General features: G+C 46.5%; 51 protein-coding genes and 2 pseudogenes. 42 read left to right on the forward strand and 11 right to left on the reverse strand.

Annotated elements, in window-relative coordinates; all coding sequences use genetic code 11:
- The 7 genes from JMF85_RS16875 to JMF85_RS28130 form a co-directional block, all read left to right on the forward strand.
- Positions 1–1,112, forward strand: a 1,112-nt coding sequence (locus JMF85_RS16875; RefSeq protein ID WP_306439374.1) for an NAD(P)-dependent alcohol dehydrogenase, incomplete at its 5' end; no start/stop codon positions are given.
- Between the two features lie 79 nt (positions 1,113–1,191).
- Positions 1,192–2,631, forward strand: coding sequence for an aldehyde dehydrogenase family protein (locus JMF85_RS16880; protein ID WP_201318592.1), 1,440 nt, complete (start codon positions 1,192–1,194; stop codon positions 2,629–2,631).
- 106 nt (positions 2,632–2,737) lie between these two features.
- Positions 2,738–3,823 carry a 2Fe-2S iron-sulfur cluster-binding protein gene (locus JMF85_RS16885; protein ID WP_127609842.1) on the forward strand — a complete coding sequence of 362 codons (1,086 nt, stop codon included), beginning with the start codon at positions 2,738–2,740 and terminating at the stop codon, positions 3,821–3,823.
- Between the two features lie 78 nt (positions 3,824–3,901).
- Positions 3,902–5,023 (forward strand): alkane 1-monooxygenase, encoded by a 1,122-nt coding sequence (locus JMF85_RS16890; RefSeq protein ID WP_127609840.1) that lies wholly within the window; start codon positions 3,902–3,904, stop codon positions 5,021–5,023.
- A 148-nt stretch (positions 5,024–5,171) separates the two neighbouring features.
- On the forward strand, positions 5,172–7,007 hold the full coding sequence (locus JMF85_RS16895) for a methyl-accepting chemotaxis protein (protein WP_236595882.1): 1,836 nt from the start codon (positions 5,172–5,174) through the stop codon (positions 7,005–7,007).
- A 62-nt stretch (positions 7,008–7,069) separates the two neighbouring features.
- On the forward strand, positions 7,070–7,960 hold the full coding sequence (locus JMF85_RS16900) for a DMT family transporter (RefSeq protein ID WP_201318569.1): 891 nt from the start codon (positions 7,070–7,072) through the stop codon (positions 7,958–7,960).
- A gap of 94 nt (positions 7,961–8,054) precedes the next feature.
- On the forward strand, positions 8,055–8,330 hold the full coding sequence (locus tag JMF85_RS28130) for an ATP-binding cassette domain-containing protein (protein WP_201318570.1): 276 nt from the start codon (positions 8,055–8,057) through the stop codon (positions 8,328–8,330).
- 66 nt (positions 8,331–8,396) lie between these two features.
- Here JMF85_RS28130 and JMF85_RS16910 read toward each other — a convergent pair whose 3' ends face one another.
- The gene (locus tag JMF85_RS16910; RefSeq protein ID WP_155614086.1) at positions 8,397–9,299 is read right to left on the reverse strand and encodes a LysR family transcriptional regulator; all 903 of its coding nucleotides are present in this window, start codon (positions 9,297–9,299) and stop codon (positions 8,397–8,399) included.
- A gap of 163 nt (positions 9,300–9,462) precedes the next feature.
- Here JMF85_RS16910 and JMF85_RS16915 point away from each other — a divergent pair, with 163 nt between their 5' ends.
- From JMF85_RS16915 to JMF85_RS16990, 16 genes and pseudogenes are all read left to right on the forward strand, one after another.
- Positions 9,463–11,523 carry a hydantoinase/oxoprolinase family protein gene (locus JMF85_RS16915; protein ID WP_201318571.1) on the forward strand — a complete coding sequence of 687 codons (2,061 nt, stop codon included), beginning with the start codon at positions 9,463–9,465 and terminating at the stop codon, positions 11,521–11,523.
- Positions 11,516–13,267, forward strand: coding sequence for a hydantoinase B/oxoprolinase family protein (locus JMF85_RS16920; RefSeq protein ID WP_201318572.1), 1,752 nt, complete (start codon positions 11,516–11,518; stop codon positions 13,265–13,267). The genes JMF85_RS16915 and JMF85_RS16920 overlap by 8 nt, the downstream gene beginning before the upstream one ends.
- Positions 13,268–14,389, forward strand: coding sequence for a M24 family metallopeptidase (locus tag JMF85_RS16925; protein WP_127609826.1), 1,122 nt, complete (start codon positions 13,268–13,270; stop codon positions 14,387–14,389).
- A gap of 48 nt (positions 14,390–14,437) precedes the next feature.
- Positions 14,438–15,214 (forward strand): nitroreductase family protein, encoded by a 777-nt coding sequence (locus JMF85_RS16930; protein WP_141336230.1) that lies wholly within the window; start codon positions 14,438–14,440, stop codon positions 15,212–15,214.
- Between the two features lie 24 nt (positions 15,215–15,238).
- Entirely contained in the window at positions 15,239–16,276 is a 1,038-nt protein-coding gene (locus JMF85_RS16935; RefSeq protein WP_201318573.1) for an ABC transporter substrate-binding protein, read from the forward strand.
- Between the two features lie 22 nt (positions 16,277–16,298).
- Complete coding sequence (locus JMF85_RS16940) at positions 16,299–17,084, forward strand: ABC transporter ATP-binding protein (protein WP_054796223.1); 786 nt, start codon at positions 16,299–16,301, stop codon at positions 17,082–17,084.
- A gap of 12 nt (positions 17,085–17,096) precedes the next feature.
- A complete protein-coding gene (locus JMF85_RS16945) occupies positions 17,097–17,927 on the forward strand; it encodes an ABC transporter permease (RefSeq protein WP_201318574.1) in 831 nt (276 codons plus the stop codon).
- Positions 17,924–18,715 (forward strand): ABC transporter permease, encoded by a 792-nt coding sequence (locus tag JMF85_RS16950; protein WP_201318575.1) that lies wholly within the window; start codon positions 17,924–17,926, stop codon positions 18,713–18,715. The genes JMF85_RS16945 and JMF85_RS16950 overlap by 4 nt, the downstream gene beginning before the upstream one ends.
- Before the next feature lie 27 nt (positions 18,716–18,742).
- Positions 18,743–19,876, forward strand: coding sequence for a M24 family metallopeptidase (locus JMF85_RS16955; protein WP_236595891.1), 1,134 nt, complete (start codon positions 18,743–18,745; stop codon positions 19,874–19,876).
- A gap of 9 nt (positions 19,877–19,885) precedes the next feature.
- Positions 19,886–21,214, forward strand: a complete 1,329-nt coding sequence (locus JMF85_RS16960) for an MmgE/PrpD family protein (RefSeq protein ID WP_201318577.1) — start codon at positions 19,886–19,888, stop codon at positions 21,212–21,214.
- Positions 21,215–21,523: 309 nt separating this feature from the next.
- Positions 21,524–22,435 (forward strand): SDR family oxidoreductase, encoded by a 912-nt coding sequence (locus tag JMF85_RS16965; protein WP_201318578.1) that lies wholly within the window; start codon positions 21,524–21,526, stop codon positions 22,433–22,435.
- A gap of 104 nt (positions 22,436–22,539) precedes the next feature.
- Positions 22,540–22,956 carry an Rrf2 family transcriptional regulator gene (locus JMF85_RS16970; RefSeq protein WP_127609810.1) on the forward strand — a complete coding sequence of 139 codons (417 nt, stop codon included), beginning with the start codon at positions 22,540–22,542 and terminating at the stop codon, positions 22,954–22,956.
- Between the two features lie 89 nt (positions 22,957–23,045).
- Positions 23,046–23,909, forward strand: coding sequence for an SDR family oxidoreductase (locus JMF85_RS16975; RefSeq protein WP_127609808.1), 864 nt, complete (start codon positions 23,046–23,048; stop codon positions 23,907–23,909).
- 343 nt (positions 23,910–24,252) lie between these two features.
- Positions 24,253–25,443 (forward strand): annotated as a pseudogene (locus JMF85_RS16980) (DHA2 family efflux MFS transporter permease subunit); the annotation flags it as partial.
- 133 nt (positions 25,444–25,576) lie between these two features.
- On the forward strand, positions 25,577–25,645 hold the full coding sequence (locus JMF85_RS28655; RefSeq protein WP_372814159.1) for a malate:quinone oxidoreductase: 69 nt from the start codon (positions 25,577–25,579) through the stop codon (positions 25,643–25,645).
- Positions 25,646–26,033: 388 nt separating this feature from the next.
- On the forward strand, positions 26,034–27,551 hold the full coding sequence (locus JMF85_RS16990) for a malate:quinone oxidoreductase (RefSeq protein ID WP_269103484.1): 1,518 nt from the start codon (positions 26,034–26,036) through the stop codon (positions 27,549–27,551).
- A 663-nt stretch (positions 27,552–28,214) separates the two neighbouring features.
- Here the strand turns inward: JMF85_RS16990 and JMF85_RS16995 are convergent.
- A complete protein-coding gene (locus JMF85_RS16995; protein ID WP_201318581.1) occupies positions 28,215–28,640 on the reverse strand; it encodes a transposase in 426 nt (141 codons plus the stop codon).
- Between the two features lie 77 nt (positions 28,641–28,717).
- Positions 28,718–29,122 (reverse strand): IS630 family transposase, encoded by a 405-nt coding sequence (locus JMF85_RS17000; protein ID WP_308645026.1) that lies wholly within the window; start codon positions 29,120–29,122, stop codon positions 28,718–28,720.
- Positions 29,123–29,280: 158 nt separating this feature from the next.
- Here JMF85_RS17000 and JMF85_RS17005 point away from each other — a divergent pair, with 158 nt between their 5' ends.
- From JMF85_RS17005 to JMF85_RS17015, 3 genes are all read left to right on the forward strand, one after another.
- The gene (locus JMF85_RS17005) at positions 29,281–29,628 is read left to right on the forward strand and encodes a hypothetical protein (RefSeq protein WP_236595883.1); all 348 of its coding nucleotides are present in this window, start codon (positions 29,281–29,283) and stop codon (positions 29,626–29,628) included.
- 138 nt (positions 29,629–29,766) lie between these two features.
- On the forward strand, positions 29,767–30,345 hold the full coding sequence (locus JMF85_RS17010; RefSeq protein ID WP_201318582.1) for a CBO0543 family protein: 579 nt from the start codon (positions 29,767–29,769) through the stop codon (positions 30,343–30,345).
- A gap of 221 nt (positions 30,346–30,566) precedes the next feature.
- Entirely contained in the window at positions 30,567–31,610 is a 1,044-nt protein-coding gene (locus JMF85_RS17015) for a YkvI family membrane protein (protein WP_201318583.1), read from the forward strand.
- A 213-nt stretch (positions 31,611–31,823) separates the two neighbouring features.
- On the opposite strand, the gene JMF85_RS28660 is transcribed toward JMF85_RS17015, so the two are convergent.
- Positions 31,824–31,886, reverse strand: coding sequence for a hypothetical protein (locus tag JMF85_RS28660; protein ID WP_397375994.1), 63 nt, complete (start codon positions 31,884–31,886; stop codon positions 31,824–31,826).
- 169 nt (positions 31,887–32,055) lie between these two features.
- Complete coding sequence (locus JMF85_RS17020) at positions 32,056–32,262, reverse strand: DUF1657 domain-containing protein (RefSeq protein WP_007781230.1); 207 nt, start codon at positions 32,260–32,262, stop codon at positions 32,056–32,058.
- Positions 32,263–32,472: 210 nt separating this feature from the next.
- On the opposite strand from JMF85_RS17020, the gene JMF85_RS17025 reads away from it, so the two are divergent.
- The 4 genes from JMF85_RS17025 to spoVAE are packed head-to-tail and all read left to right on the forward strand — an operon-like array spanning position 32,473 to position 35,225.
- On the forward strand, positions 32,473–33,333 hold the full coding sequence (locus JMF85_RS17025; protein ID WP_201318584.1) for a DUF421 domain-containing protein: 861 nt from the start codon (positions 32,473–32,475) through the stop codon (positions 33,331–33,333).
- 44 nt (positions 33,334–33,377) lie between these two features.
- Positions 33,378–33,857 carry a stage V sporulation protein AC gene (gene spoVAC, locus JMF85_RS17030; RefSeq protein ID WP_201318585.1) on the forward strand — a complete coding sequence of 160 codons (480 nt, stop codon included), beginning with the start codon at positions 33,378–33,380 and terminating at the stop codon, positions 33,855–33,857.
- A gap of 1 nt (position 33,858) precedes the next feature.
- The gene (gene spoVAD, locus JMF85_RS17035; RefSeq protein WP_007784321.1) at positions 33,859–34,878 is read left to right on the forward strand and encodes a stage V sporulation protein AD; all 1,020 of its coding nucleotides are present in this window, start codon (positions 33,859–33,861) and stop codon (positions 34,876–34,878) included.
- Positions 34,875–35,225 (forward strand): stage V sporulation protein AE, encoded by a 351-nt coding sequence (spoVAE, locus tag JMF85_RS17040; protein WP_005832063.1) that lies wholly within the window; start codon positions 34,875–34,877, stop codon positions 35,223–35,225. Before spoVAD ends, spoVAE begins: the two co-directional genes overlap by 4 nt.
- Positions 35,226–35,400: 175 nt before the next feature.
- Here the strand turns inward: spoVAE and JMF85_RS17045 are convergent, their stop codons facing one another.
- Positions 35,401–35,574: a hypothetical protein gene (locus JMF85_RS17045; protein ID WP_153784608.1), complete on the reverse strand. Its 174-nt coding sequence runs from the start codon at positions 35,572–35,574 to the stop codon at positions 35,401–35,403.
- A 265-nt stretch (positions 35,575–35,839) separates the two neighbouring features.
- Between JMF85_RS17045 and JMF85_RS17050 the strand changes: the two genes are divergently transcribed.
- The 11 genes and pseudogenes from JMF85_RS17050 to JMF85_RS17095 all read left to right on the forward strand — a co-directional run bounded on the left by JMF85_RS17050 (position 35,840) and on the right by JMF85_RS17095 (position 42,951).
- Positions 35,840–36,016, forward strand: a complete 177-nt coding sequence (locus tag JMF85_RS17050) for a hypothetical protein (protein ID WP_236595884.1) — start codon at positions 35,840–35,842, stop codon at positions 36,014–36,016.
- A gap of 715 nt (positions 36,017–36,731) precedes the next feature.
- Positions 36,732–37,205, forward strand: a complete 474-nt coding sequence (locus JMF85_RS17055) for a hypothetical protein (RefSeq protein ID WP_023556420.1) — start codon at positions 36,732–36,734, stop codon at positions 37,203–37,205.
- Positions 37,206–37,485: 280 nt separating this feature from the next.
- Complete coding sequence (locus JMF85_RS28135) at positions 37,486–37,842, forward strand: CBO0543 family protein (protein WP_236595885.1); 357 nt, start codon at positions 37,486–37,488, stop codon at positions 37,840–37,842.
- Between the two features lie 88 nt (positions 37,843–37,930).
- A complete protein-coding gene (locus tag JMF85_RS17065) occupies positions 37,931–38,137 on the forward strand; it encodes a DUF1657 domain-containing protein (RefSeq protein ID WP_029197844.1) in 207 nt (68 codons plus the stop codon).
- A complete protein-coding gene (locus JMF85_RS28140; protein ID WP_236595886.1) occupies positions 38,046–38,645 on the forward strand; it encodes a PLD nuclease N-terminal domain-containing protein in 600 nt (199 codons plus the stop codon). Before JMF85_RS17065 ends, JMF85_RS28140 begins: the two co-directional genes overlap by 92 nt.
- Positions 38,531–39,733: a phospholipase D-like domain-containing protein gene (locus tag JMF85_RS17070; RefSeq protein WP_236595887.1), complete on the forward strand. Its 1,203-nt coding sequence runs from the start codon at positions 38,531–38,533 to the stop codon at positions 39,731–39,733. The genes JMF85_RS28140 and JMF85_RS17070 overlap by 115 nt, the downstream gene beginning before the upstream one ends.
- Before the next feature lie 163 nt (positions 39,734–39,896).
- Positions 39,897–40,210 (forward strand): annotated as a pseudogene (locus tag JMF85_RS17075) (YunC family protein).
- 36 nt (positions 40,211–40,246) lie between these two features.
- Positions 40,247–41,173 carry a dipicolinate synthase subunit DpsA gene (gene dpsA, locus JMF85_RS17080; RefSeq protein WP_201318587.1) on the forward strand — a complete coding sequence of 309 codons (927 nt, stop codon included), beginning with the start codon at positions 40,247–40,249 and terminating at the stop codon, positions 41,171–41,173.
- A gap of 379 nt (positions 41,174–41,552) precedes the next feature.
- The gene (locus tag JMF85_RS28145; protein WP_236595888.1) at positions 41,553–41,708 is read left to right on the forward strand and encodes a hypothetical protein; all 156 of its coding nucleotides are present in this window, start codon (positions 41,553–41,555) and stop codon (positions 41,706–41,708) included.
- Positions 41,709–41,977: 269 nt separating this feature from the next.
- Positions 41,978–42,334, forward strand: coding sequence for a site-specific integrase (locus JMF85_RS17090; protein ID WP_201318588.1), 357 nt, complete (start codon positions 41,978–41,980; stop codon positions 42,332–42,334).
- A gap of 53 nt (positions 42,335–42,387) precedes the next feature.
- Positions 42,388–42,951 (forward strand): tyrosine-type recombinase/integrase, encoded by a 564-nt coding sequence (locus JMF85_RS17095; RefSeq protein ID WP_201318589.1) that lies wholly within the window; start codon positions 42,388–42,390, stop codon positions 42,949–42,951.
- Between the two features lie 734 nt (positions 42,952–43,685).
- Here JMF85_RS17095 and JMF85_RS17100 read toward each other — a convergent pair.
- The 3 genes from JMF85_RS17100 to JMF85_RS17110 all read right to left on the reverse strand — a co-directional run bounded on the left by JMF85_RS17100 (position 43,686) and on the right by JMF85_RS17110 (position 45,373).
- Positions 43,686–44,333: an alpha/beta fold hydrolase gene (locus JMF85_RS17100; RefSeq protein WP_269103486.1), complete on the reverse strand. Its 648-nt coding sequence runs from the start codon at positions 44,331–44,333 to the stop codon at positions 43,686–43,688.
- A 78-nt stretch (positions 44,334–44,411) separates the two neighbouring features.
- Positions 44,412–45,044 (reverse strand): DUF2812 domain-containing protein, encoded by a 633-nt coding sequence (locus tag JMF85_RS17105; RefSeq protein ID WP_141336247.1) that lies wholly within the window; start codon positions 45,042–45,044, stop codon positions 44,412–44,414.
- 17 nt (positions 45,045–45,061) lie between these two features.
- A complete protein-coding gene (locus JMF85_RS17110; RefSeq protein WP_054796201.1) occupies positions 45,062–45,373 on the reverse strand; it encodes a PadR family transcriptional regulator in 312 nt (103 codons plus the stop codon).
- A gap of 631 nt (positions 45,374–46,004) precedes the next feature.
- Here JMF85_RS17110 and JMF85_RS17115 point away from each other — a divergent pair.
- The gene (locus JMF85_RS17115) at positions 46,005–46,916 is read left to right on the forward strand and encodes a LysR family transcriptional regulator (RefSeq protein ID WP_236595889.1); all 912 of its coding nucleotides are present in this window, start codon (positions 46,005–46,007) and stop codon (positions 46,914–46,916) included.
- Here the strand turns inward: JMF85_RS17115 and JMF85_RS17120 are convergent.
- Together JMF85_RS17120 and JMF85_RS17125 are read right to left on the reverse strand one after the other, a co-directional pair.
- A complete protein-coding gene (locus tag JMF85_RS17120; RefSeq protein WP_127610802.1) occupies positions 46,905–47,714 on the reverse strand; it encodes an ABC transporter ATP-binding protein in 810 nt (269 codons plus the stop codon). The two genes, JMF85_RS17115 and JMF85_RS17120, sit on opposite strands and share 12 nt — an antisense overlap.
- Before the next feature lie 164 nt (positions 47,715–47,878).
- Positions 47,879–48,538, reverse strand: a complete 660-nt coding sequence (locus JMF85_RS17125) for an ABC transporter ATP-binding protein (protein WP_236595890.1) — start codon at positions 48,536–48,538, stop codon at positions 47,879–47,881.
- Between the last annotated feature and the right edge of the window lie 114 nt (positions 48,539–48,652).

The following is a 48,652-nucleotide window of genomic DNA, read 5'->3' on the forward strand; positions in this document are numbered from 1 at the left end:
AGGTATGTATGCAAACAAAAGCTATGGTAACACGCAATCAAGGCGAATTTAGTATGGAACAAGTTACGCTGCATGAGCCGAAGGCGGAGGAGGTATTGGTTCGAATTACTGCTGTCGGTATGTGTCATACCGACCTAAGTGTCAAAGATGGTTTTATTCCTTGTCCGTTACCGATCGTTTTGGGGCATGAAGGTGCGGGCGTGGTGGAACGAGTCGGGTCATCGGTGCAAGGAATTGAGCCAGGGGACCATGTCGTGTTATCTTATAGCTCTTGTGGAAGATGTGATGCTTGTCTACAAGGTAAACCTGCCGGATGTGTGCATTTTGCCATGTTGAACTTTGGTGGAATCATGCCGGATGGTACGAAACGGATTGAACAAAGCGGCCAGGAAATCTCCACGTTTTTCGGGCAATCCTCTTTTTCAGAATATACGGTCATCCATTACCGAAACGTTATTAAAGTCCCTAAAGATGTCCCGTTAGAAATCCTTGCTCCGCTTGGATGCGGTATCTCGGCCGGCAGTGGTGCGGTGCTCAATAAACTGCAACCGGAACCTGGTTCAAGCCTGGCTGTTTTCGGTTGTGGAGCTGTCGGATTAAGCGCCTTAATGGCGGCGAAAGTCAAAGGTTGCACAACCATTATTGCAATAGACATTAATAATGACCGCTTAGAATTAGCGAAAGAACTTGGAGCCACACATACAATAAACAGTAAAGATGTCGATAATGTTGTTCAAAAGGTCACGGAGATTTCTAATGGAGGCGTAAAGTATGCGGTCGAAACCAGTGGTGTTCCGCAAGTTTTAAGACAGGCGGTTGACAGCATCAAACCGCTCGGAACGACGGCGGTTGTAGGTGCACCACCATTCGGGACAAATGTGGAATTGGATCACTTCGGCCTCATTTCAGAAAAAACCATTGCAGGGGTTACGATGGGGAGCTCAGTACCGCAGCTTTTTATTCCCGAATTGATTGAGTTGTATAAACAAGGACTGTTCCCGTATGACAAACTCATTACGATCTACGCTTTTGATGAAATTAATCAAGCTGCGGAAGACTCCAAAAAAGGCAATACAATCAAACCGGTCTTGCGTGTTTCCGGCCTAAACTAGCAAAAAAGCAGGTGGAATACCTTTGGGGATATTCTGGAAAATATTTAAGAATTCAGCTGGAGGAGGAAATCGGTTGAACATGCCAACGGAGCAAGTCGATTTGTGGATTAATAATTCCGGAGTGTCAACCCATGATTATTTCGAAATATATGACCCCGGACGTCTCAATCATTTGGTAGCCAGAGTCGCGAAAGGAAGTGTTCAAGACGCCAATAATGCGGTTATTGCCGCTCACCATGCATTCCTGTCCTGGCGAAGACTCGATTTGAGTGAAAGGATTCAAGCCGTGTTTGCAGCTGCTAAAGCATTGGAACAATCAATTCCAGAGTTGAGTCCTTTATTGACGAGAGAGCATGGAGGATTATTGGGTGAATCTCAAATGGATTTTGGTTTTGGAGTAGGAGCAGCCCAGTTTACTGCGGGAATTGCCGAATCTTATCTCGTTCCAGAAGTGATTGAAGATGAAAACTGCCGGATTGAAATCGAGAAAATCCCGAGGGGTGTTGTGGTTGCCATCGTTCCTTGGAACTTTCCGATCGTTCTGACCATGATGAAACTTGCACCTGCGCTGGTAACCGGGAACACGTTGGTGGTGAAGCCGTCACCGTTTGCACCGGCAGCGATTACGCAGGCTTTGAAGAAAATGGCCTCCGTCTTGCCTCCTGGAGTGATCAATGTTGTGAATGGGGACGGAGATGTTGGCGCGACTCTCACTCATCATCCGCTGGTGAGGAAAATTTCTTTCACCGGTGGTACGGAAACGGCAAAACATGTGATGGCTGATGCCGGGTCCACAATCAAAAACATTACTTTGGAGCTCGGGGGGAATGATCCGGCTATCATTTTGGACGATGTAAATCCAGCCGAGATCATGCCGAGGCTGGTGAAGGGGATTTTTACTAGATCGGGACAAATATGCTTTTCGGTAAAGCGGGTTTATGTGTCTCAGGGTATGTATGACAAATTTTTCGATATGATGTGCCAGGTCGTTGATGAAATTAAAGTTGGGCATGGATTGGATGAACGTTCAACCATGGGGCCGGTGGTCAATCGTGGTCAGTATAATTTTGTAAAAGATTTGATTCAGCATACCAAAGCAAGCAATGCTGTAGTCCGGGAATTGGGGCAAAAGCTGCAACCGGAAGAATGGGATAACGGTTACTACATGCTTCCGACTGTTGTGCGTGACATCAATCACTCAGCAAAATTGGCATGTTGTGAACAGTTTGGGCCCGTGATTCCTTTAATCCCTTATCAATCCTTGGATCAAGCTATTGAGATGGCCAATGATAGCGAATTTGGTCTATGTTCTTCGGTTTGGTCATCAGATGTAAACCGTGCTGTCAAAGTCGCCCGCCAGATCGAAGCAGGCAGCACGTTTATTAACAGTCACAGTTTGGAATCGCTTGACGTCCGGATGCCTTTCGGCGGGATTAAACAAAGCGGAATCGGTCGAGAGTTTACCGAGTTGAGTTTGGCAGACTATATTGAACATCACGGCATACGTTATATGAAGTGATTGCGATTCGCTCTTGTGTTACGACCTGTTGATGCTCGGTAATTACAGACAGATTTCATCCTGATCTGTCTGTTTTACGCATCAACATAAAAAAAAGGAGATTAGAATGGCGAATCTACTATCTAATTTATTCAAAAAATCACGAGGACCGTTATTCGTCAATCTGCAACCAAGCGGTGAGCGTTTTTCGGTGCAGCCCAAAGATACATTATTGCAAGCTGCCTTGTCCGCAGGGGTGCCTTTCCCGCATGACTGCAGGGTTGGGACTTGTGCCACTTGTAAATGCCTTTTAGTTGAAGGGAAAGTTAAAGCGATTATGGACTTTTCCTACACGTTAAGCAGGGAAGAAATGGAACAGGGTTATATCCTTGCCTGTCAAGCAATGGTCAAAAGTGATCTTACGGTTGCACTTGACCGTCCTTTGGAAGGCCCACAACATACCGTAAAATCGATTTGCGGTGTGATTCGCAAAAGCGAACAGTTGACACACGATATTCTGAAAATCACGATTGAACTGGACGAAAGCATCATTTACGAAGCTGGACAATATGCGGATCTGTCGGTACCAAGCCTAAGTGAACCCCGATCCTATTCGTTTGCAGATGCTCCGAACGAGCAGGGACAGACAACAATCAGTTTTTTTATTCGTCATGTGGTGAATGGGGAAATGACCGGCTGGTTGCACGCTGCGGACCGAACAGGCGTCAAAGTGAGTATTACCGGTCCCTACGGGTCTTTCTATCTCCGTCCTTCCGATCAATCGATTGTCTGCATTGCTGGCGGTAGTGGCTTGGCACCGTTAAAAGCGATTTTGGAGAAAATCTTCAAGATGGGAGGAAACATTCCGGTGTTATTTTTGTTCGGGGCACGTACGCAGCGAGATCTGTACTGTCTTGATGTAATTAACGAATTCAGCTCATCTTGGAATGCGCCTTTCCATTTCGTTCCGGTATTGTCGGAAGAGCCGGCCGATAGTGATTGGTCAGGTGCCCGCGGACTTGTCACCGAACACATCAAAGATCTTCCGGAAATTCGAGTTGCGAATAGTAAAGCCTATCTGTGTGGCCCCCCCGGAATGATTGACGCAGCAATAAGTAAGCTAAATGAAGGTGGCGTTACTGGAGAACATATCTTTTTTGACAAATTTCTGGATCGATATCATGTGGAGAAAAAAATGCATCATTCTGATTGATAAATTTCTGGCTTCAGGATATTCTTCGGGGGATTTCAACTTGAGAAGACATTTATTTGATAGAAAGGGGAATGATCTGTGTTAGATCATGTCAGGTATTACATCGCCAATTTTTATGTGATGTTGGGGATAGCGGGTCTGCTTCTCGGTGGTCATTGGGTGTGGCTGGGGTCACTCGGAGTGCTTGTGGCTGTTCTTATCGGTGACATGATTTTGGGTGAGGATACGAATATTCGAAATTTAAAGTATCCCTGGATCGCTGATCTTGCATTGTACTTGCATGTGCCTCTAACCATAGTTCTTTATGGTGTCTTTGCATGGCGCTTGCAAATTGGATTTGGTTCGCTGCCGAATTTGTCGGAGCTGGTTTTATACGGCGGTTCAATTCTATCCGTTGCCCTGCTTAGTGCATTTCCCAATCTGCCGATATTACATGAGCTTATGCATCGAAGACACTGGTTTCCCCGCGCATTAAACAGTATTGGAGGTACTTTCTTTGGTGATCCCAATAGTGATATAGCTCATATTCATGTTCACCATGTTCATGTAGGGACTCCCAAGGATTCGGATACCCCTTACCGGGGGGAAACGGTTTATCACTTTGTGTTCCGTGCTACATGGGGAAGGTATAAGGAAGGGTTTAAGATTGAGCGGGAACGTCTCCGGAGAAAAGGGCATTCGATATGGCATGGGAGTAGTCGAATTCTATGGGCTGTTTTGATGCTTGCAATTGTAATAGGATATTTCTATTGGATGGCTGGTCTGACTGGTTTAGTCGTTGTTATCATTACGTTGTTTATTGCAAAACTCACTATTGAAGCATTTAACTATACACAGCATTATGGATTGATTCGGATCGAAGGTAAACCCTTTGAGAGCCGCCATACTTGGGAACATGATACATTCTTCGTACGGGCCGGAGCGGTAGAAATCACAACGCATTCGGATCATCATAAGGATCCGTACATGCCTTTCTATGAACTGAAACCAAGTGATGCCCCAAAGATGCCGAGTATCGTACTCTGTTTCCTGGCATCGCTTATTCCTTCTTTTTGGTTTAAAAAAATCGTAATACCCCGAATCAAGTATTGGGACCAACATTTGGCAAGTCCCGAGGAGAGGATAATGGCTTCGAAAGCAAATCGCAGAGCAGGGTGGCCCGACTTTGCCCAAGAAAACATGGAAAAGTATTCCGTTTGAGCCTTATATCAGGTGTTATGCAACTTTCCGTCTCCAATCCATGTTATGAGGTCAATCAGACCACCTGGTTGACCTCTTTTCATGAAGTGTTCGCACGATATTAAGTCATCCGGGTGAACGTTGTCGTTCTTTTGAGAGCTTGATCCCCGTGCGGCTATTATTCTCACCCATGTTCAAATCCATAAGTTTTAAGCACAAGGAGGATCAACCCGCTACTATGAAATACTTATCCAAGCTGATGACGATTGTTTTAACTTTCTTTATACTTGCGCCGCTTATCTGGATAGTCGGCCTGTACTACTATGAAGCGCTCGAAAGTATTTCCGAAGTGGGTCTCATTTTGCTTCACCCGCCCCTCATCATTTTTATAGCTGTGAACATCGGAACCGTTGTTATTGTTCTCCGTCGACAAATCAGGCGGATCTCGGCCTATATGGAGCATCAACATCCCGACCAATTGGAGCCAGCCCAGAAAAGCATCGCTTTCATCCCTAAATTTTTTGTCGCGGGCGTCCTCGTTTATAGCCTTGTAGGTCCTCATTCAGCGTTACTGGGGCAAGATTTTATTAACCGCCAAGAGTATTGGTTTTCTGTTCTGTTGGCTCTCCCCATCATCTCGATTTACTCCATCTCTTTCTTTGCTTTTTTGGTGGTTACTCTTGAGAGATGGGTCAGTCTTGTTCCGGTAAATACCCGCTACAGATCTGTGTCATTAAAATTCAAATTGACCTTGAATGTTCTGGTCACTTGTCTCGGCATTATGATTCTGTTTATGGTTGTTAATATCAATGGTGTATACAATCAGCATTTGACGAACCAATCAACCAAGGTTGTCCACTGGAATATGGTGGCTGCAGCCAGTGTGCTCATTGCGGTTTCCCTCAATATGTATGCTTTGTTTGCCTCTATCACCGTTCCGGTCAATGTACTGCGTCAAAAGATTCACGAACTGGCCGAAAACGGCGGGGATTTGACCCGGGAAATCTCCTTGAATGTCCGGGACGACTTGGGCGAGCTGGGACGCTCCGTCAATTTGCTGCTCGCCAATATTCGACCGATTATCCGGAAAGTACAGACGGTTTCCGAAGCTGTGGAGAAAGCCTCCTCCTCCTTGGCAAGGAGCGCAGCCAGTACCGCCGGACAGAGCCGTCAGATCACAGAATCGATGAAGATCGTCAATTCGGCGACTCTGACCCAGCAGTCTGCTGTAGAGGAAATGCTGACGGCCGTTGAGCAAATGTCGAGTGGTATTTTTCAAATTGCTGAATCTTCCGGGCTGGTATCTGATTCTTCGACAGAGGTGTATGAGGAAGCCCTGGCCGGACAGCGTACAATGAATGAACTGGCGGCACAAATGGATGTGATCTATCAATCGATGGAGCAAATTCAAACCGCCGTCACCCGGCAAAACGAGCAAATCAATCTGATAAACGGGATTGGAGCCCTGATATCCGACCTGGCCGGACAGACCAATCTGCTATCCCTGAACGCCTCCATTGAAGCGGCCCGTGCGGGTGAAGTAGGGAGGGGGTTTGCGGTCGTGGCCGGCGAAATTCGCAAGCTGGCCGAACAATCAGGACAATCTGTGCAGAAAATCAGCCAACTCGTGCAGGAAATACAAGCCCAATCGGATCATGTTACACTGGAAACCCGCCAAGGCAAGGTGGAAGTAGAGAACGGGAAGCAGGAGATGACTGTGATGGAGCAGCGTTTCCATTCCATCACGCACAGTATCGAATCCGTGCGCAAGCAGATTCTGGAGGTCACCTCCACTGCGGAGCAGATGTCCGCGGGTGCTGAGGAAGTGACAGCCACGGTTAACCAGCTGTCGCACTACGCCCAAATTACTTCGGGTCACTCCCAGAAGGTCACGGAGGCCACTACCGAACAAATCCACGCGATGGAAGACATCTCGACTTCAACCGTGCAGCTTAGCGAATTGTCGCAGGAGCTAAATGATACCATTTTAAAGTTTAAGGCATAGCGCGCCTCATCAAGGGAACAAGCAGGATGTAGTAGACTTATTTGGTTTCGTAAAAGAAGGGGGTGATTCGCATTCGGACAACGGTCCTGTATTCGGTGTTGTTGATCTTAATTTGGGGAACCGCCTTTTCTGTTATTAAAATTGGTTTGGAGTACGTTCCTCCCATTCTTTTCTCCGGTATTCGCACGATACTAGGAGGTCTATTTCTCCTGGCGATCGCCCTTAATCGAGGAGGGAAAGCGGATTTTCGAAAGAATGGGAAGATATTCGGCATATCTGCGTTTTTCAACGTGGTATTATTTATCGGCCTGCAAACGTTTGCTGTCGCTTATTTGACATCGGGATTGGCCGCTGTATTGATTTATATGCAGCCCATTATTGTCGGAATTCTTGCGAAATACTGGCTCAAAGAATCGCTTTCTCCCTTAAAGTTAGCAGGATTAATGCTGGGATTTCTTGGCGTTATCGTGATCAGTATGGCGGGAATATCTAACGGGGAAATCTCCGTTACAGGAATTTGCATGGGTCTGGCTTCCGCATGTGCATGGGCGATTGGTACGGTGTATTTGAAAAATGTGCAGGATACCGTAGATATCCCTTGGTTATTGGCCGCTCAGTTTACTTTCGGGGGACTGGTTCTGATTGTGGCGGGTTTGTTTTTCGAAAACTGGTCGGCCATCGAATGGACGATTTCCTTTGGGGTCAGTCTGCTTTATACATCAGTAATCGGTATCATGGTATCGTGGATGCTTTGGTTAAAACTGATCCATTCGGGTGATGCGACCGTGGCGTCCGCTTATACATTTGGAGTGCCTCTTGTTTCGATTGCCGCCGGTATCCTGTATTTGGATGAAAAAATCAGTTTTACCTTGTTCCTGGGATCGGCCCTCATCGTAGTAGGGATCTATTTGGTAAACCGCAGAAAATTGCTAAAAGCCGAATCAACAACCTAAGTATTTTATCGCTAATATGTTATATATAATAACAATTAAATAACATAGAAGTGGTTGAGATTTGTGATTAACAACATGGAGGGGAACGCGAAATATGAGTCTAACTACCATTCCTGAGATTGAGTTGGATCAGGTGAGCATGCGTTATGCATCGGGTGTATCAGATGTCTTAGCCCTAAAAGAGGTAAGTTTGGACATCAGAAAGGGAGAGTTCGTCTCCCTCCTGGGTCCTTCCGGTTGCGGTAAAACAACGCTTTTGCGAATTATGGCAGATTTGCTTCAACCGACCAGCGGCAAGATCAAGGTGGGCGGAAAATCGGTTAGCAAGACTTTCCAGCATGAGCAATCACAGATGATTTCTGAATTATGATTACATAATCTCGCACGTACCTAGTAACTTTTTGAAGAGATACCCCTAAATTATCCGCATCCGTCTCTATAACGCACTCATTTCTCTTCTCAGAAACACCATAAATAATCGAGTTTCATCGGACATTTTCAAGTCAGGATTATAAATCAATCTGATCTCTATTTTGGCTGGTTCGCAATCAAGGGGCAGGCGAATTAGTTCTCCATCTTCCAGTTCCTTTTGAATGCCGAAAGCAGGGGTTGCTGCAATCCCGATTCCTCGTTTAACCACCTCAACTAATGTTCGGTAATCCTCTAGTTGCAGTACGACATTATATTGCTGAATGCCTATCTTCTTTAGGGATTCATTGATCATCCTGGAATGACTGGAAGTATTCACCCCGCCGACAAAAGAATACTTCTCTAGTTCCACCGGTTGAATGCTGTTCCTCGAGGCCAATTCATGGCTTGGGCCTACCACTAATTCGATATTTTCATAAGTAAGAATCTCGGAATATAATCCCTCTATTTTTCCCAATGTCATCAATAAACCCAAATCTGCTTTTCCCTCCATCAACTGATGGATAATCATTTCCTGAGTATGGCTGTACATAATAATGCGGAAGTCAGGATGGGTTCTGGAAAATGTAGCCAAATAGGACGGGAATAAGTTGTTAGCAATACTACGTTGGACGGCAACAGTGACTTCTCTTTGTTCCCCTTGCAACTTTTGTAAATGTTTTTCTACCAGATTCGTCTTTGAGGTAATTTCCAACGCATAGGAATAAAAAATCTCACCGGCTTCCGTAAGCGATGCTTTTCGGCCGGGTTCACGGGTAAACAGTTTCTTTCCTAGTTCTTGCTCCAGGGACTGAATATGAGCTGTAATGGCGGGTTGGGAGATATTTAGTTTTCTGGCGGCTGCATTGAAGCCGCCAGATTCAATGACAGATTTAAAGATTCTGAGACGATGTATGGAAGATTCAAGCAAAATTAGTCATCCTTTCCCTGGTCAAACTAATAATCTATAGGTTATGGGTTATAGTCAAAAAATGTATTGTTTTACATATAAGTATCCCTATATAATCAAATTGTCGCAATATTATTATAATAAAAAATTATACAAATAATCAAACGCAAAAGGAGAAAGCTCTATGAGTATTTACTTAGGTGTGGACATTGGCGGGACCTTTACCGATCTTATTGCCTTCGATGAAAGCTCCGGAGAATTGTTTCACGCAAAAAGACCGACTACCTATTTTGACCTGGTCCAGGGGATTCTGGATTGCATCGATAAGAGCGGTGTAGATATCAGCCATACCGATAATATCGTCCACGGATCGACCATTGCTATTAACACAGTGATTGAAAAAACAGGTGCCAGGACAGCGCTGCTGACGACAAAAGGAACACGGGATGTTTACAGCATCGGAAGAGGCAGCCGGCCAGAGGCTTACAATCTATTTTTTCACCGTCCTCGTCCGGTAGTGCCAAGGCACCTTACCTTTGAAGTGTCGGGACGTATGCTTGCCAATGGGGAAGAGTTAACTCCGATTGATAGAGGAGAGATAAAAGCGCTTTGTGAACAATTGAAGGAACAAGGGATTGAGGCCATCGCGGTTTGTTTTCTGCACTCCTATGCAAATCCAGCACATGAGAAAATGGTAGGTGAAATACTTCGGGAGAACTTACCTAATTGTTACGTATCGCTTTCCCATGAAATCCTGCGTGAATACCGCGAGTACGAGAGAACTTCCACCACGGTGTTGAACTCTTATGTTGGACCGAAGGTAAGTCGTTACATCAATGAGCTTCACGCGAAAACAAATGATAGCGGTTTCAAGGGGTCCCTATCCATTATGCAGTCCAATGGAGGGATTATGTCCCCTCAAACGGCGGGTGCAAAGCCGGTAAATATGATGGAATCCGGTCCGGTGGGCGGAATCATTGCTTCTGCGGAAATTGGGAAATCGCTAGGTTATACCAATGTGATTGCTTTTGATATGGGGGGGACAACAGCTAAAGCCAGCTTGATTAAAGACGGGGAAGCCAGCATGACCGAAATGTACTACATTGGCGGAAGTGCAAGCGGCCAACCCGTGATGATTCCGGTAGTGGATGTGGTTGAGGTAGGTACAGGTGGTGGAAGTATCGCTTGGATTGATGAAGTAGGTACGTTGAAAGTTGGACCACAAAGTGCAGGTTCAGATCCTGCACCGATCTGTTACGGTAAGGGTGGAACGGAACCAACGTTCACGGATGCGAATGTGATCTTGGGACGTATTGGCGCCGCTGACTTTCTCGGAGGAGATATGCCGCTAGATAAAGAGTCAGCCGTGAAAGGCCTGCAGACCCAAATTGCCGAACCGCTTCATATCGATACTATTCGTGCAGCGAACGCCATCTTTCAAATTGCCATCAACAATATGTCTTTAGCAGTAAGGGAAGTGTCTGTGGAAAAGGGGTACGATCCGCGGGAGTTCGTGTTAGTCGCTTCCGGTGGTGCGGGACCACTCAGTGCTGTTGCGGTAGCACGTGAACTGCATATCCCAAAGGTGATTATCCCACGATTCCCTGCCCACTTCTCGGCGATTGGGATGCTGCTAACGGATCAAAAGCATGACTTTGTTCGTACTTATTTCCGTCAGCTGGAAGAGGTGGATTTTAATGCACTGTTAACTATTCACCATGAAATGGTGGAGGAAGCACGGCAACTGTTGGATGAGGAATCCATTTCTGCAAAAGAAGTGGATTACCAGGCGTATCTCGATATCCGTTATGTAGGCCAAGAGTTTACCCTATTGGTTCCAATAGATGAAGAAACATTACGTAAGGGCGATATTGCCGCAATCCGCACCGCATATGATGACATTCATGATAAGAGATTCGGACACAAGGCACCGAATGAGCCGGTCGAAATGGTCAACATCCGCTTGACGGTAACCGGCGAGAGAAGCAAACCACAATTTCCAGCATTACAGAAGCGCAATAGTAATCCACAACCGTTATACCGTCCTGTCTATTTTGATGATTTGAGTCAAGCGTTTCATTGCCCGGTATATGACAGGGAAAGCTTGCCGCCTGGATATGAATTTGCAGGTCCTGCATTGATTCAAGAATACGCTTCCACAACGGTTATCTACGAAGGAGATGTTTGCAAAGTTAGTGACACAGGTGAGTTAATTGTTTCGCTGGGAGGAATCAAAAATGAGTAATTTACTGATAAAGACATTGGATCCTGTAACCTTAGAAGTCATCGGAAATGCTTTACCGGCGATTTCCAATGAAATGTCGGCTGATTTGCAACGCGCATCCTACAACATGATGGTCTATGAGGTGAAAGATTATTGCTGTGCTTTGATCGATAAGCAAGGTCGGCTGATTTCACAAAATCTGGGTGGGGTATCCCATTTTGTCGCTGACCTAGGCGTAATTATTAAGGATGGAATGAAGAAATACGGGGAAGAAGGATTTAAACCCGGAGATGTTCTGATTACGAACCATCAGGCTGTTGCGGGGCAGCACCTGAATAACATTGTTATTTATACTCCGTTTTTCTTTAAGGGTGAGCTCGTCTGCTTTGCCATGGTAAGGGCTCATTGGATGGATGTAGGAGGCTTAAGCACAGGATTTGGCGGAGGAGTCAGGATCACCGATCCCTGGATGGAAGGGCTGCAGCTCGATCAGCTGAAAATTTATGAGTCCGGTGAAGTGAATCCAACCCTATTGCAAATTCTCAAGGACAACATTCGTTTTCCAGAATCCTCATTGGGCGATATGAGAGCGCAAATTGCCGCATGTAGATTGGCCGAGAGAAGATTGGATGAACTGATTGCAAAATATGGACATGAAACCTTTCTGCAATATGTAGAGGCGATTTTTGCCAAAACCGAAGAGAAATGCAGAAAAATTGTGGCCAAAATCCCGGATGGGGTCTATGAAGCGGAATCCTTCATGGACGACGATGGATTTAACTTGGATGAGCCTGTTCGTATCCATGCCCGTGTTACGGTCAGTGGGGAAGAAATGACCATCGATTTATCTGGATGCTCTGAACATCGCAAGGGAGCGATCAATGGACGTACTTTGGCGGGTGCTATGGTAGCTTATAAAGGATTGACCGCACCATTGGATCCGGTTAATGAGGGTTCCTTCGGAGCGCTTAAGGTAATCATTCCGGAAGGCAATGTGATGATGGCGAAATACCCTGCACCCATGGCGAAGTGGAGTATTATTCTTCCCACCGTGATTGACACCGTTCTGACCGCTTTGGCACCTGCCTTGCCGGACCAGATCCCTGCTGCACATATGGGGAATTTGGGAGGGTCAATTACCTGCTTCGGAGCCGATCCTCGTACCGGCAAACGTTTTGTGCTGCAGAGCATCGAAGGTGGTGGTTGGGGAGGAAGACCGCATGAAGATGGAGAATCGGCTTCCGTCTCCGTATGCCAGGGAGATGTACGCAACGCACCCATTGAAAGTATTGAACTCAAAGCACCTGTGATCGTCGAAGAGCGCAGTTTGCGGATGGATTCCGCTGGTCCCGGCAAGAATCGCGGAGGTTGCGGATTGGACGTAAAAGTACGAAACCTGGTGGAAGTTCAATGGAGCCTCTCCCAGGCCCGACGCCGTAACGTTCCACCGTGGGGATTGTGGGGGGGGAAAAGCGGCGCCATCTCTGATTATTTGCTGAAACTGCCACATGAAGAAGAATGGGCTAGTGTGGATGTGGCACGCCATACCGTTCCACCTGAAACGCAGGTCATCATCCGTACCTCTGGAGGAGGAGGCTGGGGTAACCCACTGGAAAGAGATCCGGAAAAAGTACGTTGGGATGTAAGGGAAGGATTGGTTTCCCTAAAAGCAGCCAAAGAGGAATATGGCGTTGTGTTAAATGCTGATGATTTAGCCATAGATATGGAGCAGACCAATCTCTTGCGTCAGGAGAGGAATGCATAGATGGCTGATCATTCGCGTGCACAAGCGTTCTTAACCAAAATGAAAGATTTGGACCTTGATTATCTTGTGGCTTACTTTGATGGAATTCATTCATTTCTAGAACCCAACCTGGTTTTTCTGCTTACTGGATTTAAGTCCATTGGAGAGAGCATGGTTTTACTGCAATCTAACGGGTTAACAACCCTGATCACAACGCCATTCTGGGATGCCGAACGAGCGAAAACGAATTCGAATGTATCAACCATTCTGCCAACGGATGATCTAATCAATACCTTTAAAGGATTCATGGAATTGGCCAAAGCAGGGCCCGACAAGATCGGTTTTATTGGGCTTACAAGCATTAGGCAATCCAGCTATTGTGAATTGTCCTCTTATTTCAAAAATCGACTCCATCTGTTAGATGAACATTTTGTTGATTTCACTGCATGCAAAACGGAAAGCGAATTGATAAAAGCTAGAAAGGCAACCTGGATCGCTGAACGAGGATATGAAAAAATGCTAGAGATCGCAAGGCCTGGAATGTATGACTATCAACTGGCCGGTGAAATTGAAAGTTTTATGAAATCCCTCGGAGCAGACGATAACTTTTTTCTCATGAGTGCTTCGTCTCATAATCACGCGGTACGTCCGCCAGGACGGCACAGGTTGGAAAAGGGAGATATTATACTGGCTGAAATTTCACCAAGTTACGAAGGCCAGTTCACTCAAATCTGCCGCAGTGTGGTACTGGGAGATCAGAACCGTGACCCATTGCTTGAGAGTTATCATTTGCTCGTCACTGCTTTGGAGAGGGGAATCGCCATAGCGAAACCCGGAGAGAAATTATCAAATGTGGTTCAAGCGATCAATGAGCCGCTTGAAGAGGCAGGATATGGACAATATTGCAGGCCTCCCTATATGCGGGTCCGCGGCCATGGGTTGGGATTAAGTTCTTTTCAACCAGGTGATGTGAGTGAAGCGAACCACACCGTGCTGCAGGAGGGGATGTTCTTCGTCATTCACCCCAATCAATATATTCCGGAAACTGGTTACCTGCTATGTGGTGAGCCCGTACTGATTACTTCCACCGGATCACAGGTTTTAACAAAGAGGAAACCTTCACTGGATATTATTGCTGTGTAAGATAAACGTTTGGAAAAAATGAAACTTACCTTATAAGGAGTGGTATTCATGACAGAAGCTTTGAATCACAAAGATTATGACCTGTTACTCGATCTTGTGAAAACACGGAGCAGTGTTCGCAGTTTGAAATCTGATCCGCTGCCTGAAGGGTCTGTAGAGAAGATTATCGAAGCAGGACATTGGGCAATGTCAGGGGCTAACTCACAACCATGGGAATTTATTGTGGTCCGTGATCGAGAGACCAAACTGGCGATTCAGGAGGCCTATAAGGAAGTCAATATTGACTATGCGTATTGGATGGAACAACAACGTATTCCTGAGCTTCGTCACCCCTCCTTCCACTTGAAAGGCGATCCGTATGAACAAATTGAGCACATCAAAAGTCGTGCTAAATGGGCAGATGCACCGGAACTCATCGTGGTCATTGGAGATGGGCGACGTCAGTGGGGAACGGTCATGGCTGGTCACACTTTTGGACGCGACCAGTCCCATCTCACCGATGGTCTTGCGAATTGCTGCCAGATCATGCACCTGGCTGCTGCGTCACTGGGACTCGGAACTCAATGGATAACCATTCATATTCAGGAACCGTATCGCAGAATCCTGAACATTCCTGATATCTACACGATTTATCTGATTATCCCGGTTGGCTTCCCGGCTGTTGAAGCAAAGAAGGGTGTGCGCAGAGATATTGAAGACATGATACATTATGACATGTATGATCCTGGCAAATTTATCAGCAATGAGGGGATTTTGGATTATTTGGCGGGATTGCGCGGAAAGACGCTGGAAAAATACAGAGTGTCATACGGTGAAGGGAAATAAAAGAAAATATGGAGGTGAAAGTCGTTGAAATGTTTAAACGGGTTCAATAAGACCATAACACTGTCAATTTCCCTGTTTCTAATTATGTTTGCGCTTACAGGTTGCGGTAATGCGGGAGCCGGCCCGAGTGGTGGAGATACGGCCAAGAGTACAGCCGGAAAACCGGAAAAGGCGGACATTAAAATTGGGCTGCCGCTGAGGGGGGCTACTTTTCTACCGATCTATTTAGCGGACCAAAAGGGATTCTTTAAAGAGGAAGGGCTGAATGTAAGCATTGCTGAATTTAAGGGAGATGCCGGTGTTATTCAGGCATTGGCGGGCAACTCCGTTGATATTAACGTAGCTTCATTAACTGGAATCGTCAACTCCATCAAGTCAAACCAACAATTTGCTGCTTTTTGGGGCGGGTTTAACCAGGCTCCTTTTGATTGGTACAGTCCCAACATGAAGTCGATGAAGGATATCAAGGGGAAACGTTTTGGTGTTTCTACTTATGGCTCACTAACCGATGCTTTGACCCGGTATGCTGTCCGCCAGGCTGGACTCGATCCGGAAAAGGACGTGCAAATCCTGCAAGTAGGTGGATCGGCTAACGCACTTGCAGCGATGCAGTCCGGACAGATTGATGCATCAACTCTCGATAATCCGTATAAATTTATGGCCGCCGATAAGGGCTGGAACCTTCTGTTGAGCGAGAGAAAAGATCTGACACCAACCTGGCCGCAACATGTTGTTTATGCCAATAAAGACTTTATAAAGAAAAACCCGGAAACCATTAAGGCTTTTTTACGTGCTATGGTTAAGGGAGTGGATGATATGGAGAAAAATCCTCAAGAGGCTGCGAAGGTGTTGGCTGATACTCTACAATTCGACGAAAAGTATGCTTCTAAGGCACTGGAGGATATGATGCCGGGCTTCGATAAAAAGGGGAAAATTGATCCGAAAGGTATCGAATTTTTTTGGAAGATTACCGTTGCCATGGGGGATGCCGACAAAGCTTGGCCTGACGATCAATGGCTCGACAATACGTTTTTAAACTCAGCAGATCAATGGCTGAAATAAAAAAGACGGGAGGCTTTAAGCAATGGCGTATTTAAGTATTCGGAATGTCGAGATTACTTATAAAAACCATAAAACGGGCAAGGATTTCCTTGCCCTTTCCGGTGTTAGTCTTGACGTGGAAAAGGGAGAGTTTGTTACCATTGTCGGGCCCAGTGGATGTGGAAAGAGTACTTTACTGCTCTCGATTGATGGCCTACTCCCCCATACGGGCGGAGAAATCCTGATTGACGGCAAGCCTGTGACCAAACCCGGGAAAGACCGTGCGCTGGTATTTCAAGAATTTGCCTTGCTGCCATGGCGTACGATTGAGCAGAACATCTGGTTCGGACTGGAGCTTCAGGGGGAAAAGAAGGAAAAATTGCAATCAGCGGCCGACCGCTTCCTAAAGCTGACCGGACTTGTACAGTTTAAAGACCATTTTCCCCATCAATTATCCGGCGGTATGCGGCAGCGAGTGGGAATTGCACGAGCCCTGGCTGTAGATCCCGATATCCTGCTCATGGATGAGCCCTTCGGAGCTCTTGATGCACAGACACGGGAGATTATGCAGAATGAACTATTAAAGATTTGGGATGAGAATCGGAAAACCGTATTTTTCGTCACTCATGGTATCGATGAATCCATTTACTTGGCCGATAAGATTGTGGTCATGAGCGCAAGACCAGGAACAGTCAAGGAAATTATTGATGTCAAACTGCCCCGCCCCAGAGGTTTGGAGGTTAAAGAAACTACTGAATACGCAAGACTTCGGAGACGTATCTGGGAACTGCTTCAAGACGAAGTGACGGCATCAGCCGGTTGGAGTTAAGGAGGTCATGGAATGGGGTTGAAAACGGAAATTGCAACTGCTGCTCCTGTACAACCTGCCGCAAAGGGGATGCTTCGTAATATTACATCACGAGTGAAGTGGGGAATCGGTTCGGTTCTTGTATTCCTTCTGTCCTGGGAGTTTGTAGCCGCACTGCGCCTGGTTGATCCGCAGTATATTAGTCAACCAAGCCATGTGGTTGGTGCAGGAATTAAATTGTTAGTGACTGGTGATTTCTACTATTCTGCTTATATTTCATTGGTCGAATTAGTCACCGGGTTTATACTTGCTGTTCTCGTAGGGGTGGCACTGGGATTACTTATGGGTCATTACCGGATAATAGGTGGGCTTTTTGACCCTATGCTCATGGCACTATATGCGACACCACGTATGGCGATGATCCCTTTATTTGTCATTTGGTTTGGAGTAGGGATGGGAAGTAAGATATTTGTTGTCTTCATTGGGGCTTTATTTCCTGTCTTAATCAATACCATAACCGGAATCCGTCAGGTAGATCGAATATTAATACGCGCCGCACGCTCTTACGGAGCTACGGAATGGCAATTATTTACGAAAGTGTTTCTTCCGGGAGCCTTGCCGGCTATATTGACGGGAATCCGCCTTGGATGGGGTCGTGGAATCCTTGGTGTTGTAATCGGGGAGATGTATGTAGCAATGGCTGGTCTTGGTTACATGATATCTACAGCTGGGAATGCCATGCAAACAGATCGGTTGTTTTTCTTAATTCTTATTGTAGCTGGTATAGGATTTCTCGGGACGAGCGCCTTCCAGCGACTTGAGCAAAAGTTGACTCCATACCGAGAGGAGCAACAAGGGGCATGAGAAATTCACAAACATCAAAATGGTTTAGATGGTACCATAAAAGCGAACAATTGATTCTTGGGTTCACTGGCATGATCTTAGTGGTTGCCGTATGGCAAATGGCCTCAGCATTGGGGTGGATCAATACCTTTCTGGTTAGCAGCCCTTCGCAAATACTTTCGTCAGCTATTGAGCAGACGACTAAGGGGGCAATTTGGGCAGATTTCCAGGTAACAGCCATAGAATTCATCATTGCCTTCGGGATATCTGCAGTTATTGGTATTTTATGCGGGCTGGTGATGGGCTGGTATCGTCACATCGAATATGTCGCTGATCCGTTTCTTTGGTTCTTTTATTCAACCCCATTGATTGCGTTCTATCCATTATTTGTTATGTGGCTTGGTCTTGGTTTTAAAACGGTTGTCATGATGGGATTCTTAATGGCGGTAATCCCCATTACCATTAATACATTCGCCGGTGCCAAGGGAACAAACCCGATTCTTATTCGCGCTGCGCGTTCTTTTGGGGCGACGAATCGGCAAATGTTACTGAAAATATCTCTTCCTTCCGCCTTACCCATGATTGTTACCGGTTGTCGAATCGGTGTAGAAAGATCGTTGATTGGCGTGATTGTCGGTGAAATGTTTAGCTCGAACTCTGGCCTCGGCTTTCGTATCAGTTATTACGGGTCACGACTGCAAACCGCGAACCTCTTTGTATCTCTCGTTCTTGTGGTTCTCTTTGGACTGATCCTCACACAATTGATTCGTTTAGTGGAAGCACGCCTGCAAAACTGGCAGCCCAAATGATAATAAGGAGGATTTGCTTTGCAAACCATGCATCCTGTTGTTTTACATGGATCGACCGCGTGGGATCAGGAACGACTGCCACGGGATGAATTTAATGAGCGATTGCAATCCATTCAAGAAATGATGAGACAGAATGAAATCAATGGTCTTATTGTGTATAGTGACTGCCGGGACTATGCCAGGTTATGCTATATCACTAACTATATACCCAAACACAGTTGGGCAATTGTACTGATTCCGGTTCATGGAAAACCCCGTTTACTGGCCAAAGTTGCAGGTTCTCGGGATATTCCTTCTGTCAGTGTGTTGACCTGGATTGATGATATTAAACCGGCACAAAACATCACCGGGGAGATTGAGCTGTTCGTTAGCGAAGTCGCAGAAGATGGGCAGCCCGTCATAGGAATTTGCGGGAAGGCGGAGATGAGGCATACCGTATATACAGAAATTGCGGCCGGATGCCAGGGGAATTCATTACAGGACATGGATATCCCCTTTGATCAATTGTTACGACATAAACGCCCCCGTGAGATTAGTGTGATGCGTGAAGCCAGCGGGATCTTAAATTCCGTGGTGGAAGCGATGAAGGAGATTCAGCGCAGAGGCGGCAGTGTGGTTACAACAGCTGTGGAAGCGGAACGTGTCGCCAGATATCTGGGAGCCCATGACGTGAGAGTGTTATACAGCACGAATCACGGGAAAACCTTAGAGCCTTTTGAGACGCTGTCTGATGTGCGTAACGATCGCCTGGTTAGCTATGTGGCAGTCGAATGTCTTGGATATTGGGTGGAAGCGATGGTGACATTATCACAGCAAGCTAGCCCCATTGATCTTCGAGCTGCTGAATTACTACAATTCTTAACCCAGTCATTAAAGCCAGGTGCGAAAGTCGGGGATTTGGTCCATCAAGCAGAGGAAATGGTTCAGCCCTATCAACTTCATCCGCTGCTTCAAAATGGATTTGGACACAGCATTGGATTATCAATAGTAGAAGCACCGTCGCTACATGCATCCCGTTCAGAAAATAAAGTTGAAGCAGGAACCGTCTACTCCTTGCACGCTGGACTGACAGACAACAAAGATAATAACGTATTGCTATCGTCTATGATGCTGGTAACAGAAAATGGAAATGAAATCTTGTGGTCGTCGGTAGGGCAGTGAGGTGCTTTCATGACAAAATTACATTCTCTTGCTGAATATGTGGTTCATGCACAGTTCTCTACCGAAAGGAGCGAGCTTTCTGCCCATATCCTAGATACCGTGACAGCGTGGATTTGTGGTCAGGCTACTCCTGAGGGAGAACAATTAGGCAAGAAATTAAATGAAGAGCATCCCATTTTGCGGGGGGTGCTTCAAGATGATGTTTTGAACCAAGTCATAGTGAACTGCGCGATTACGCGTTTATCAGAGATTGATGATATCCATCTTGCTTCCTGTATCACCCCGGGCTCCGTGATTATCCCTACGGCATTGACCCTATGTTCTAATTTAAAGGTAGACTTTTCGCTTACAACCTTTACGGATGCGGTAATTGCAGGGTATGATCTCATGACAAGATTAGGAAAAGCAATTAAGGGTACGGAGCTGCTGTACCGGGGGATTTGGCCAACTTATTTTTGCGCAGCCTTTGGAACTGCAGCAACGAGTGCCCGAATACTTGGATTATCGGAAAAGGAAACGGTCCATGCCCTTGCTCTCGCCCTCAATTTATCGACCGGTGGAATAAGCAGGGGGAGTGAAATGCCATTTCGCTGGTTTACTCTTGGTTATGCAGCGAGATCCGGGTGTATGGCATCTTTAATTGCAGCGAAAGGATTTACTGGAAGTTCGCAAATGCTGGAGGGGAATTGGTTTGAACAAACATACGGGATCGAAGCGGATACTGCGGCTATAGTTGAGGATCTTGGCCAGGATGGAATCCTAAAGAGGATCAGCATGAAACCGTTTTGCTCGGCAAAACAAGTAATTCCTTCGATTTATGGATTTACCAAATTGCTAGATCAGGGGATTTCACTGGATGACATCAAGGAGGTTAACTTATTTGTTCCCCTTCCGTTTGTATCAATGATTAAGAACCGACCGACCAATAGACTCTCATCTCTATCAAGCGCACCCTATCAGTTAGCGGCAGCAGCGTATCATCCTGCTGGATTATATGATATTTCCCGCAATGAAATCCTTAATTCCGAGGAAATTCGATCGTTTATGGATAAAGTTCATGTTATTGGAGATTCCACTTTACTTTCGTATTATCCTGAAAAATGGCCAACAAGGATCGAAATCAAGACTTCTTCACATGGAATAGCAAGCGAGATGGTTACGGACTCACCCGGGGACCCCGAAATGAAGTTAAGTTCAGAGGAAATGAAGCGAAAGGTTCATTCTTTTCTCGATCCGATTCTTGGAGCCCGGCAAGCAGCAGAAGTGATCGAACTTGGCAGGAATTCCGTGTTTGATAAATGCTCCCTTTTAAACTTATACAAAACCATCAGGCGATAGTTTAAGGGTGTAACTTTCTGTCCTATCCATTCAGCACCTCATGACTTGGACCAAAGAAAAAAGAGACTCTCCGGAGTCTCTTTTTTCCTGTTCTCCAATGGCTTTTATCGCGTTCTATTCCGTTTTCCAACCTCACTGAAAACGTAATCAATTCAGCAATCCCTAGGCTGCCGGCATGTATTGGCAGTCTCGTTACGCTAAAGGGCAGCAGCATAGTTGAAAAGATACCTTCGCTGTTTATAATATGACATAAGTTGGCATATTTAAGGTTTATAATGGTCGGTAGATCAACGAAAGGAGTGACAGATCATGAAACCTCTAAATGGAAAAGTGGCTTTGGTAGCAGGTGCAACACGCGGCGCTGGTAGAGGAATAGCTATCGAATTGGGAGCAGCAGGGGCCACTGTTTATGTGACAGGACGCACGACACGAACACGACGCTCCGAGTACAATCGTCCTGAAACTATTGAAGAAACCGCTGAACTTGTAAGTAATGCGGGTGGTCGAGGAATAGCGGTTCAAGTGGATCATCTGGATCCTTATCAGGTTCAGGCTCTTATTGCTCGCATTGAGAATGAACAGGGGAGACTGGACATCCTGGTCAACGATGTGTGGGGGGCTGAATATTTGGCACAGTGGAACGTGCCCGTGTGGGAGCATTCCCTTGAACGGGGGCTTCGCATGCTTCGGCTTGCGATTGACACGCATATTATTACAAGCCACTTTGCAATACCCCTGTTAATCCAAAACAAGAATGGACTGGTCATTGAGATAACGGACGGCACGGCAGAATACAACGATAAAAATTACCGTTTATCACTGTTCTATGATCTAGCCAAGACGTCTGTCATTCGTATGGCTCAGTCTTTAGCCCATGAACTTTCACCATACAAATGCACCGCAGTAGCAGTGACTCCGGGTTGGATGCGTTCTGAAATCATGCTTGAACACTATGGTGTTAAGGAAGAAAACTGGCGTGACGCCACTGTGAAGGAACCTCATTTCATCATCTCGGAATCGCCTCGTTTTGTAGGGCGCGCCGTTGCCGCGCTAGCTGGAGATCCGGAAGTTGCCCGATGGAACGGTGACTCTGTTTCAAGCGGTAAGCTCGCGCAAGTATATGGTTTTTATGATCTTGACGGCTCACAGCCAGACTGTTGGCGGTATCTCGTAGAAGTTCAGGATGCAGGCAAACCGGCGAATGCTGCTGGTTACCGTTAATATTCAATAAAATAGACCGGATTCAAGGTTCTATAGGAAGAGAACCTCACATATTGACATTATATCTTGTGGTAACTATAATGGTTACAACGGTGGTGATACAAGTGAAGCAAATCAGTACGCGCTTTTCGATTGCAGTGCATACCCTTTCCCTAATTGCCGTCAGCCCGAAGGATTGCACCGGGGACTTTATCGCGAGGAGCGTTAATACGAATCCCGTGGTAATCCGGAGAATTATGGGGATGTTAAAAAAGGCGGGGTTAGTGGACGTTCGCCCAGGCGTAGGGGGCGCTACCTTGCTTAAGGATTCCGACCGGATTACGCTTCTTGATGTTTATCGTGCCGTGAACGCGACAGAGGAGAATCAACTGTTTCGCATTCACGATAACCCAAATTTCGATTGCCCGGTTGGGCGGAATATCGAGCAAGTCCTTCAAGCGGAATTGAGAGACGCCCAATCCGTGATGGAACAAAGGCTGGCACAAACGACGTTAGACCAACTAATCGAAAAGTTCAAATAAAAGCTCCCATCAGAGCTTTTATTATATGCACTTGTTGTAATAGTAATTGTTATAACAGTAGTGATTACAAAAAAATGGAGGAAACAGCGATGAAAATTTTAGTGACTGGTGCAACAGGGAAACTGGGAACGAAAGTAGTGAACACGTTATTGAAAACCGTACCGGCGAATCAACTTGCTATCAGTGTTCGCAATCCGGAGAAAGCGGAAGACTTTCGCGCGAAAGGCGTCGATGTTCGGCAAGGAGACTTTGATCGTCCGGAAACTTTGGATGCCGCCTTCGCGGGGATTGATCGGATCTTGATCATTTCCGCTGACGGGGACAATGACACCCGAATTCGTCAACATACGAATGCAGTAGAAGCCGCTGCCCGTGCGAAAGTCGGTTTCATTGCATATACGAGCATCGCGAATGCAAGCGAAAGCAAGAATCTCATGGCTCCGCCGCATCAAGCCACGGAAAAGGCCATTCTGAAAACAGGAATTCCTTACGCATTCCTGCGGAATAATTGGTATCTGGAGAATGAAATTTCGAGCATTCAAGGCGTACTGGCAGGAGCGCCTTGGGTGACGTCCGCGGGTTCTGGAAAGGTAGGCTGGGCCCTCCAGCAAGATTATGCGGATGCAGCAGCAACCGTTCTTACAGGAAACGGACATGAGAATAAGACTTACGAGTTGTCCGGCAAGCCGCTCACGCAGGAACAATTGGTGTCTGCTCTTAGCTCTGTACTGGATAAGGAAGTTCCCGTGCAGCAAGTCGATGATGCCGCCTATGCCGACATCATGAAAAATGTTGGTGTACCGGACTTCGTCATCCCGATACTTGTCGGGATCCAACAAGGAATTCGTGAAGGCACATTGGATGTCGAAAGCACCGATTTCGAAAAGCTGCTTGGTCGGCCGCTAACGCCAATTCACGAGGCTCTTAGCCAACTTGTACGAGCAAATTCCTAAACACCGTAAGGAAATTGACACGACCGACCTCTTCTGGAAGCAAGAGAGGTCGGTTTTTTTACGCGGTAACTAAGTCCCGTCGAGGTCAACGGTAAGCGGGGCCACGACTTCCCGGCGATCGTCGTAGCCGAAGGGGATGGGGTCAAGCTCCGCTTCTGGCACGGACGAGGCGCCGAGCACCCGATGCCATCCTTGACGGAACGCGCAAACAACTCTCTTTCGATTTACAAATTTTATGTTCCGGGTATTGACGTGGGTAACTTCAAATACTATTGTAGCAGAGAGCGGACCGAATACAGGGTCTCGTACAAATAGACATTTTTCTGATGAGGAAGTGGGAGCGATGAAGAAACAATACAATACGCGGGCCATCATGGCGTCGCTGCTCATATGCGGCTTCGTCGGCATGTTCAGCGAGACGGCGCTCAACATCGCGATCAGTAATTTAATGGACGTGTTCCGAATTTCTGCCGCGACCGCTCAGTGGTTGACGACAGGGTTCCTGCTGACGCTCGGTATTCTGATGCCGATGACCGGGCTGCTGCTGCAATGGTTTACGACGAGACAGCTGTTCATCGGCTCGCTCGTGAGCTCGATCATCGGCACATTGATCGCGGCGCTCGCGTTCAATTTCGAAATGCTGATGGTCGCTCGCGTACTGCAGGCGGCCGGTATGGGCTTGTTGATCCCGCTCATGTTCAATACGATTCTCGTCGTCTATCCGCCGGAGAAGCGCGGGGCTGCGATGGGCTTTGTCGGTCTCGTCATTATGTTCGCGCCGGCGACCGGCCCGACCGTGGCGGGTCTCCTGATCGAATATTTAACATGGCACTACATCTTTTGGCTCTCGCTGCCGTTTTTGGTCATAGGGCTGTTGATAGGGCTGAAGTATTTGGAAAACGTCACCGACGTTACGAAGCCCCGCATCGATCTGCTGTCCGTCACATTGTCCACGATCGGCTTTGGCGGCGTCGTCTTCGGCTTCAGCAAGGCGGGCGAAGGCGAAGAAGGCTGGACCAGCGCGATCGTGGTCACATCGATCGTTATCGGGCTGGCAGCGCTCGCGCTGTTCACGTTGCGGCAGACGTTTATGCGCGAGCCGATGATGAACCTGCGCGTCTTCAAGTACCCGATGTTCTTAGTGGGGCTGCTTATGGTGCTGTCGTGTATGATGATTATTTTGTCGAGCATGATTATTCTGCCGATGTATCTGCAGAACGGCATGAGACTTTCCGCGTTCGCCGCCGGGCTCATGCTGCTGCCGGGCAGCGCGCTGAACGGCATCCTGTCGCCGCACATGGGGCGTTTGTTCGACAAATATGGGCCGAAGTGGCTCGTCATTCCCGGCCTCGTCGTCGTTGCAGCGATGTTATGGTTTTTCTCCGGCATTACGCCGGCGTCTTCGGTCGGTTTCATTGTCGCCTTGCATATCGGCCTAATGGTCGGCATCTCCATGGTGTGGATGCCGGCGCAGACGAACGGCCTGAACCAGCTGCCACCGGAGCTGTATCCGCCTGGCCACGGCGTTCTTCATCCGCCGCGTCGTCGTCAACCATGCGTCGATGAATCCGATGCATTGATGTTACGAAAGGGTACCCCTGCAAAAATCCGGTATTCCTGAAGGAAAACATATTTGGAGGATTCCCGGTAAGCGGAATATTTATGGTGTGTCTGTTCCGCATCTTGACACAAGATTTATCGACAATAAAAAATCGTTGCTATTTGGACCGTTATAGTATTGATTGGATTGGACTAGATTATCTAGTCCTTTTTATTTTACAAATCCCAAATAGGGATCTGGCACTTATTTTTTTACTAAATCAAAATAGCACTAATATTTGTGTATAACAATATAAGAAGAAGGCCAAGACATATGTACAAATACAATGTAACACCTGTAACTAGCTATAGTGGAAGCTGATTTGCACGCTATAAGGATTATCCGGTAAGGTTTCTTTGCCGCACTTCTTGTCGTATACCTTATAACTATCATATAATAGTATATAAATATTTTAATCTATAGGATTATAATCGAGACAGAAAAGGTGTATGACTAGGTCGCGCCTTGGCTTGGTGTGACTCCTAAGCAGGAGCGCCTGCATCCTTTCTGCGAATTTTAAATGTATAAGGAAGGTAAAAATGAGCAACAGAGAAACTAAAACAGACGTTATCTTAATTGGTGCCGGAATCATGAGTGCGACTTTGGGGACACTTCTGAAAGAATTAGTACCGGACTGGGAAATTACAGTATTTGAGAAGCTCTCAAAATCAGGAGAGGAGAGCTCTAACGAATGGAATAATGCGGGAACGGGGCATGCGGCACTATGCGAGCTTAACTACACGGTCGAAAAACCGGATGGATCTGTAGATATTAGTAAAGCTATCAAAATTAATGAACAGTTTCAGGTTTCAATGCAGTTCTGGTCTTATCTTGTAAGCAGCAAGCTGATACATAATCCACAGGACTTTATCATGCCATTGCCTCATATGAGTATGGTACAAGGGGAACAAAATGTAACGTTTTTAAAGAAACGTTTTGAAGCGATGTCAAATAATCCTCTGTTTCAAGGGATGGAATTTTCCGATGACCCTGGAAAACTGATGGAATGGATTCCGCTTATTATGCAAAACCGTCCATCGAATGAACCTATAGCGGCAACAAAAATCGACTCTGGAACTGATGTCAACTTTGGTGCTTTAACGCGCATTTTGTTTGACCACTTAAAGAGCAAAAACGTTGATATAAACTACAAACATAGTGTTAATGATATTAAACGTACTAGCGACGGCTTGTGGGAATTGAAAGTGCGGAATCTCAATAGCGGTAACGTCGAACGCCATACTGCAAAATTCGTCTTTATCGGAGGCGGGGGAGGAAGCCTGCATTTACTGCAAAAATCCGGTATTCCTGAAGGAAAACATATTGGGGGATTCCCGGTAAGCGGAATATTCATGGTGTGTAATAATCCGGAAGTTGTAGCGCAGCATCATGCAAAAGTATACGGCAAAGCTAAGGTTGGAGCTCCACCAATGTCTGTACCGCATCTTGACACAAGATTTATCGACAATAAAAAATCGTTGCTATTTGGACCGTTTGCCGGCTTCTCACCAAAGTTTTTAAAAACCGGTTCCATGTTTGATTTGGTAACTTCCGTAAAACCGGATAATCTCGTAACTATGTTGTCGGCAGGTGCAAAAAACATGTCATTGACAAAATACCTGATCGAGCAAGTAATGTTATCGAAAGAAAAGCGCATGGAAGAGTTACGAGAGTTTATCCCGAACGCCAAAAGCGAGGATTGGGATTTAGTAATAGCGGGCCAACGTGTGCAAGTTATCAAAGATACTGAAGCTGGCGGCAAAGGTACACTTCAATTTGGTACGGAAGTTATTAGTGCCGCCGATGGCTCGATTGCAGCATTACTAGGTGCTTCTCCAGGTGCTTCTACTGCTGTTCACGTTATGCTTGAGGTAATAAAAAAATGCTTCCCGCAACATATGAAAGAGTGGGAACCGAAAATTAAAGAAATGATTCCTTCTTATGGCGTGTCACTAATGGAAAATCCAGAGCTTCTGCACGAAATTCATACTTCAACAGCAGAGATGCTTGGTCTAAGCAAAAAAGAGCTAGTCTATAGTTAATTATTTGGATGTAGAAACAAAGGGATTTAATGAAAAAGTTTAACCAACATTTTTTATCAATGGACAATCGTTTCTCAGAAAGCAAGAGCACGACATAATGAGGCTGCCGCGGAATCATGCTGTAGCCTCATACTCGTTTAAGGTAAACAAATCATTTATTAAAGATTGGGTTCCAGGAAGGTGTTGTTTTGCTTTTTTGCAAAAAGAAAAAGAGGGAAATCGGATAATGTTTGTGTCGTCCTGTCCAATGACACAAACATGCCATAATTAATACTCAATAAAATCAAGGGTTCTTATTAGTTGAAAGGGGATGTTTGTGTCCTAGCTCAGTGACACAAACATCCCCTTTTACGTATCTGGTGACACAAACATATACTTATAAGGCGCGAAAATTATTTACCGAAAATTATGACTATGATAAGATAATAGCAAAATCTTGTCAAAAAAATGTCAAGCATTTTGTCGGATCACCTCTTGAGGTTCGTAGAGTCGGTTGGTTCGCAGCAGATAATCGACCAACCGCACTAATTTACGAGCTGTAAGCGCAAGGGCACGTTTTTCGGCGTATTTCGCCGGCTCCGCTTTTTTGAGGTTGTAGTACTACGCAAATACTGTGTCGTGCACCTGGACACTCTTTGCGGCTTCGGTGAAGTAGTACTTCAACTAACGGTTGCCGGACTTAATAAGCCGAGATTCAACGCCTTTAAAATTACCGGACTGGTTTTCCGTCCATGCGAGTCCGCCGTACTTGGCTAGTTTCATATGGTTTGGAAAACGCTGAATGTCTCCGATCTCTGAAAGGATGCCAGCTGCGAAAATGGGGCCGATTCCGGGTACAGACGTGAGGGTCTGTGGAATGGTCACCAAATTTTCTTCGATCGCCTTTTGTAGCGATTTGGGCTGCTCTTGAAGAGAACGGATGATTCGAATGTTCGAAGCCATCGCAAAGTTAACGGCATCAGCCATGGCCTTAGGCAAGCGGTAGGAAGAACGCGCCGCTTTCTGCAAAGCCTGAACCACTTCTTTCGGGTTCTCAAAGCGATTCTTGCCACACTCGATGATGAAGGCCGTTAGGTCTTCGACAGACATGTTAACGACGTCCTCGACGCTACGGAAATTACTCGATGACGGCCAGACTAGTAGAACGTTCCTAAAGTATCGTTAGATTACGAAACCGACCCATCCAAACCATATTTCCAACGAAACGGAACCGGATTGGCGTTCACTTCCTGCAGGTATTGTTCAATGCGTTCCTTCAATTCTTCTTTTGATTGAACACGAATATGCCGCAGCGCCTGTTTGGTCATTTTAGCGAAGAACACTTCGATGATGTTGAGCCATGAACCATGTTTAGGCGTAAATATAAACTCGAACCGCCCAGGCACGGTCTCCAAATATGCCCTGGTTTCCTTCGAAGTATGGGAGGAGTGGTTATCCAAAATAATTTGGATTCGTAATCCCGGTTCGTAGGTGCTGTCCAACTTTTTGAGGAAGTTCACAAATTCCTTGCTGCGATGGCGATCTTCTACTGAACCGACCACTTTACCTATAACCAGATCGATGCCTGCCAGTCAGCTAAGCGTACCGTACCGCTTGTACTCCGGGTCACGTCCGATCGTCGGGTGTTCGCTAGGAACGGGCGGCAAATCTTCTGCCGTGTTGCCGATCGCTTGAATGCCGGCCGAGGACGCATATAATGACGTGATCCAACTTTGAGGAGTGATGAATCATGTCCGTTGCGGCTCAAACAAGTACAAAGAGTTTACCTCCCTTTTCCATATGGGGAGTTCATGCATCTGTCGCCGAAAGACCGGTTGTGTGGGGCAAACTCGTGATGTGTGCTTTGCCGGACCAACAAATTCAAGGCACCATCCAATTCCGCGGAACACCGATTCCGATTGAAGGAAGCTGGAATGAAAGCGCGCAGCAGATCGTGTTTCATTACTCCTACGCCGCTTACTCCGGCCATTTAACCATGTATGACGATGTCCAGATTCAACTTCGGCATCTGATTCTCACCGGACGCCTGCAGATGCTCCCCCCTCTTTACAGGCGGGCGAATATGGAACCTGAGTAGCGACAACTGATATAAGCTTGGCGGGTTATAGCGGCTATGTCCCACCGCAACCGCCTTCAACTTCTTTGCCGCCGGTTGGCGTATTTGTAACGTCGAATATACTGTATGAAATGATCGGTACCCGGATAACGGAAAGGGGTGGCATCGGTCGACGAAAATCAGATTCATCATGCAATCGAACAAGCCTATCAATTGATTGTTGAAGCACACCGCAACATGACTGACATTTGGCGCACTCACGTACTGTTTACGCGGCAATGGTGGTTTGGAGTAGGTTTATCGATATGCCCCTGGCTATTTTGGATCGGATTTCGGGATAAGAGAGCTACGGGACAGTTTCTCCTATCCGGGCTTACGATGAATATCGTGTCATCGTGGCTGGACCAGCTTGGGATTGCCATGGGACTCTTGCATTATCACTGGGAAGTCATACCGTTCATGCCGGCCAATTTTCCATGGAATTTTTCACTTCTTCCCGTCACGGTTATGTTCTTACACCAGTACAAGTCTGGCATACATCCGTTGTTCAAAGCTCTCCTATTTGGGGGATTTTCCGCTTTTGTGGCCGAGCCGGTCTCACAAATGGCCGATTTATACCACCCCGTTAACTGGAAACATACATATTCGTTTCCTATCTATGTGGGGCTATATCTGCTGGCTTCGAGCATCGCCAAGCGGGGCGTTGATTGCACAGATTCATCCTCGGTAGATAAATAAAGGCCAAAACCATAAGTTTACCGATTCCAAAAATCATGCCCAGATTCATGAGCTGCATATTTACCATGTCATTGTTAAAGACTCAAGTTTGTTAATTGATGATCTACCGGACCACTATCGATTCTCGTCATAACGGCTGACAACGAGTTCCTTTTGGAATAAGCATTTTTTTTAAGCATAGAATTTAATGATTCTATTCTCTACCAGGACATGGGTGAAATATGAAGAAAAATACAAATATGATAATACAAATCGCCGCAACATATACGGGAACCGTGGTGGGAGCCGGATTTGCTTCAGGACAGTCGATTATGCAGTTTTTCACGGTATACGGAGCCTATGGGGTATTAGGCATTTTATGCAGCACCTTTCTTTTTGTGTGGATCGGCACTAAAATGATGATTCTAGCTCACCATATCAAAGCATTTTCATATCAGGAGTTTAATGTTTATCTGTTTGGCAAGATTTTCGGCAAAGTCGCAAATGCCTTGACTTTAATTATTCTATTTGGGGTAACGGCCGTGATGCTTTCAGGAACCGGTACCATTTTCGAAGAACAACTCCGTCTACCCTATCAACTGGGTATTATCATCAGCATCGTTTTGTGTTATCTGGTGATGACGAAGGAAATCAGCGGAATTATGTTCGTAAACTCGTTAGTTGTTCCCATGATGCTTTTTTTCACTATTCTCCTTGTCGTAAAGGTTGTCAGAATAGACAATATTTTTGATATAGTCGGTTGGCAGAACCAACAACTGTACAATTTGAAGTGGTTCGTGAGTCCGTTTGTGTATGCAGGATTGAATTTTGCTTTTATTCTAGCCGTTATGGTTCCTCTGGGGAGTGAGGTGGATGACGAAAGCGCATTAAAATGGGGAGGGTTTTGGGGAGGCATTGGTCTTGGTTTTATGCTTCTTGTCAGCCATTTTGCAATGAGCTCAAAGATGCCCGAGATTCTTCAATACGATTTTCCGATGGCCGAGATTATTCGAGATTTCGGGCGGTTTTTTCATGTATTGTTTTTGCTCGTAATCTATGGAGAAATATTCACCACATTGATAGGCAATGTTTTCGGAATTTCTCGTCAAATCCAAAGTCTATATAATATTCCTAAAAGTTGGTTAGTTCTTGGCATATTACTTGCTAGTTTTTTGATTAGTCAAGCCGGTTTCACCTCCTTACTTACTTATCTTTATCCGCTATTTGGGTATATGGGTTTGATACTTCTTATTTTTTTAGCAGCTCAACGGATGCCCAGGGACTAAGTCTCCATATTTTTATAAGTTGATTCGGCACGAAATCCAACTATTGGGTAATTATGCTACTATCGGAATTAAGGCACAGGGTTCCATCGATCCAACTTCTTATTTCCAAAACTTTTGGCCTGCCGTCTTAACATAAATGACCTCCATAAGAATAAAGAATACAGCATAGGGTAGACAGTTGCATGTCATATAGAGTATTTCCAACGACTTCACCTAAAAAATAGCTGAAATGAAGTCAAACGGTGTTACTTGACTAAATTGGTTTTTCCCTAACATCTTTGTAATGATGGACAATCCTACAAAACGTTAGCTGTCTAAACAAAAGAATAGTGGCGAAAAGAGATCAAACCCTACTCAACTTGTAGGGTTTGATCTCTTTTCTAATCTGTTCACCGATGAAAACAGACAAGCCATGTCCTCAATATTCATGGTTTGTCTGTTTTTCTTAAAACCCCTTATATTGAGGCTCTTCATTTTCCAACTGTTGTACGCGGCTTTCTACTTGCTGCACGATTTGTTGGGTTTGTTGGGCCGCATTCGTAAAGAGCGATTTTGCTTCTTGATTTTGTGTTTCCAAAGCAAATTGTTCCAGACTCGCCTGAGCACTTTTTAAAGATGCTACGCACGTTTTCACTTGAGAAGCAACTGTCACGGAACGTCACCTCCTTTACCTTAGGATAGGATAATGTTTCACGGGTAATAGGAATAGATGCTTGCATTCTCCCAATACCGAAATTAATATTTCCGTTTCGCAACAAAAGCATACGTTAGAAAAATTTTCAGATGGAAATGCATGAAAATAATGGAATAGGGACATATTTACCTTTGTCGATTAATGTGATTGGAAAGGAATGGTAATATTATGCCGGATTGGGTAGAAATCGCTTTGCGAACGTTATTGGCTATGGGGGTTCTTTTTGTCCTAACGAAGATATTGGGTAAACGACAGGTATCACAGCTTTCATTGTTTGAGTATATCACCGGAATCACGATCGGCAGCATTGCGGCTTACGTTTCGTTGGATCTGGAGTCCAATTGGTATCTTGGCTTGGTTTCGATGACGGTTTGGACCGTTGTTTCTTTAGGGATTGAATATTTACAGCTGAAAAGTAAAACGGCAAGAGACTTATTCGATGGCAAAGCAACAGTGCTCATTAAGGACGGCAAGATCATGGAGGATAACCTAAAAAAAGAGAGGATTACCACGGATGAACTTATGGAACAGCTTCGAAAAAAGAATGTGTTCAAAGCTGCCGATGTTGAATTCGCCATCATGGAACCAAGTGGTGACGTTAGCGTTCTTCTAACCAAGGAAAATCAACCGTTAACGCCTAAACACCTGGGAGCGAAAGTCGGGCCGGAACAAGAGCCTCAATCGGTCATTATGGATGGAAAAATAATGGACGAACCGCTTGCCACAATCGGTTTAAACAGGAAATGGCTGGATACGGAACTGGAGAAATTAGGTGTTTCGATTGATAACGTATTTCTTGGACAGGTGGATTCCTATGGCCAGCTATACGTTGATTTATTTGATGATCAGATCAAAGTACCGAAACCCCAGAAAAAAGCCGTGTTGCTTGCAACATTGAAAAAGTGTGAAGCGGATCTCGAAATGTTTGGCTTATCTACCAAAGAACAAAATACAAAGCAGATGTACGAGCAATGTTCAAAAGCGTTAGAAAAGATTATTGATGAAGTGAAACCATTGCTGATTCGTTAACAATTCGCCAATTATACGTCAGCTGAAATTCGAGGAGGATGTTCATGGCAAATAATATAAAGAAAAATTTAACGCAGGTACAACAGGAATATAAAGAATTGGCGCAAAGCGTCGAACCTCCGAGGCCCATACTCAAAAACTTCATTCGTGCGTTTATAGCTGGCGGGGCCATTTGTTTGGTTGGACAAGCCATCCAGGAAATGTTTGTGCATTGGGGCGGCTTTGATGAGAAAAAAGCTGGAGACCCTACCGTGGCGGTTATGATACTCCTTTCTGTCATTCTGACCAGCATGGGGGTGTACGATAAGTTTGCCCAATGGGCTGGTGCGGGTTCCGCAGTGCCTGTGACGGGATTTGCGAATTCGATGGCATCCGCTGCGATTGAACATCAGAGTGAAGGTATGGTGCTCGGTGTTGGCGGTAAAATGTTTAAACTGGCTGGACCGGTTATTGTATTTGGTACAGTCGCCGCCTTTGCGGTAGGAATTGTACATTTGCTGATCAAAGGCGGGGGAGGCTCTTAATATGTTAAAGGGACACCAGAGTTGGCTATTTGAGAACAAGCCGTTCATCCGATCAACAGCAACGGTAGTGGGTCCATTTGAAGGAAGAGGCCCGCTGGCCAAAGATTTTGACATTGTCCATGGAGAATCCATGATGGGACAAAAGAGCTGGGAGAAAGCAGAAAAGGCATTGATTGAAGAAGCGGCAAAACTGGCTATTGAAAATGCGGGGTTGACAAAGGAACAAGTCCAGTTTTACATAGGAGGGGATTTGATGAATCAAATCATTAGCAGCAGTTTTGCCGCGCGAACATTATCGATCCCTTACCTCGGTGTGTTTGGCGCTTGTTCAACCTCGATGGAAAGTCTGGCATTAGCAGCTAACCTTGTAAATTCCGGTTCGGCGAAATTTGTATTGGCGGGGACATGCAGCCATGATTCCGGTGCGGAGAAACAGTTCCGATATCCGACCGAGTACGGTTCGCAAAAACCGCCAACCGCCCAATATACGGTAACCGGGGCCGGTGCTGCCATCGTATCCATGGAAGGTGACGGACCGGTTGTTACATCTGCCACCATTGGCCGGGTTATCGATATGGGCATTAAAGATCCGTTTAATATGGGCGCAGCGATGGCTCCTGCAGCGGTAGACACCATTGAGGCGCATGTTCGAGATTTGGGAATTGAACCGGGTTATTACGATTTGATCGTTACCGGCGATCTTGCGAAAGTCGGATATGAAATCGCCTGTAAATTGTTTAAGAAACATAACTTTCCCATCGAACAAACCGAATATTCCGATTGCGGGATGATGATTTACGATTATGAAACCCAAATGGTTCAAGCCGGAGCAAGCGGCTGCGGTTGTTCGGCAGTTGTTACCTATGGACATTTGCTAAATCGGATGCGAAGAGGTGAACTGAAACGAATCCTCGTTGTCGCTACGGGGGCGCTGCTATCCCCGATTTCATTTCAACAAGGGGAAAGCATTCCTTGTATCGCTCATGCCGTATCCATAGAGGCAGGGAGGGAGATATTATGATTTTTCTTTGGGCTTTTTTGGTGGGAGGTGCAATCTGTGTTTTCGGACAATTTTGTTTTGATGTCTTGAAACTTACACCGGCCCACACCATGACCCTGCTTGTTGTATTGGGCGCGATTGTCGACGGAATTGGATGGTATGATCCGCTGATTGAATTTGCCGGGGCAGGAGCATCGGTCCCGATTACAAGCTTTGGTAACGCGCTTGTCCATGGTGCGCTTCAAGAACTAAAGAGCAATGGCTGGATTGGGATCATCACCGGAATTTTCGAAGTGACCAGTGCCGGAATATCCGCAGCGATTATTTTTTCGTTTCTCGCTGCATTGTTCGTAAAACCCAAAGGATAATACGGGGCCCAATCCGAATTTCGTTGGCTAAAATACACTGTAACGGTCGGTCAGGGCGATCCCTAACCGACCGGTTTTTAATTATGAGAAACATTTACTTGTTCCAATCTGTACGGAATGTCCCCATCGATAATCTCAAAGGTTACGTTGACCAAGCTATAAAAGCCATATACTGTCAGACGCTATTTATTTCGGTTCCTATATTCTCCATCACTTCTTTGGTTCGCTCCATTAAACTCGGCTCGGTTGGAACATTTTCACTTGCCTTTCCATCCAAGATTATTGGAGATTTGTTACTTGTCGTTTTGATTCGCTGTTTAAATTGTGATTTAAGTTCGCTTTTTTCCATACTTTCTCCTTTTCATTCGCCATTTTCAGAATATGCAACTGATATTATTCCGATTTTCATATCCTTTATGCATCATAGGAGTCAGGTCCCCAAAAGGCTGTGTTTCCGCCTGCATATAGACAACCAACCCGATAAAATGACCGGAAACCGGGCGGATGCCGTTGTCGCTTCTATGCGTCTGCCATAGACTAATGCTGTAAGTTCAACTTTACCTAACCCAAGGAGGAATGTTTTCAAATGCAGTTTATTCAAACAGGCAATGCCCATGTATACGCATGACCAGGCCGCTTATGTCAGGCAAATGTACGATTGGCACATGAAAATGGCTCAGTATCACGAACAATTACGTACCTTTCATCTGGAAAGGGCGAAACAATTTCAAAAGCTCTCCGAAGAAAAAGCGAAAACGTCAGAAATATCCAGCGACACCAGCGCCGCTTAAAGGCGAACCGACATGGAGCGATGTGATGAATTGGCAGCATTCCGAATCAAAATCTGGGACCGCTATGTAACCCTTCGTTCCCAATATGGAACCCGGATGCCCTTGTCTTTCGACCAGTTCTGGTATGACTTTTTGGCCAGGCACATGCTATCCGACTGTGGCGTAGAGCAAGTATATGAGGACTTCTGCAACAACTGGGAGAATCGGTGTGTGAAAAATGTTTGCGATTCGAGCCATCGGTAGAATGCCTGCGAAATAGGACCAAATGGCCGGCTGTTGCCCAAAATGGGTTGCTCCGGCCTTTGATATTTGTATGCAGGGGACAAGGGTAGATGGGATCAAATCCAAGCGGACTTTCACGATGCGGATAACTGCATAGTATGATTCGTTTCTGGACAACTTAAATGCTGTTTGCATAAATTTGGAAAGGCGGATGCCTGCATGTTACCAACATTCAGTACAAGCATTAAAAACTGGACTACCTCTGCCCCAAGACAACCAAATCGATGTAAAAATTGCATCTGGGGCAACTGGGATGGGTTGAAACAATTTTGTTCGAAACCTGTCTGCATTAAGAAACAACCAGTATAAGAGAAAGTCCATCTTCTTTTACTTGATCATGTTCGGTTATCTGCAAAGAATTCTTGCCCAGTGACTGGCATTTTTTCCGAGGACGCATATAATGGCGTGATCTAACTTTGAGGAGTGATGAATCATGTCCGTTGCGGCTCAAACAAGTACAAAGAGTTTACCTCCCTTTTCCATATGGGGAGTTCATGCATCTGTCGCCGGAAGACCGGTTGTGTGGGGCAAACTAGTGATGCGTGTTTTGCAGGACCAGCAAATTCAAGGCACCATCCAATTTCGTGGAACGCCGATTCCGATTGAAGGAAGTTGGAATGAAAGCACGCAGCAGATCATGTTTCATTCCCCCTACGCCGCCTACTCCGGCCAATTAACCATCTATGACGATGTCAAGATTCAACTTCGGCATTTGGTTCTCACCGGACGTCTGCGGATGCTACCCTCTTCTTTACAGGCGGGCGAATATGGAACCTGGGTAGCGACAACTGATATAAGCTTGGCGGGGTATAGCGGCTATATCCCACCGCAACCGCCTTCAACTTCGCTGCCGCCGGTCGGCGTATTTGTAACGTCGAATATACTGTATGGAAACTCGCGTATATAAAACAGGCACATATCGGATGAAAAATGATCGGTAAGCGGATAACGGAAAGGGGTGGCATATCAGTGGACGAAAATCAGATTCATCATGCAATCGAACAAGCCTATCAATTGATTGTTGAAGCACACCGCAACATGACTGACATTTGGCGCACTCACGTACTGTTTACGCGGCAATGGTGGTTTGGAGTAGTTTTATCGATATGCCCCTGGCTATTTTGGATCGGATTTCGGGATAAGAGAGCTACGGGACAGTTTCTCCTATCGGGTTTACGATGATTATCGTGTCATCGTGGCTGGACCAGCTTGGGATTGCCATGGGACTCTGGCATTATCACTGGGAAGTCATACCGTTCATGCCCGCTAATTTTCCATGGAATTTTTCACTTCTTCCCGTCACGGTTATGTTCTTACACCAGTACAAGTCTGGCATACATCCGTTGTTCAAAGCTCTCCTATTTGGGGGATTTTCCGCTTTTTTGGCTGAACCGATTTCACAAATGGCCGATTTATACCACCCCGTTCACTGGAAACATACCTATTCTTTTCCTATCTATGTTGGGCTGTACTTGCTGGCTTCAAGCATTGCCAAGAAGGGCATAGATTGCGGTAAGTCTTTTCAGGAAGACTCTAACCCCTGACAATAGCCAATCATCAAATTTTACCATTCATTAATTTTCTGACGGGTTGACATATTATATACGGATGCCATTTCAGGAGGTGATCAACATGACGGTAGCTTCTCAAGTGAAAACAGCTGTAGCTTCATTAAAAAGCGCGCAGGCCAGCTTTGAACAGTTTGCGTTAAATACACAAAACCAGCAGGCCAAAACCACGTTCACAAATGCAGCGCAACAGACACAAAACATCATTGACCAGGTCACTCCACGGTTACAACAAATTGAACAGGAAGAACCGCAGTATAAAGGTTTCTAAAAAAGGCCATGCCGATCTCTTCTCGGCATGGCTGTCCCTTTATTCCCTCGTAGATGACTGGATTGGGAGGCTGATTTTCTTGGCATGGATAGCAGGATTATGGCTAGTAAATACGGCACTATTGATCATTATTGCGGTTCGGGAGGTGCGCCGCCCCGCCAAAGCGTTAACTTGGATATCAGTCGGACTTGTATTACCGATTATCGGATTCGTTTGTTACCTGTTCGTAACGAATCCTGTGCAAATGCGGCGGGACAAGCTCGTTTCTTCGCACAATAACCCGATAGCGTTCCTCCAGCATGTGGTGACTCCGCTTTTGTTATCGCTCGGGCTTTGCAACCTTTGTCTGTCAGTGGCCTTCGAACCGGTTACGTCCAAATCCTCACGAACGGGATGGAAACCTACGGAAAACTCCTTCAATCAATTCAGGCCGCACAAAAGACAATCGATCTTGAATATTACATATACCGGAATGACCATATCGGTAAACGTATCACAGATGTGCTGATTGACCGGGCTTTATCCGGTGTGAACATTCGTTTTATAAGGGATGGCTGGGGAAGCCGGTCATTTCCCAAACATACGGTTCGCCGGATGATGGAAGCAGGCATTGAATGCAGGACCTTCTTTCCCTTGCGATTCCCCTGGGTACTATCCAACTTGACATACCGGGATCATTGCAAGATCGTCATCGTCGACGGAAAGGAAGCCTTCATGGGAGGAATCAACGTTGGGGACGAGTATACCGGAATGAAGCCGGATGTCGGTTTTTGGCGCGACACTCATATGCGGTTAACCGGCGAAACAGCGGATGATGTGAAAGCCGTTTTTGAGGCTCACTGGAAAATGGCGTCACCGGACATGCTCCATTCAACGAGAAAGGCAAAATTTATCCCTGAATCGGCTCAACTTTCAGACGATAAAGCCATTCATCCATTTCCATCCGGCAAAACAGAACGATCCGGATACGGATGGGAATGGGGATCGGAGCTGGGAACGATGGAAGGCACCCACATGGGAAAAGCTTCCCCGTCCAAGGATTCGCATAACGTCTATATACAGATATTCGAAGGCAATCCCGGGCTGCCTACTCCGGTCATTCGGGAAATGCATTTCATCTGCCTGACGCAGGCGACCCGAACTATCGACGTGACCAACCCTTATTTTATACCCGATGCGGATATCATGATGGCCATCAAAACAGCCGCAGCGCGTGGCGTTCGAGTGAGATTACTGGTGCCGCGCCAAGTGATTCCTAAAGTTGCAGGAGCTGCAAGCCGTACGTATTATGGCGAACTCGTGGAAGCAGGGATCGATGTGTTTCAGTACAACAAAGGGGTATTGCACGCGAAAGTCATGATTATCGATGGCGAGATTGCCGAAGTGGGTTCTTCCAACTACGATCTACGTAGTTACCGTTTAAATTACGAAGTGTGTGCAGTGATGTATCATTCCGATGTGGCCCGGGAGCTTACAGAACAATTCGAACGGGATCTCGCCGAGGCTACTCCATATCGTTTGGAAGATCATATGCATCGTACTTCTTTCGAGCGCATGCTTGATCAAGCAGCGCGTTTGTTATCTCCTTTGTTATAAATTTCAAAAATTACATGGAATTGAATCGAAGTCCAATTACACATGTATATGGCGAAAGGGGAGAAGGCTTCCAACGAATACAAGTAATATCGAATTTGGGCAACAGTCTATGGTGCAAATATCACGCCCGGCATATAGTGTAAAAAAAGGAGCTGCATCATAGATGATCATGATGAAACCTATTGAAGTTGAAGGTCATCAGGTTATAAGTATCGAGGTCGCCCTGCCCAAAACAACACTTCTGGCCATCACAACCGTCACGGATATATCATGTGCGGGGCGCTTGATATTCGTTTGTTAAATGAGAAATTAAACGATCGCCGCATTGTGGCAGAACGCGCAACCGGGGTACGAACAATAGAGCAATTGCTGGATGCCCCACTCGATATGGTGACCACAGAGGCGGAATTACGCGGAATTTGCCCTGGGATGAAAGGAGCAGATGCGCTTTTAAAGATGGTAAACGAGGTTAGTTAATTTTAAGTCCACACTTAAGGAAAGTAGGGGAATTTTTTGTTAACGGGTCTGCATATTGTCTTCCTTGGAGGCGATGCCCGGCATCTTGAAATCATTCGGTCATTTACTGACCTGGATGCAAATGTTGCGGTAATCGGTTATGAAGATTTGCACGAACAACTTCATGAAGTTCAGCATTCCAAGCTTACGAGGGAGGTGCTTCGCAATGCTGACGTATTGATATTACCGGTTGTCGGTACAGACGACCATGGCAGAGTAGAGTCTTCATTTTCATCTGAAACGTTATTGCTGAACAAGGAATATATGTCTTGCTTGCCGAAACACGCAAAAGTCTGTACTGGCATAGCCAAGTCTTACTTGAGGAACCTTTGCGCGGAACTAGAGATCGATCTGATAGAATTATTTAGCAGGGACGATGTTGCCATATACAATTCCATTCCCACTGCGGAGGGCGCCTTAATGATGGCCATTCAACAGACGGAAATTACCATACATGGTTCGCGTTGTATGGTGCTGGGTTTGGGGAGAATCGGTCTTACGTTAGCCAGTATGCTTCAGCGCCTGGGTGCACACGTCAAAGCGGGGGTGCAGAAACCGGAGCAGTTTGCACATGCATGGGAGATGGGGATTGAGCCGTTTTATACGAAAGATTTGTACGATGAAGGCGTAAATGTGGATATTATTTTTAACACGGTTCCGGAGCAAATCCTTACTTCTCGTGTGTTGACCCGTGTTCCGCATCACGCTATTATTATTGATTTGGCTTCCAAACCAGGTGGAACCGATTTTCGTTTTGCCGAAAAACGTGGAATCAAGGCCTTGTTGGCACCAAGTTTACCGGGATTGGTCGCGCCAAGAACGGCTGGACGTATATTGGCGAGAACGTTATGTCAATTGATCCAGGACGAACGGAGTCAAAATCGAGAGCAATTGGATATACTTGCTTTTTCTTCCGGGTTATGAGATCGCGAACGCTGTAAAACGAATTATTTAGAGTGGCGTCATTACTTGTTTGTACTTGATCAGAGAGGCCAACACTTTGCCGGTCTCCGTCTATTTCCGTACGAATCGGATAATGAAGCGCGTGGTGGAACGGCTCTTTCGTAGATCAGAAGTCGGTTTCCAAGGCTAGAGTTCGGAGAACTCCAAGTTAAGCTGGTCTCAGTAGCCCCCGGAGAAGAATTCCCTGAACACTCGGCATTACAATCGATCGTAGGAGAAGTTTGGCAGGATAAAAAGAATTACTCGGGAGTACTCGTGCAAGAGAGGTTAGATGGCAAATTGCGATCCATGAATGATCACCTATGTATACCCGCAGCTAAAAGGGGAATGTTTTGTTCTAATGGCCGATATCCAAGATTTTCAACAGTACGTGCAAATTCAATGTAAGAAAGAAGGAAGGGAAACCATTAGGCATATGGCGGCGGGCACAGCCAATATCATCCTGAATCCTTTAACGGTAATCAAAGGAACGCCTCAACTTCTGGAAAAAGTTTGAAGGAGCATGTTTTCATTTTGCAATTTGCGGCATCTCCAAAGAAAAATGACAAGATAGTGATCTAATGAGACTTCTTTTTGTCAAAGAAAACAATGATATATATCGTCACGAATGATAACAGTTTAATGTCATTAGACACCATACGATAAATCCGCACAAGCCAACTCCGAAAAAGTAAGAGAAAAACAAATATACTTCACAAAATAACCGTTTCGTGAAGTATTAAATTAATGTTATAATTTGGACGAAGAGGGGAGGGCGATGCGATTATGACAAAGCGCTGCATCGATGATTTAATAGATTCGTTTACGGTTTACCTTGAAATCAACAGGAACTATTCGAAGGGAACCGTTGAAAATTACAACCGCACGATGGTAAGGCTTGCTTCCTGGCTTAAAGAAACAAGAAACATTACATACATCGAAGATATAACGGCTAATGACCTTCAATTATTTTTAGGTACATTAAAACATCCCAAACACACAACGAATACGAATAAAAGGCATCCAAAATTGGGCACCGTTTTTGCAGCCACGACGAGAGCACGCATCATTTCCTCAATAAAACAGTTTTTTAAATGGGCTGTTAAACAACAATACCTTCGATATGATGTTTCCCAGTTATAGAGAACCCTAAACTCGGTGAACGGCTTCCTAAAAGCCTTTCTCTACAGGATGCCATGACATTTGAACAATACGCCGCGAAGCGCAAATTTAAAGAAAGAGACTCATTAATCACTACGCTGTTTTTATTGCTCGGACTACGGGTTTCTGAACTCGTAAGTATCGATCTCAAGCATTTCAATGAAGATGATGGATCGCTCGCAGTCATTGGTAAAGGGAACAAGGAAAGAAAACTCGTGTTGACACCGAAAATAATTCGGGCCCTGGAGAATTATAAGCCAGTTCGGCAAATGATCCTACAAAAACGCAATAGAATTGATGAACCAGCGTTGTTTATTTCGGAAAAACGAGGGCAGCGGCTAACAAGAAGAGCTGTGGGATTAATCATCGAGGAAATTGCAAAAGATGCCGGTGTTCGAGCAAATAATTATAAAGTAACGCCTCATAAGCTGCGCCATACTTGCGCAACCGTTCTATATAACGACGGTGAGGGAGCTGATTTGTTGGCAATTGCTGATCTATTGGGCCACGCGGACCCCAAAACAGCCACGATTTATACAAAAGTGAATATAGAGAAAATGCGAAAAATCGTGACATCAAACCCTTTGGAATTAACCTAAATTGGATCATGGCATGTTTGTGTCATTAGACACGTCCGACAGTAACATACAAGGGGTTTTATCGAATTATATACATATGTACAAAATACGGGTTTTGTGAATATGTCATGGAATAAAGTTAGTATGACTCTTGTTGCTTGTTGAATTTTTTCATTCCGTCAATTACCCACACCAACACCCGCCCCGTCGGACGACACAAACTTATCTTTTTAATTCAGTAGCCGAATGTCGTCCTAAAATCAAAAAAATAAAAAGCGTATGCCGCATAAGCGCAGTACGCTTTTTATTAACCATCGGAACCCGTTGGTACAAGCTTTCGATGTTTGCCTAGAACATTCCCATCCGGCCCGATATACACAATTGACCCGATATATACACAATTGAATTGTATAAAGTGCCTCTACTGAATTCCTGATCCCGCTCCACAATGCCTATGACAAGATATACCCCAGTCTTTTTCAAGATAGTATCAATTAATCCTTGCTAATAGCCAATCGTATTGCATCAACCATTTACAGGTATGAACGCCGATACAGAACATAGGCATATTATCCAAGAAGAAAGATTTGAAATGATCGTCTGAGATGACGATAATGACATCCGGCTTTTGCTCATCCAATTGTTGTTTAATATAATTGAAACCGCTCAAAACCAGGTTAGCTTTGTCCTGATCGGCTTTACCAAATGAGGTTAACAACTGTGGGAAGCTACATATCCACCAACAATATGTGCCATTACCTATCACCTTCATTCAAAAAGTTAATATGAAGTTCATTGAATTCATTTGCTTGTTCATATTGCGGCCAATGTCCCGCGTTTTCAATTACCTTCATTCGGGCATTAGGAATAGCCTTGGCAAAACGTTCTTCTACTTCGATTCCTGCCGTCGGATCATGGGAAGTCCAAATAACAAATGTCGGCGCTGTTATTTTTGCTAAATCCTCCTCAGAGAGCATATTCTTAACCCTAACTTCCATCTCCTGCAGCACTAATATATTTTCAACAGCTTTACGCATTTCCGGCTGGGAATATATTTCGTAGCGGATATCAATCAATTCATCTGTAACACTCGTCTTACTGAGCATTAAAAATTCCAATCTAATTTTTATAAACTCCCGGGTTGGTTGTTCAACCGCTTGCCTTGTAAGCGTTCTCAAACGTTCCATGACTTTAGGATCTGCAATAAGCCCACCCGCCGTATTTAAAACCAACTTGGCAACGCGATGCGGATGATGAATCGCTAGCCACGTACTTACCCATCCGCCCAGAGATTCACCCGAAAGATGCGCCTTTTGAATGCCTAAAGCATCCATAAATTTCAATACATGATCCGCATATACCGGAATGGTATAAGGCACATCCGGTTTATCTGAATACCCTATAGCTTAATCAATCCTCGATTTATTCCTGGCAGCAGGCCGCTCTCATGCAGACATGAATCTGCATCGGGGCGGTTGTATTTATTTGCGGGTGATTTTATCTTCTTGCGTTTTCTTATATTGTTTATTTGCCTTAAATGCGAAATACAGATATGTCATTATCATAACCGGAAAGATTAGCCAGAAGAAGCCTCTAAACAGGGCGAATGGCGTTTCGAAGAGAAAGCCCCTCCAGAAAGCCGCTCCGTTTAAATCCCATAATCCCGGAGTATAATATAGCGATTTCGGATCAAGCAATACTCCTGGATCGATCGCGTCAGTAGAAATGAGTGCCGCCAGTATAGGAATGAAGGAACAAGCTAACGCAGCCCACATATCCGACAGCCGCTTATACCGGCCGGCTTTGGAATCGACATCCGAAAAGATCTCTTCACTTCCCTGTTTGTCTGCTTTCTTAAAATATTGATATCCCGAGCTTTTCGTTCCCGTGATATGTTCCCAGCCGCTGTCCTCAAATAAAGCACAGTAATCCTCGAAATCCTCCCGCTTTTTAAAGGTGCGGTAATCCATTTTTATCGTTGCATTCTCTGGCTTTTCAGGTTCAAATTCATAACCGAACGACGTCTTTTTTGTGAATCGGTAACCCTGCCTTGCCATGTCATTCAACCAGTTTTCTTCTTCGTCGAAGTTAGTAAAGAACTTGTATTTTTTCATTCGCGGTTCCTCCATTCTCATTTCAATCGATCTGTCGTCACAGCAATCATGTGCTTCATTCGCTCAAGGTCAAGGAGCAGAATCTCCAACCCTTTGTTGGTAATGGCATACACCTTGCGGCGGCTGTCCTCGCTGGCCACAGGCTGAATGAAATTCAGCTTTACCAGATTCTCAATCGCGCCATACAGGGTACCCGCGGCCATTCGAACTTGCCCGCCGCTGAGCTCCTCCACCTTCTGCATGATTAGATAACCGTGCGCCGGTTCGACCACGGCCAACAGAATGTAATAAACGGTTTCGGTCAACGGCAAGTGTTTATCTCTTTCCATGCTTACCCTCCTGGTAAAAAACTTTATATCGCATGACTATATATCGTCAAACTATATAGTTATACTATATACAGTTATACTTTATATTGCAACACAAAAAAACGGCAATCGAATCATCTTCACGATTAAGGATCTATGTTCGTGTCGCCTTACACCATTGACACAAATTAACCCTCAATAATGAAACAATACTGCCCCCATCATTTTCCTGACACAAAAGCCCCCTCAATCCATTCATGAATTGAAAGTGTGTGTTCGTTGACACAGGGTGTTATGTTACTCGGATTCACTTGATTTTTAACTTAAGCTGAGACACATTTTCAAATAAAAAACCTCTCGGTGCAGCAAGCTGCTTCCCGAGAGGTTTTTCCACATTATTTGATTAAATTAGCATCCTTCAGCAAGCGGTAGATGACCGCAGCTGTCCCAGCACGAGTTATGCTCGCTTTCGGTTTTGCGCGCTCAAGACCGCAGGTTCGACGGTCTGGCAGGCGGCTTCGGTTTGCGGCCGGAGAAGACAGCATAGATGATTCGACTTGATTCGACAGCTGTTGACAATGAGAATCATTTTCAAATATAATGTGGTGAAAATAAGCGTTCCTACGCAAGATGCTTGACGAGGTGGATACTTGTGAAAACAATCGAGAGGATGGAAAGCTTTCTGGTCCTCGCCGAATGCGGTTCCTTTACGGAGGCGGCCAAGCGGCTTCACTGCTCGCAGCCTACGATTAGCCACCATATTTTGCAGCTGGAGGAGCAGTTCCGCGCGCCGCTGTTCCAGCGCAAAGGCAGACAGGTACAGCTGACGGAGCAGGGGAAAATCGTGTTGGATTACACTAGACAAGTGACCCGCCTGCTAAGGGAAGCCGGCGAGAAGGTCCAGCAATCCCTTCGAAGGCAGGAAAGCATCCTGTCCGTCTATATTAGCCAGTACATTGCCAACTACTACCTGCCGGACATTTTGTCGCATTATCACAAGGCGTTTCCGGAGCAGCTTCTGGAGGTCTATGCCAGTTGTTACACCGATTTGCAGCGGGCGCTGCTGGAGGGCAAAACCAACGTCGCCTTCCTCCCCATCTATCCCGAGGACGAGGCCGTATACAGCCGTTTCGACGCCTACGAGCTGTTCGAAGACGAGCTTCCGCTCGTCATACCGGCCGGCCATCCGTGGACCGAACGGAAATTGCTGTACAGCCGCGATCTGCATCAGACTACGGTCCTGCTGCCGCAAAGCTTTTATATCAGCGAATATATTCAAACCCATCTGGAGCGTTTCAACGTCCAGGTGCGTTTTTTGCAAATGAGCAATTTCACGGTCATTTTGCAGGCGATCAAGGCCGGACTCGGCATCGCGTTCCTTCCCTATCCCGTCATTCGGGAGGAAGTGAGGCGGGGCGAGCTCGCCGTCAGCCAGGTCGCCTCCATCCAGATTCGCCGCAAGAACGGCTTTGTGATCCGCAAGGACGCCCGGCTTACCGAGGCTGAGGAGTCGTTCTGCCGCGAAATGCAGCAGTACTTCGCCCCCAAGCAGCTACGGGTATAAGCAGGCAGCCAGCAACTGCTTCGTATAGGCTGATTTCGGCGCCTCCAGCACTTCCTCCGTCTCCCCTGTCTCGACCACCCGCCCGTCCTTCATGACCGCCAGACGATCGGCGAAGCCGCCGATCGTCTCCAGCCGGTGCGTGATATACAGGATCGACATCCGTCGTTCGTCTCTTAGCGCAAGAAGCAGCTGCAAAATCTCCCGTTCCGTCCCGGGGTCCAACGCCGAGGTAATCTCGTCGGCGATTAACAACCGCGGGGACAAGGCCAGCGCGCGCGCAATCGCGACGCGCTGCTTCTGGCCGCCCGAGCATTCGGCAGGCTTCCGATCCAGCAGCGCCTGCGGGAGGCGGACCTGCTCCAGCAGCTCGCTGGCCCTGGCCGCAGCCTCGGTACGGTTTACGCCATTAAGCAGCAGCGGCTCGGTGACAATGCGCTGTACACTCCAATACGGATTCATCGATCGATCCGGATTCTGGAACACAATCTGCACCCGGGACCGCGCGTTTGCGGATGCCGCTCTTCCGGCGTACAGACACGCAGACCGTTCGGAGCAACGGCCTGCCGCCTGGCTGTCCGGCGCGCGCTCCGCCGCTGCTTCCTCCCGCCAGCGGACGACGCCGCGGGTCGGCTGCTGCAGACCCACGATCAACTCGGCCAGTGTCGACTTGCCCGAGCCGCTTTCCCCGATCAGCGCGAAGATTTCCCCCCGCTCCACAGACAGGGAAACGTCCATCAGGGCGTCCGTGCCCTGCTTGCGCCCCTCAAAGCGCTTACTTACCTCGATCACATCCAGCATCGTCTTCCGGACTCCTTTCCTTTTACTTCCGCCTGCACTGTCACACTGCCGGAAGAAACCGCGCTGCGCGCGCCTTCCCCTTTGCCTGTCCTATCCCCGTTTCCAACGGACAGGCGAGGAAAGGCGGACACCTCCGGCCCGGCGGAGGAAGGAGCTTCATGCCTCTAGCCGAGCTTCCGTTCCACGCGCCGGTCTTCGGTCAGCTCCCCGCCGGCAAGCGTCAGGATGCGGTCCGCTACCGCTTCCGCCGCCTGAAGATCATGGGTGATCAGCAGCAGCGTCATCCCGTGCTCCCGAACCTTCGCCGTCAACAGCTCCAGTATTTCCCGCTTCACAATCGGGTCGAGCGCGCCTGTCGGCTCGTCGGCAATGAGCACGCCCGGCCTGTTGATCAGCGCAAGCGCGATGAGCGCCCGGCTGAGCATGCCCCCGCTCAGCTCATGCGGGTAGCTTCCCAGCAGCTTCGGGTCCAGCTGTACCTCGCGCAGCGCGGCGGCAGCGGCAGCCTGCGCCGCCTTCTTCCCTTCGCGGCCCTGCGCCGGATTCCTCCGCATCGCCTCGGAAAACTGCGCGCCGAGCGTAAGCAGCGGATTGAAGCTTTGGCGAGGGTCCTGAAAGATGAAGGCCGCATCCGTCCAGCGCTTCATCGCCGGCCCTTCCGCGATTCCGTAGATAGGCCTGCCGGCGATCCAGGCCTCCCCCTTCAACGCCTCCGCGGGAAGGAGGCCATACAAGGCGCGGGCCAGCGTCGTTTTGCCCGAGCCGGATTCGCCGATCAGCGCGGCGACACTTCCGGCGGGCAGCGCGAAGCTGACGCCGCGCACAATCGCGCGGCCTCCGGCCTCGACGCTCAGCCGGTCCGCGGCGAGCGCGCAATGCCGCCGCGGCGGGACGCCCGCTTGCCCGGCCGCGGCCGGGGCTTGGCCGGAACGCGCAGC

This window comes from Paenibacillus sp. EPM92 (assembly GCF_016586185.1).
Lineage (GTDB): Bacteria > Bacillota > Bacilli > Paenibacillales > NBRC-103111 > Paenibacillus_G > Paenibacillus_G validus.

Excerpts from the sequence above, each read along its gene's own strand:
- JMF85_RS17050 (WP_236595884.1), top strand. The coding sequence starts at position 35,840 with ATGTATACGCATGACCAGGCCGCTTATGTCAGGCAAATGTACGATTGG.
- JMF85_RS16945 (WP_201318574.1), top strand. The coding sequence starts at position 17,097 with ATGGGGTTGAAAACGGAAATTGCAACTGCTGCTCCTGTACAACCTGCC.
- JMF85_RS16975 (WP_127609808.1), top strand. The coding sequence starts at position 23,046 with ATGAAAATTTTAGTGACTGGTGCAACAGGGAAACTGGGAACGAAAGTA.
- JMF85_RS16925 (WP_127609826.1), top strand. The coding sequence starts at position 13,268 with ATGGCTGATCATTCGCGTGCACAAGCGTTCTTAACCAAAATGAAAGAT.
- JMF85_RS16965 (WP_201318578.1), top strand. The coding sequence starts at position 21,524 with ATGAAACCTCTAAATGGAAAAGTGGCTTTGGTAGCAGGTGCAACACGC.
- JMF85_RS16885 (WP_127609842.1), top strand. The coding sequence starts at position 2,738 with ATGGCGAATCTACTATCTAATTTATTCAAAAAATCACGAGGACCGTTA.
- JMF85_RS17045 (WP_153784608.1), bottom strand. The coding sequence starts at position 35,574 with ATGGAAAAAAGCGAACTTAAATCACAATTTAAACAGCGAATCAAAACG.
- JMF85_RS17055 (WP_023556420.1), top strand. The coding sequence starts at position 36,732 with ATGTCCGTTGCGGCTCAAACAAGTACAAAGAGTTTACCTCCCTTTTCC.
- JMF85_RS16880 (WP_201318592.1), top strand. The coding sequence starts at position 1,192 with ATGCCAACGGAGCAAGTCGATTTGTGGATTAATAATTCCGGAGTGTCA.
- JMF85_RS16955 (WP_236595891.1), top strand. The coding sequence starts at position 18,743 with ATGCATCCTGTTGTTTTACATGGATCGACCGCGTGGGATCAGGAACGA.
- JMF85_RS28145 (WP_236595888.1), top strand. The coding sequence starts at position 41,553 with ATGGCCGATATCCAAGATTTTCAACAGTACGTGCAAATTCAATGTAAG.
- JMF85_RS16920 (WP_201318572.1), top strand. The coding sequence starts at position 11,516 with ATGAGTAATTTACTGATAAAGACATTGGATCCTGTAACCTTAGAAGTC.
- JMF85_RS16915 (WP_201318571.1), top strand. The coding sequence starts at position 9,463 with ATGAGTATTTACTTAGGTGTGGACATTGGCGGGACCTTTACCGATCTT.
- spoVAE (WP_005832063.1), top strand. The coding sequence starts at position 34,875 with ATGATTTTTCTTTGGGCTTTTTTGGTGGGAGGTGCAATCTGTGTTTTC.
- JMF85_RS17095 (WP_201318589.1), top strand. The coding sequence starts at position 42,388 with ATGACATTTGAACAATACGCCGCGAAGCGCAAATTTAAAGAAAGAGAC.
- JMF85_RS28130 (WP_201318570.1), top strand. The coding sequence starts at position 8,055 with ATGAGTCTAACTACCATTCCTGAGATTGAGTTGGATCAGGTGAGCATG.
- JMF85_RS17015 (WP_201318583.1), top strand. The coding sequence starts at position 30,567 with ATGAAGAAAAATACAAATATGATAATACAAATCGCCGCAACATATACG.
- JMF85_RS16940 (WP_054796223.1), top strand. The coding sequence starts at position 16,299 with ATGGCGTATTTAAGTATTCGGAATGTCGAGATTACTTATAAAAACCAT.
- JMF85_RS17120 (WP_127610802.1), bottom strand. The coding sequence starts at position 47,714 with ATGCTGGATGTGATCGAGGTAAGTAAGCGCTTTGAGGGGCGCAAGCAG.
- spoVAC (WP_201318585.1), top strand. The coding sequence starts at position 33,378 with ATGGCAAATAATATAAAGAAAAATTTAACGCAGGTACAACAGGAATAT.
- JMF85_RS16950 (WP_201318575.1), top strand. The coding sequence starts at position 17,924 with ATGAGAAATTCACAAACATCAAAATGGTTTAGATGGTACCATAAAAGC.
- JMF85_RS17070 (WP_236595887.1), top strand. The coding sequence starts at position 38,531 with ATGGAAACCTACGGAAAACTCCTTCAATCAATTCAGGCCGCACAAAAG.
- JMF85_RS17005 (WP_236595883.1), top strand. The coding sequence starts at position 29,281 with ATGTCCGTTGCGGCTCAAACAAGTACAAAGAGTTTACCTCCCTTTTCC.
- JMF85_RS28140 (WP_236595886.1), top strand. The coding sequence starts at position 38,046 with ATGCAGCGCAACAGACACAAAACATCATTGACCAGGTCACTCCACGGT.
- JMF85_RS17105 (WP_141336247.1), bottom strand. The coding sequence starts at position 45,044 with ATGAAAAAATACAAGTTCTTTACTAACTTCGACGAAGAAGAAAACTGG.
- JMF85_RS17065 (WP_029197844.1), top strand. The coding sequence starts at position 37,931 with ATGACGGTAGCTTCTCAAGTGAAAACAGCTGTAGCTTCATTAAAAAGC.
- JMF85_RS17110 (WP_054796201.1), bottom strand. The coding sequence starts at position 45,373 with ATGGAAAGAGATAAACACTTGCCGTTGACCGAAACCGTTTATTACATT.
- JMF85_RS17090 (WP_201318588.1), top strand. The coding sequence starts at position 41,978 with ATGACAAAGCGCTGCATCGATGATTTAATAGATTCGTTTACGGTTTAC.
- JMF85_RS16930 (WP_141336230.1), top strand. The coding sequence starts at position 14,438 with ATGACAGAAGCTTTGAATCACAAAGATTATGACCTGTTACTCGATCTT.
- JMF85_RS16960 (WP_201318577.1), top strand. The coding sequence starts at position 19,886 with ATGACAAAATTACATTCTCTTGCTGAATATGTGGTTCATGCACAGTTC.
- spoVAD (WP_007784321.1), top strand. The coding sequence starts at position 33,859 with ATGTTAAAGGGACACCAGAGTTGGCTATTTGAGAACAAGCCGTTCATC.
- JMF85_RS16995 (WP_201318581.1), bottom strand. The coding sequence starts at position 28,640 with ATGTCTGTCGAAGACCTAACGGCCTTCATCATCGAGTGTGGCAAGAAT.
- JMF85_RS17025 (WP_201318584.1), top strand. The coding sequence starts at position 32,473 with ATGCCGGATTGGGTAGAAATCGCTTTGCGAACGTTATTGGCTATGGGG.